The sequence below is a fragment of the Lentzea tibetensis genome (genome assembly GCF_007845675.1).
Lineage (GTDB): Bacteria > Actinomycetota > Actinomycetes > Mycobacteriales > Pseudonocardiaceae > Lentzea > Lentzea tibetensis.
Window position 1 is genome coordinate 1 of the sequence record NZ_VOBR01000032.1, and the last position, 57671, is coordinate 57671.

At 69.3% G+C, this 57671-nt stretch carries 47 protein-coding genes and 3 pseudogenes; 18 read left to right on the plus strand and 32 right to left on the minus strand.

What is annotated here, in order from left to right:
- Positions 1-567: 567 nt before the first annotated feature.
- Positions 568-1842: a tyrosine--tRNA ligase gene (tyrS, locus tag FKR81_RS35280; protein WP_146358565.1), complete on the minus strand. Its 1275-nt coding sequence runs from the start codon at positions 1840-1842 to the stop codon at positions 568-570.
- A gap of 15 nt (positions 1843-1857) precedes the next feature.
- Positions 1858-3123: an SMI1/KNR4 family protein gene (locus FKR81_RS35285; RefSeq protein ID WP_146358566.1), complete on the minus strand. Its 1266-nt coding sequence runs from the start codon at positions 3121-3123 to the stop codon at positions 1858-1860.
- A gap of 71 nt (positions 3124-3194) precedes the next feature.
- Here FKR81_RS35285 and FKR81_RS35290 point away from each other — a divergent pair, with 71 nt between their 5' ends.
- Both FKR81_RS35290 and FKR81_RS35295 read left to right on the plus strand, forming a co-directional pair.
- A complete protein-coding gene (locus tag FKR81_RS35290; protein WP_235922039.1) occupies positions 3195-3644 on the plus strand; it encodes a hypothetical protein in 450 nt (149 codons plus the stop codon).
- 18 nt (positions 3645-3662) lie between these two features.
- The gene (locus tag FKR81_RS35295) at positions 3663-4781 is read left to right on the plus strand and encodes an acyl-CoA dehydrogenase family protein (protein WP_146358567.1); all 1119 of its coding nucleotides are present in this window, start codon (positions 3663-3665) and stop codon (positions 4779-4781) included.
- A gap of 25 nt (positions 4782-4806) precedes the next feature.
- Here FKR81_RS35295 and FKR81_RS35300 read toward each other — a convergent pair whose 3' ends face one another.
- Genes FKR81_RS35300 through argC form a run of 9 tightly spaced genes read right to left on the minus strand, consistent with a single transcriptional unit; the run spans position 4807 to position 13622 of the window.
- The gene (locus FKR81_RS35300; RefSeq protein ID WP_235922041.1) at positions 4807-5409 is read right to left on the minus strand and encodes a DNA-3-methyladenine glycosylase; all 603 of its coding nucleotides are present in this window, start codon (positions 5407-5409) and stop codon (positions 4807-4809) included.
- The gene (gene argH, locus FKR81_RS35305) at positions 5399-6790 is read right to left on the minus strand and encodes an argininosuccinate lyase (protein WP_407936570.1); all 1392 of its coding nucleotides are present in this window, start codon (positions 6788-6790) and stop codon (positions 5399-5401) included. Before argH ends, FKR81_RS35300 begins: the two co-directional genes overlap by 11 nt.
- Positions 6787-7983: an argininosuccinate synthase gene (locus tag FKR81_RS35310; protein ID WP_146358569.1), complete on the minus strand. Its 1197-nt coding sequence runs from the start codon at positions 7981-7983 to the stop codon at positions 6787-6789. Before FKR81_RS35310 ends, argH begins: the two co-directional genes overlap by 4 nt.
- Positions 7976-8476, minus strand: coding sequence for an arginine repressor (locus tag FKR81_RS35315; RefSeq protein ID WP_146358570.1), 501 nt, complete (start codon positions 8474-8476; stop codon positions 7976-7978). The genes FKR81_RS35310 and FKR81_RS35315 overlap by 8 nt, the downstream gene beginning before the upstream one ends.
- Positions 8476-9402 (minus strand): ornithine carbamoyltransferase, encoded by a 927-nt coding sequence (gene argF / locus FKR81_RS35320; protein ID WP_146358571.1) that lies wholly within the window; start codon positions 9400-9402, stop codon positions 8476-8478. The genes FKR81_RS35315 and argF overlap by 1 nt, the downstream gene beginning before the upstream one ends.
- Positions 9399-10553, minus strand: a complete 1155-nt coding sequence (locus FKR81_RS35325; RefSeq protein WP_146358666.1) for an acetylornithine transaminase — start codon at positions 10551-10553, stop codon at positions 9399-9401. The genes argF and FKR81_RS35325 overlap by 4 nt, the downstream gene beginning before the upstream one ends.
- A 17-nt stretch (positions 10554-10570) precedes the next feature.
- The gene (gene argB, locus FKR81_RS35330; RefSeq protein WP_146358572.1) at positions 10571-11443 is read right to left on the minus strand and encodes an acetylglutamate kinase; all 873 of its coding nucleotides are present in this window, start codon (positions 11441-11443) and stop codon (positions 10571-10573) included.
- Positions 11440-12612: a bifunctional glutamate N-acetyltransferase/amino-acid acetyltransferase ArgJ gene (argJ, locus tag FKR81_RS35335; protein ID WP_146358573.1), complete on the minus strand. Its 1173-nt coding sequence runs from the start codon at positions 12610-12612 to the stop codon at positions 11440-11442. Before argJ ends, argB begins: the two co-directional genes overlap by 4 nt.
- On the minus strand, positions 12609-13622 hold the full coding sequence (gene argC, locus FKR81_RS35340; protein WP_146358574.1) for an N-acetyl-gamma-glutamyl-phosphate reductase: 1014 nt from the start codon (positions 13620-13622) through the stop codon (positions 12609-12611). The genes argJ and argC overlap by 4 nt, the downstream gene beginning before the upstream one ends.
- 71 nt (positions 13623-13693) lie before the next feature.
- Here argC and FKR81_RS35345 point away from each other — a divergent pair, with 71 nt between their 5' ends.
- From FKR81_RS35345 to FKR81_RS35355, 3 genes are all read left to right on the plus strand, one after another.
- The gene (locus tag FKR81_RS35345) at positions 13694-14458 is read left to right on the plus strand and encodes a class D beta-lactamase (protein ID WP_146358667.1); all 765 of its coding nucleotides are present in this window, start codon (positions 13694-13696) and stop codon (positions 14456-14458) included.
- A gap of 138 nt (positions 14459-14596) precedes the next feature.
- Positions 14597-16135, plus strand: coding sequence for a sensor histidine kinase (locus FKR81_RS35350; RefSeq protein WP_146358575.1), 1539 nt, complete (start codon positions 14597-14599; stop codon positions 16133-16135).
- Between the two features lie 10 nt (positions 16136-16145).
- The gene (locus FKR81_RS35355; RefSeq protein WP_146358576.1) at positions 16146-16784 is read left to right on the plus strand and encodes a response regulator; all 639 of its coding nucleotides are present in this window, start codon (positions 16146-16148) and stop codon (positions 16782-16784) included.
- On the opposite strand, the gene sthA is transcribed toward FKR81_RS35355, so the two are convergent.
- A complete protein-coding gene (gene sthA, locus FKR81_RS35360; protein WP_146358577.1) occupies positions 16781-18193 on the minus strand; it encodes a Si-specific NAD(P)(+) transhydrogenase in 1413 nt (470 codons plus the stop codon). The two genes, FKR81_RS35355 and sthA, sit on opposite strands and share 4 nt — an antisense overlap.
- A gap of 83 nt (positions 18194-18276) precedes the next feature.
- Here sthA and FKR81_RS35365 point away from each other — a divergent pair, with 83 nt between their 5' ends.
- On the plus strand, positions 18277-19320 hold the full coding sequence (locus FKR81_RS35365; protein WP_146358578.1) for a 2-oxoglutarate and iron-dependent oxygenase domain-containing protein: 1044 nt from the start codon (positions 18277-18279) through the stop codon (positions 19318-19320).
- A gap of 397 nt (positions 19321-19717) precedes the next feature.
- Here FKR81_RS35365 and FKR81_RS35370 read toward each other — a convergent pair whose 3' ends face one another.
- Entirely contained in the window at positions 19718-21103 is a 1386-nt protein-coding gene (locus FKR81_RS35370) for a glycoside hydrolase family 28 protein (protein ID WP_146358579.1), read from the minus strand.
- A 65-nt stretch (positions 21104-21168) separates the two neighbouring features.
- On the opposite strand from FKR81_RS35370, the gene FKR81_RS35375 reads away from it, so the two are divergent.
- Positions 21169-21855 (plus strand): DNA alkylation repair protein, encoded by a 687-nt coding sequence (locus FKR81_RS35375; protein ID WP_146358580.1) that lies wholly within the window; start codon positions 21169-21171, stop codon positions 21853-21855.
- On the opposite strand, the pseudogene rho reads toward FKR81_RS35375, so the two are convergent.
- Together rho and FKR81_RS35385 are read right to left on the minus strand one after the other, a co-directional pair.
- Positions 21852-22943, minus strand: a pseudogene (gene rho / locus FKR81_RS35380) (transcription termination factor Rho); the annotation flags it as partial. The gene FKR81_RS35375 and the pseudogene rho sit on opposite strands and share 4 nt — an antisense overlap.
- A 207-nt stretch (positions 22944-23150) precedes the next feature.
- The gene (locus FKR81_RS35385) at positions 23151-24305 is read right to left on the minus strand and encodes an MFS transporter (RefSeq protein WP_146358582.1); all 1155 of its coding nucleotides are present in this window, start codon (positions 24303-24305) and stop codon (positions 23151-23153) included.
- Positions 24306-24390: 85 nt separating this feature from the next.
- On the opposite strand from FKR81_RS35385, the gene FKR81_RS35390 reads away from it, so the two are divergent.
- The gene (locus FKR81_RS35390) at positions 24391-24699 is read left to right on the plus strand and encodes an ArsR/SmtB family transcription factor (RefSeq protein WP_407936571.1); all 309 of its coding nucleotides are present in this window, start codon (positions 24391-24393) and stop codon (positions 24697-24699) included.
- Positions 24700-24709: 10 nt separating this feature from the next.
- Here FKR81_RS35390 and FKR81_RS35395 read toward each other — a convergent pair whose 3' ends face one another.
- The 3 genes from FKR81_RS35395 to pheS all read right to left on the minus strand — a co-directional run bounded on the left by FKR81_RS35395 (position 24710) and on the right by pheS (position 29166).
- Positions 24710-25207 (minus strand): hypothetical protein, encoded by a 498-nt coding sequence (locus FKR81_RS35395; protein WP_146358584.1) that lies wholly within the window; start codon positions 25205-25207, stop codon positions 24710-24712.
- A gap of 410 nt (positions 25208-25617) precedes the next feature.
- Complete coding sequence (gene pheT, locus FKR81_RS35400) at positions 25618-28095, minus strand: phenylalanine--tRNA ligase subunit beta (RefSeq protein ID WP_146358585.1); 2478 nt, start codon at positions 28093-28095, stop codon at positions 25618-25620.
- A 3-nt stretch (positions 28096-28098) separates the two neighbouring features.
- The gene (pheS, locus tag FKR81_RS35405) at positions 28099-29166 is read right to left on the minus strand and encodes a phenylalanine--tRNA ligase subunit alpha (RefSeq protein WP_146358586.1); all 1068 of its coding nucleotides are present in this window, start codon (positions 29164-29166) and stop codon (positions 28099-28101) included.
- A 136-nt stretch (positions 29167-29302) separates the two neighbouring features.
- On the opposite strand from pheS, the gene FKR81_RS35410 reads away from it, so the two are divergent.
- Positions 29303-31036, plus strand: coding sequence for an HSP90 family protein (locus tag FKR81_RS35410; RefSeq protein WP_146358587.1), 1734 nt, complete (start codon positions 29303-29305; stop codon positions 31034-31036).
- A 2-nt stretch (positions 31037-31038) separates the two neighbouring features.
- Positions 31039-33744, plus strand: coding sequence for a tetratricopeptide repeat protein (locus FKR81_RS35415; protein WP_146358588.1), 2706 nt, complete (start codon positions 31039-31041; stop codon positions 33742-33744).
- A 674-nt stretch (positions 33745-34418) separates the two neighbouring features.
- Here FKR81_RS35415 and FKR81_RS35420 read toward each other — a convergent pair.
- From FKR81_RS35420 to infC, 4 genes are read right to left on the minus strand one after another with little or no spacing between them, the layout of a single operon-like run.
- A complete protein-coding gene (locus FKR81_RS35420; protein WP_146358589.1) occupies positions 34419-35261 on the minus strand; it encodes a TrmH family RNA methyltransferase in 843 nt (280 codons plus the stop codon).
- Positions 35258-35647, minus strand: coding sequence for a 50S ribosomal protein L20 (rplT, locus tag FKR81_RS35425; RefSeq protein WP_146358590.1), 390 nt, complete (start codon positions 35645-35647; stop codon positions 35258-35260). The genes FKR81_RS35420 and rplT overlap by 4 nt, the downstream gene beginning before the upstream one ends.
- A 60-nt stretch (positions 35648-35707) precedes the next feature.
- Positions 35708-35902, minus strand: coding sequence for a 50S ribosomal protein L35 (rpmI, locus tag FKR81_RS35430; RefSeq protein ID WP_146358591.1), 195 nt, complete (start codon positions 35900-35902; stop codon positions 35708-35710).
- A 49-nt stretch (positions 35903-35951) separates the two neighbouring features.
- Positions 35952-36566: a translation initiation factor IF-3 gene (infC, locus tag FKR81_RS35435; RefSeq protein WP_146358592.1), complete on the minus strand. Its 615-nt coding sequence runs from the start codon at positions 36564-36566 to the stop codon at positions 35952-35954.
- A 270-nt stretch (positions 36567-36836) separates the two neighbouring features.
- On the opposite strand from infC, the gene FKR81_RS35440 reads away from it, so the two are divergent.
- Positions 36837-37187 (plus strand): DUF1844 domain-containing protein, encoded by a 351-nt coding sequence (locus FKR81_RS35440; RefSeq protein ID WP_186763367.1) that lies wholly within the window; start codon positions 36837-36839, stop codon positions 37185-37187.
- On the opposite strand, the gene FKR81_RS35445 is transcribed toward FKR81_RS35440, so the two are convergent.
- Complete coding sequence (locus FKR81_RS35445; protein ID WP_146358594.1) at positions 37184-37777, minus strand: hypothetical protein; 594 nt, start codon at positions 37775-37777, stop codon at positions 37184-37186. The two genes, FKR81_RS35440 and FKR81_RS35445, sit on opposite strands and share 4 nt — an antisense overlap.
- A gap of 100 nt (positions 37778-37877) precedes the next feature.
- Between FKR81_RS35445 and FKR81_RS35450 the strand changes: the two genes are divergently transcribed.
- Entirely contained in the window at positions 37878-39371 is a 1494-nt protein-coding gene (locus tag FKR81_RS35450) for a S8 family peptidase (protein WP_186763368.1), read from the plus strand.
- Between the two features lie 61 nt (positions 39372-39432).
- Here the strand turns inward: FKR81_RS35450 and FKR81_RS35455 are convergent, their stop codons facing one another.
- The 3 genes from FKR81_RS35455 to FKR81_RS35465 are packed head-to-tail and all read right to left on the minus strand — an operon-like array spanning position 39433 to position 41546.
- A complete protein-coding gene (locus tag FKR81_RS35455) occupies positions 39433-39816 on the minus strand; it encodes a RidA family protein (RefSeq protein WP_146358595.1) in 384 nt (127 codons plus the stop codon).
- A 15-nt stretch (positions 39817-39831) separates the two neighbouring features.
- A complete protein-coding gene (locus FKR81_RS35460) occupies positions 39832-40581 on the minus strand; it encodes an IclR family transcriptional regulator (RefSeq protein WP_146358596.1) in 750 nt (249 codons plus the stop codon).
- A complete protein-coding gene (locus FKR81_RS35465; protein WP_146358597.1) occupies positions 40578-41546 on the minus strand; it encodes a sugar kinase in 969 nt (322 codons plus the stop codon). Before FKR81_RS35465 ends, FKR81_RS35460 begins: the two co-directional genes overlap by 4 nt.
- Positions 41547-41633: 87 nt before the next feature.
- Between FKR81_RS35465 and FKR81_RS35470 the strand changes: the two genes are divergently transcribed.
- The 4 genes from FKR81_RS35470 (at position 41634) to FKR81_RS35485 (ending at position 48147) form a co-directional block, all read left to right on the plus strand.
- Entirely contained in the window at positions 41634-42929 is a 1296-nt protein-coding gene (locus FKR81_RS35470) for an amino acid deaminase (protein ID WP_146358598.1), read from the plus strand.
- Between the two features lie 11 nt (positions 42930-42940).
- Complete coding sequence (locus FKR81_RS35475) at positions 42941-44521, plus strand: N-acyl-D-amino-acid deacylase family protein (RefSeq protein ID WP_146358599.1); 1581 nt, start codon at positions 42941-42943, stop codon at positions 44519-44521.
- Positions 44518-45921, plus strand: a complete 1404-nt coding sequence (locus FKR81_RS35480; protein WP_146358600.1) for a GntP family permease — start codon at positions 44518-44520, stop codon at positions 45919-45921. Before FKR81_RS35475 ends, FKR81_RS35480 begins: the two co-directional genes overlap by 4 nt.
- Positions 45922-46056: 135 nt before the next feature.
- Positions 46057-48147, plus strand: a complete 2091-nt coding sequence (locus FKR81_RS35485; protein WP_146358601.1) for an alpha-galactosidase — start codon at positions 46057-46059, stop codon at positions 48145-48147.
- Between the two features lie 63 nt (positions 48148-48210).
- On the opposite strand, the gene FKR81_RS35490 is transcribed toward FKR81_RS35485, so the two are convergent.
- Entirely contained in the window at positions 48211-49407 is a 1197-nt protein-coding gene (locus FKR81_RS35490; RefSeq protein ID WP_146358602.1) for an SCO0930 family lipoprotein, read from the minus strand.
- Between the two features lie 91 nt (positions 49408-49498).
- Entirely contained in the window at positions 49499-50698 is a 1200-nt protein-coding gene (locus tag FKR81_RS35495; protein ID WP_146358603.1) for an FAD-dependent oxidoreductase, read from the minus strand.
- A gap of 74 nt (positions 50699-50772) precedes the next feature.
- Here FKR81_RS35495 and FKR81_RS35500 point away from each other — a divergent pair, with 74 nt between their 5' ends.
- On the plus strand, positions 50773-51393 hold the full coding sequence (locus tag FKR81_RS35500; protein WP_235922044.1) for a TetR/AcrR family transcriptional regulator: 621 nt from the start codon (positions 50773-50775) through the stop codon (positions 51391-51393).
- On the opposite strand, the gene FKR81_RS35505 is transcribed toward FKR81_RS35500, so the two are convergent.
- The 3 genes and pseudogenes from FKR81_RS35505 to uvrA all read right to left on the minus strand — a co-directional run bounded on the left by FKR81_RS35505 (position 51370) and on the right by uvrA (position 55606).
- Complete coding sequence (locus tag FKR81_RS35505; RefSeq protein WP_146358605.1) at positions 51370-51825, minus strand: SRPBCC family protein; 456 nt, start codon at positions 51823-51825, stop codon at positions 51370-51372. The two genes, FKR81_RS35500 and FKR81_RS35505, sit on opposite strands and share 24 nt — an antisense overlap.
- A 266-nt stretch (positions 51826-52091) precedes the next feature.
- A pseudogene (gene rnhA / locus FKR81_RS35510) lies at positions 52092-52541 on the minus strand (ribonuclease HI); the annotation flags it as partial.
- A 188-nt stretch (positions 52542-52729) separates the two neighbouring features.
- Positions 52730-55606, minus strand: a complete 2877-nt coding sequence (gene uvrA, locus FKR81_RS35515; RefSeq protein ID WP_146358606.1) for an excinuclease ABC subunit UvrA — start codon at positions 55604-55606, stop codon at positions 52730-52732.
- 199 nt (positions 55607-55805) lie between these two features.
- Here uvrA and FKR81_RS35520 point away from each other — a divergent pair, with 199 nt between their 5' ends.
- Positions 55806-56555, plus strand: a complete 750-nt coding sequence (locus FKR81_RS35520; RefSeq protein ID WP_146358607.1) for a maleylpyruvate isomerase family mycothiol-dependent enzyme — start codon at positions 55806-55808, stop codon at positions 56553-56555.
- Between the two features lie 47 nt (positions 56556-56602).
- Here the strand turns inward: FKR81_RS35520 and FKR81_RS35525 are convergent.
- A pseudogene (locus FKR81_RS35525) lies at positions 56603-57556 on the minus strand (acyltransferase family protein); the annotation flags it as partial.
- Positions 57557-57671: the final 115 nt, after the last annotated feature.

Consider the following 57671-nt stretch of genomic DNA (forward strand, 5'->3'; position numbering starts at 1 on the left):
TGGTTTGATCGCTCCAGACGGAATATGTCTGGCATCAATCTAAATTACTCAAAGGAACCTCTTGACGAGGTTCATATTACTGGCTGTGTTTCGGCACGCTGTTGAGTTCTCAAAGAACACGCGCTCATCATCACTCACCGCAAACGCGGCTCGATCCGAGGCTTGTGTGTCATAAAGCTTTGTGTTGAAACCGGACGCCCATGGCTTCGAACTCAAGACGAGCTACCTGCTGGGTCTTCACGGTCTCGCGGTCACCCACTCTACCACGCTAGATGGGAGCTTGGTTCGTGACCTCCGCCGCACTCCGTTCCGGTTTTCCCGGCCCGTTCCGTGCTGACATGGAGAAAGTTACACGCACGCCAACACAGGGTCAAATCGGGGGCGCAGCAGTCCCCTGCGGTTATGAAACCGCAGGTCAGCAGCCCCATCCAGGGCCTGCCAACAACGTATCTCACCCCTACTTGCCTGCACAGTGTGACCGCGATCACACCAAGAAACTTGATCGCGACGACGAAGGGCCGCCGACCCACTCGGGATCGACGGCCCTTCGGACACTGAAACCGCAGGTCAGAGCTCTACCTGCACGCCTGCGTTGTTCCGCTTGCCGCGGCGCAGCACGAGCCACTTGCCGTGGAGGAGGTCCTCCTTGGCCGGCTTCCACTCCTCGTCGGTCACCTTCGCGTTGTTCACGTACGCGCCGCCCTCGTTGACCGTGCGCCGCGCGGACCCGCGGCTGTCGGCCAGCCCGGACGTCACCAGCAGGTCGACGATCGTCGGCTCGTCGGACATGCGGACCGTCCCCGTCGGGGCCTCCGCCAGCGCCGCGTCCAGCGTCGACGCGTCCAGGTCACGCAGCTCCGCCCGCCCGAACAGGGCCTGCGACGCCGTGATCACCTGCTCGGTCGCGCGCTCGCCGTGCACGATGTTCGTGAACTCCAGCGCCAGCCGCTTCTGCGCGGAACGCAGGTGCGGCTTCTCGGCCGTCTCCTGCTCCAGCGCCTCGATCTCCTCACGCGTGAGGAACGTGAACAGCCGCAGGTAGCGCAGCACGTCCGCGTCGCCGACGTTCACGAAGTACTGGTACCAGGCGTACGGCGAGGTCATCTCCGGGTCGAGCCACACGTTGCCGCCACCGGTGGACTTGCCGAACTTGCGCCCCTCGGCGTCCGTCACCAGCGGTGCGGTCAGCGCGTGCACCGACGCGCCCTCGACGCGGCGGACCAGGTCGACGCCGCCGATGATGTTGCCCCACTGATCGGAGCCACCGACCTGCAACGACGTGCCGTACCTGCGGTGCAGCTGGAGGTAGTCGTTCGACTGGAGGAGCAGGTAGCTGAACTCGGTGTACGACATGCCGTCGCTCTCGAGCCGCCGCTTCACCGTCTCGCGCGACAGCATCACGTTGATCGAGAAGTGCTTGCCGACGTCGCGCAGGAACTCGAGCACCGGCACCTGACCGGTCCAGTCCAGGTTGTTCGCGATGACCGCGCCCGTCTCCGACTCGTCGAAGTGCACGAACCGCTCCAGCTGGCCGCGGATGCGGTCCGCCCACTCGGCGACCGTGTCGAGCGAGTTCAGCGTGCGCTCACCGGTGTCGCGCGGGTCGCCGATCATGCCCGTCGCGCCGCCCGCGAGCACCACGGGACGGTGCCCGGCGCGCTGGAACCTGGTCAGCATCAGCAGCGGCACCAGGTTGCCCGCGTGCAGCGACGGCGCGGTCGGGTCGAAGCCGCAATAGAGGGTGAGCGGGCCGGCGTCCAGATCCTCGCGGAGTGCGTCGAGGTCGGTGGAGTGCGCGATCAGGCCGCGCCAGGACAGTTCGTCAAGGATGTGCTCGCTCACGGGTCCGATTCTCCCCTACCAGCTCAAACGGCTTTCAACCCGGTTCAGCCGCACCGGTCCGCCCGTCCGGCGCGCCGCCCACCGGGCCAGCTCCGGCACGGACAGCTCGCCGCGCACCCCGGCCACCGCGGGCTTCGCCGTGGTCGACGCCCACTGCGCCGGGTTCAGGGTGAGGAACGACAGCGGCGGCAACTCGGCCACGTCGAGCACCGCGTCGCCGACGTCGAGCACCTTCAACGCGGGCAGGTGCGGCAGGCGCACCTCCGCTCCCCCGGTGACCGTGAGGGACGTCAGCGTCGGGTGTCCTTCGAGCGCACCGAGGTCGACCTCGGTGACGTTCAGCTCCAGTCGTTCGAGCGGGCACCGCGCCAGGTCGCCGATCCGCAGCGCGCCACCGCGGTCGATCTTCAGCTCGCGCAGCAGCGGCACGCTCGCCAACGGGCTCAGGTCGGCGTCCGCCACGTCGTTGAGCTGGAGTTGCTGGAGCCAGTCGCGGTCGGGGAACGACGCGACCGACTCGGCGAGGTCCCTCCTCCTGAGGTGGCCCATGTGGTCGAGGGTCTCGGGTACCGGCAGGTCGCGCCGCTCGAGGTAGTCCTGCAGCGACGGCCCCACGTACCGCGCGATGCGGTAGTCGAGCTCGAGGACCTGACCGACGACTCCCGCCGGACCGGGGTCGAGGTCGATCGCCAGCTGCCTGCCGTCCTCGAAGTCACCGATCGGGATCCAGCGCGGGTTCCACCACATCCGCCGCACCACGTCCGGTGGACCTTGGTAGAAGCAGGGTGCGCCCCACTCCGCGGGGTTCGCCGCGCGCTCGGCCTCCGACTGCGCCTCCGTCGCCAGGTAGCTCACGATGAGGTCCGGTGGCACGACCTCCACCTCGTCGATGTCGTCCCCGAGGTCGAGGCTCGCGTCGAGGCGCAGCACCTCGTCGGGGATCACCAGATCGGGGTCGGGTTCGCGCGGCGGGACCGGGCGGTGGTGCGGGTCCAGCACGACGTGGTGCAGGTTCCGCTCGAACATCTTCGTTTCCGCGACCCCGTGCGCCACAAGCAACTCGTACCTGCCGTCGGCGTCGAGGGTCAGGTCGACGCGGGCGCGGTCGGTGATCTTCAGCAGCTCCGGCACGAGCTGGTCGAACCGCCGGTCGCCCCGGCTCCGGCCACCCGATCTCACACTGGCGACGGAGTGCGCCGGACTGACGCTGGATCGCAGTTCGATGCGCTCCCACCCGTCGGGCCCCACCGACGCGAGCTCCCTGCACAGGTTCTCGATCATCACTCCCCTTTGTTTCGTCCTGATCGCGCACGGGTAGGCCAGGGCCAGGGGACCCGGTGGAAGGACTTGAGATGACCTACCCGCGCGAAGATCGTCCGGTCGAGCGCCGGACGGAGGTTATGCCGCAACAGCCCGACCCCGTGGTGGAACGCGAGGAGATCGTCGAACGCGCCGATCGCGTGGACAGCAAGATACGCGTGGTGCGGATGGTGTGCGCCGTCATCGACGTCATCTGCTGGGTGTTCGCGATCGTGCTGGCCGCACACATCTTCCTGGTGGTGGCGGGCGCCAACATGGCCAACGGGTTCGCCCAGTTCATCTCGGGCTTCGCCGGTGGCGTGAACCTCGGGCTGAGCGACCTGTTCGTGCCGGGCAGCGAGAAGGTCGCCGTGCTGCTCAACGAGGGCCTGGCCGCGATCCTCTGGCTGGTCGTCGGTGCCGTGCTCACGGGCCTGATCACTCGATTGGCGCTGCCGGTCGAGTACCGCCGCGCCTGGTACCGCCGCACCACGATCAGCTGACTCCGGCACTCTGGGGTCATGACCGAGATCCTCGACGTGGCGGGACGGCTGGCCGACCGGTTCGCGGAACGAGCGGCGCGGCACGATCGGGACAACACGTTCCCGCACGAGAACTACGACGACCTGCGAGAAGCCGGGTTCCTCCGGTTGTCCGTGCCGGAGGAGCTCGGCGGTCTCGGTGCCGCACAACGAGAAATCCTGGCCGTGCTGGAACGCCTGGCGATGGGCTGCGGCTCGACGGCGCTGGCGTACACGATGCACGTGTCGCCGCTCGGGCAGTGGGCGAGCGTGTGGCGCCGCACCGGCAACCCGCGCCTGGCCGATCTGCTCCGCCTCGCCGCGGAGAACAAGCTCGTGTGGGCGTCGGTCACCAGCGAGATGGGGCTGACGAACCTCGTCACGGACGCGCGGACCAGAGCGGACAAGACCGAGGGCGGATACCGGGTCAACGGCCGGAAGTCCTTCGCCACCAACACTTCCGTCGCGACGCATTGCACGATCACGGCCCGCCACGACGACACGTTGCTGATCTGCCGGATCGCGCTGGACCAGCCCGGCGTGCGCGTCCACGACGTGTGGGACACGCTCGGCATGCGCGCCACCCGCAGCAACGACGTCGAGCTCGACGACGTGTTCGTGCGCGAGGAGGACGTGGTGCACTCGCTGCCCGCCGGGCACTTCGACCGGCGCGTGTTCGAGACGGTGTGGGCGTGGGCGATGCCGGCGTTCGCCGCCGTCTACACGGGGATCGCGGCGGGTGCGCTCGAGTGGGTGGCAACCAGGGCTGAGGACGACCCGCTCGTCAGGGACGCGTTCGGCGAGTGCACGGCGCTGCTGGAATCGTCGCGCGCGTTGATCTTCCGGCACGCCGAGGAGGTCGACGGCGGCAGGCTGTTCGAGCTGGGCACGCAGGACGGCATCGCGCGGTGCGTGCTGGTCAAGTACGCGGCGACGAACAACGCGGTGCGCGTGGTGCAGCGGCTGGTCGACGTCGCCGGTGGTGCGGCGTACGCCAGGGCACTGCCGTTCGAACGGAGGTGGCGCGACGTGCAGGCCGGGGTGGTCATGCCCGCGTCGAACCACCTGGCGCGCCAGCTGATCGGGGCGAGCCCGCTGGGCCAGGTTTTCACGCCTTGAACCCCGTCACATGGTGAAGGGGAACTCAGGCCGTCGCTCGGCGCTTCCCGCCTTTGCGGTACGGCGACACGGCGGGCGAGTCGATCCAGAACCGCCACGGCACGTCCATCGCGACGGCGACACCGACCCTGGGGCCGGAGTGCACCTCACCCGCGTGATCGCCGGCGAACAGGCGCACCGGCGAATCCGGCGAGGTCAGGTCGATGCCGTTGTACTTGCGATCGAGTCCGAGGACGCTGCACAGCCTGGCCGGTCCCCTGGCCAGCTCGGCGTCCGACCGCGCGGCCGGGCGTCGTTCGTGCGCGAGCGGGAGGCCTTCGAGCACCTCGCCCGCGCGCAGCAGCACGGCACCGGGCACGCCGTCGGTCGCCGCAACGACGTTCGCGCAGAAGTGCATGCCGTAGACGAAGTAGACGTACAGGTGCCCGGCCGGGCCGAACATCACGTCGTTGCGCGAGGTGCGGCCGCGGTAGCAGTGCGACGCCGGGTCGTCACCGCCGCGGTACGCCTCGACCTCGACGATCCGCACGCGCACACCGTCCGCTTCCAGGTGCGCGCCGAGGAGGAGCCGCGCCGCGTCCAGTGGATCGACGGCGAGCTCCTCCCTCGTCAGCGGTCTAGAACTCACGCGCTGTGCGAGCTCGGGCGACGAGCCGGTCCAGCTGCTCCGACACTCGGTCGGGAGCGGTACCGCCGTGGGCGTTTCGTGAAGCTATGGATCCTTCCACGGTCAGCACAGTACGCACGTCAGGCGTGAGGGCCGGAGAGATGCCCGCGAATTCCTCGTCGGACAGGTCCTCCAAACCGACGCCGCGCGACTCGGCCGCCCGGACGCAGGAGCCCGCCGCCTCGTGCGCCACGCGGAACGGAACCCCTTGGCGCACAAGCCATTCCGCGATGTCGGTCGCCAGCGTGAAACCGGCGGGAGCGAGCGCGGCCATGCGGTCGGTGTCGAACCTGAGGGTCGCCACCATGCCGGCGAACGCGGGGAGCAGCAGCTCCAGCTGCTCGACCGAGTCGAACAGCGGCTCCTTGTCCTCCTGCAGGTCGCGGTTGTAGGCCAGCGGCTGCGCCTTCAACGTCGCCAGCAGCCCGGTCAGGTTGCCGATGAGCCGCCCGGACTTGCCGCGCGCCAGCTCGGCGACGTCCGGGTTCTTCTTCTGCGGCATGATCGAGCTGCCGGTCGCCCACGCGTCGTCCAGCACGGCGAAGCGGAACTCCGCCGTCGTCCAGATGATCACTTCTTCGGCGATCCGGGACAGGTTCACGCCGATCATCGACAGCACGAACGCGATCTCGGCGGCGAAGTCGCGCGACGCGGTGCCGTCGATCGAGTTCTCCACCGGACCGTCGAAGCCCAGGTCAGCGGCCACGGCCGCCGGGTCGAGGCCGAGCGACGACCCGGCCAGCGCGCCGGAGCCGTAGGGCGAAAGAGCCGCCCGCTTGTCCCAGTCGCGCAGCCGGTCGACGTCCCGCAGCAACGACTGCGCGTGCGCCAGCAGGTGGTGCGCGAGCAGCACGGGCTGCGCGGACTGCAGGTGCGTGCGGCCCGGCATCACGGCACCCATGTGCGTGGCGGACTGCGCGGCGAGCGCGTCCACCACGTCGAGCACACCGGCGGAGACCCGGCGGGCCGCGTCGCGCAGCCACATCCGGAACAGCGTCGCCACCTGGTCGTTGCGCGAACGACCGGCGCGCAGCTTGCCGCCCAGTTCAGGACCGGCGCGGTCGATCAGGCCGCGCTCCAGCGCGGTGTGCACGTCCTCGTCTTCGAGCACCGGCGTGAACTCGCCGGAGGCCACGTCGGCCTCCAGCTCGTCCAGCGCCTTGATCATCCCGGACAGCTCCTCGTCCGTGAGCAGGCCCGCCGACTTCAGGACGCGTGCGTGCGCACGGGATCCCGCGATGTCGTACGGCGCGAGCCGCCAGTCGAAGTGCGTGGACAAGGACAGTCGGGCCATCGCCTCGGCAGGACCCGAAGCGAACCGGCCACCCCACAAAGAACTCACTTTTGCGCATCCCTCTTCGCTGCGATCTTGGACGGCAGGCCCCAGAGCTGCACGAAGCCCTTGGCCAGCGTCTGGTCGAACGCGTCACCCTCGTCGTATGTGGCCAGGTTGAAGTCGTACAACGACTGCTCGGAACGCCGCCCGGTGACGACCGCGCGCCCCGCGTGCAGGACCATCCGCACCTCACCGGACACGTGCTGCTGCGAGTTCGCGATGAAGTCGTCCAGCGCGTACTTCAGCGGCGAGAACCACAGACCGTCGTACACCAGCTCGCTCCAGCGCTGCGACACCTGGCGCTTGAAGCGGGCCAGGTCGCGCTCCAGCGTGACGTTCTCCAGCTCCTCGTGCGCGGTGATCAGCGCGATCGCGCCGGGCGCCTCGTAGACCTCGCGCGACTTGATGCCGACCAACCGGTCCTCGACCAGGTCCAGCCTGCCGACGCCCTGCGCGCCCGCGCGGCGGTTCAGCTCCTGGATCGCCTGGAGGCACGTGACGGTCTCGCCGTCGATCGCGACCGGAACGCCCTTGTCGAACGTGATCACGAGCTCGTCGGGGTCGCGCGGCTCGGCCGGGTTCTGCGTGTACGAGTAGACGTCCTCGATCGGCGCGTTCCAGATGTCCTCGAGGAAGCCGGTCTCGACCGCGCGGCCCCACACGTTCTGGTCGACCGAGTACGGGGACTTCTTGCTGACGTCGATCGGGAGGCCGCGCTCCTCGGCCCACAGGATGGCCTTCTCGCGGGTCCACGCGTAGTCGCGGACCGGCGCGATGACCTTGAGATCCGGTGCGAGAGCGCCGATGCCGACCTCGAAGCGGACCTGGTCGTTGCCCTTGCCGGTGCAGCCGTGCGCGACGGTCGACGCGCCGTGGTACTTCGCGGCCTCGACGAGGTGCTTCGCGATCACCGGCCGGGACAGCGCCGAGACCAGCGGGTAGCGGTCCTGGTAGAGCGCGTTGGCCTGCAGCGCGGGCAGGCAGTAGTCCTCGGCGAACTCGTCGCGCGCGTCGGCGACGACCGCCTCGACGGCGCCGCAGTCCAGCGCGCGCTTGCGGATCGCCTCCATGTCCTCGCCGCCCTGGCCGACGTCGACCGCGACAGCGACTACTTCGGCGCCGGTTTCTTCTGCGATCCACCCGATGCCGACGGACGTGTCCAAGCCCCCGGAATAGGCAAGGACGATCCGATCACTCATGACCGTTCTCCTTGAACTCGTTGCCCGCGGCCATCGCGGTGATCCGCTCGGCCAGCTCCGCTCCGGTGAGCGGTTCCCTCGCCACGACGAGGATGGTGTCGTCACCGGCGATGGTGCCGACGATGTCGTTCAGCGCCGCCCGGTCCAGCGCGCTGGCGAGGAACTGCGCCGCACCCGGCGGGGTGCGCAGCACGGCCAGGTTGCCGGAGAAGTCGGTCGCCACCAGCAGTTCGTTCAGCAGCCGGACGAGCCGCGTCGTCCCGCCCTGCACCCCGCGGACCGGGCTGCCGTCCTCGGGGATCACGTAGATCGGCGCGCCACCGTCGGCGCCGCGCAGCTTCACCGCGCCCAGTTCGTCGAGATCGCGCGACAGCGTCGCCTGGGTGACCTCGATGCCTTCCGCGGCGAGGAGCTTCGCGAGCTCCGACTGGCTGCGGACGGCTCGCTGGCTGACCATCTCGACGATGCGTCCCTGACGCGCGGTGCGGGTCATCAGGAATTCTCCAACAGCCACACCAGCAGCGCTTTCTGCGCGTGCAACCGGTTCTCGGCCTCGTCCCACACGAGCGACTGCGGCCCGTCGAGCACCTCGTCGGTGATCTCCCAGCCGCGGTGCGCGGGCAGGCAGTGCAGGACCGTGGAGTCCACGCCGGTCGACTCGAGCAGCGCGGTGTTGACCTGGTACGGCCGGAACGGGCCGACCCGGTCCTTGCCGTCGTTCTCCTGGCCCATCGACGTCCACGTGTCGGTGACGAGCACGTCCGCGCCGTCGACCGCCCGCCGCGGGTCGGTGATCAGCTCGACCGAACCGCCGGTCTCCGCCGCGCGCTGCTTGGCGTCGTCGAGGAACGTCGGGTTCGGCACGAAGCCGGCGGGCGCGCCGATGCGGACGTTCATGCCGGCCGTCGCACCGCCGAGCAGCAACGAGTGCGACATGTTGTTCGCGCCGTCGCCGAGGTAGGTCAGCGTCAGCCCGGCGAGCTCGCCGTGGCGGCGGCGGATCGTCTGCAGGTCCGCGAGCACCTGGCACGGGTGGAACTCGTCGGTCAGCGCGTTGACGACCGGGACGCGCGACACGCTCGCCATGGCGTCCATGCGGGCCTGCGCGAACGTCCGCCACACGACCGCGTCGACGTAGCCGGACAGGATGCGCGAGGTGTCCTCGATGGTCTCCTCACGGCCGAGCTGCATGGAGCGGCCGTCGATGATGACCGGGTTGCCGCCGAGCTGGGCGATGCCGACCTCGAACGACAGGCGGGTGCGGGTCGAGTTCTTCTCGAAGATCACCGCGATGGCCTTGGGGCCCGCCAGCGGCTTGTGACCGAACCGATCGGCCTTGAACGTGTCCGCGAGGTCCAGCACCGCCGACTGCTCGTCCGGCGTCAGGTCGTCGTCGCGGAGGAAGTGCCTGGGGCTCATGACTCCTCCGTAGCATCGATCTTGGCAAAGAAAGACGGCAGATCAGCAACGAACCGGTGGGCGTCGGCCTCGTCCAGCACCAGCGGCGGCGCGAGGCGGATGACGTCGGGCTGGATCGGGTTGATCAGGTATCCGGCCTGCTGCGCGGCCGCCGCGGCCTTCGCCGAGACCGCCTCTCGCAAAGTGATGCCGAGCAGCAGGCCGGCACCCCGGACCCCGGAGATCTGCGGGTGACCGAGTGCCTCCACTCCGGTCGCGATCTCCTTGCCGACCGCGGAAGCGTGCTCCAGCAAGCCTTCCGCGGCGATCGTGTCGAGCACGGCGAGTGCGGCCGCGCAGCAGACGGGGTTGCCGCCGAACGTCGTGCCGTGGTGACCGGGCTCGAACAGGTGGGCCGCGTCGCCGAAACCGATGGTGGCGCCGAGCGGCAGCCCGCCGCCGATGCCCTTGGCGAGCGTCATGACGTCCGGCACGATCCCCGCCTGCTGGAAGGCGAACCACGTGCCCAGCCTGCCGATGCCGGTCTGCACCTCGTCCAGCACCAGCAGCGCGCCGTGCTGCTGGGTGATCGCGCGGGCCGCCTGCAGGTAACCCGCGGGAGGCACCACAACGCCCTGCTCGCCCTGGATCGGCTCGACGAAGAACGCCGCCGTGTCGTCGTCGATGGCCGCTTCGAGCGCGTCGACGTCGCCGAACGGGATGTGCACGACGCCGGGGACGAGCGGCTCGAACGGCGTCTTCTTGCCGGGCTGGCCGGTGAGGCTGAGCGCACCCATCGTGCGGCCGTGGAACGCGCCGTCGGTCGCGACGATCTTGGTGCGGCCGGTGCGGCGGGACATCTTCAGCGCGGCCTCGTTGGCCTCCGCGCCGGAGTTGCAGAAGAAGACCCGGCCGTCACCGTCCACACCGGACAGGTCGAGCAGCCGCTCGGCCAGCGCCAGCGCGGGCTCGTTGACGTACAGGTTCGAGGTGTGGCCGATCGTGGAGATCTGCCTGGTGACCGCCTCGACGATCGCCGGGTGGGCGTGGCCGAGCGCGTTGACCGCGATGCCGGTCAGCAGGTCCAGGTATCGGTTGCCGTCGGTGTCCCACACGTACGCGCCCTCGCCGCGTTCCAACGCGAGCGACGGCGTGCCGTAGTTGTCCATCATGGACTTCTGCCACCGGGTCACAGGTTGTCCCCCAACACCATCGTTCCGACACCTTCGGACGTGAAGACTTCGAGCAGCACGGAGTGCGCGAGACGGCCGTCGATCACGTGCGCACGAGGAACACCGCCGCGCACGGCGCGCAGGCACGCCTCCATCTTCGGGATCATGCCGCTGTCCAGCTCCGGCAGGAGCTTCTCCAGCTCCTCGGCGCGGATCTGGTGCAGCAGAGACGACTTGTCCGGCCAGTTCGAGTAGAGGCCTTCGACATCGGTGAGCACGACCAGCTTCTCGGCGCCCAGAGCGACGGCGAGAGCACCGGCCGCAGTGTCCGCGTTGACGTTGTGCGGCACGCCGTCGATGTCCGGCGCGACCGTCGAGACGACCGGGATGCGGCCGGCGCGCACGATGTCCAGCACCGCGTCCGGGTTCACCTCGGTGATGTCGCCGACGAGGCCGAGGTCGACCTCCTCGCCGTCGATCACCGCACCGCGCTTCGTCGCGGTGAACAGGTGCGCGTCCTCACCGGAGATGCCGACGGCGTAAGGACCGTGCTGGTTGATCAGGCCGACGAGCTCGCGCCCGACCTGGCCGACGAGCACCATGCGCACGACGTCCATCGCCTCGGGCGTGGTGACCCGCAGGCCGGCGCGGAACTCGCTCTCGATGCCCAGCCGGTCGAGCATGGACTTGATCTGCGGGCCGCCGCCGTGCACCACGACCGGGTGCAGCCCGGCGAGCCGCAGGAACACCATGTCCTCGGCGAACGCCTTCTTCAGCTCGTCGTCGACCATGGCGTTGCCGCCGTACTTGACGACGACGAGCGAGCCGCGGAACCGCTGCAGCCACGGCAGCGCTTCGACGAGGACTCCGGCCTTCTCCTGAGCGTTCATGAGCTGTAGGCGCTGTTCTCTTCGACGTAGGCGTGGGACAGGTCGGTGGTCAGCACGGTGGCCTCGGAGGCGCCGACGTTGAGGTCGATGACGACCTCGATGTCGCGGCCGGTGAGGTCGGCGAGCGACCGGTCCTGCGCCCGTGTCCCGTTGGCGCACAAGGTGATCCCGTTGATCGCGATGCCCAGCTTGTCCGGGTCGATCACCGCGTCGGCGCGGCCGAGTGCCATGGCGATGCGGCCCCAGTTCGGGTCCGAGCCGAAGAGCGCGGTCTTGACCAGGTTGTCCTCGGCGACCGTGCGGCCGACGTGCACGGCCTCGGCCTCGGTGGCCGCACCGCGCACGACGATGCTGACCTCCTTGGTGACACCCTCCGCGTCGCCCTGCAGCTGCTTCACGAGATCGCCCGCGACCTTCGTGAGCAGCGCGACGAAGTCCTCGGCGGACGGGGTCACGCCGGATGCGCCGGACGCCAGCACGAGCACGGTGTCGTTGGTCGACGTGCCGCCGTCGACGTCGAGCCGGTCGAACGTCCTGGAGGTCGCCTGCCGCAACGCGGCGTCGAGCGCGGCGCCGTCGATCACGGCGTCGGTGGTGATGACGGACAGCATCGTGGCCATGTTCGGCGCGAGCATGCCCGCGCCCTTCACGAACCCGCCGACCGACCAGCCGTCCGGGTGCGAGTCCCACGACTGCTTGGGACGGGAGTCCGTGGTCATCACGCCGGTCGCGGCGTTGAGCCCGGCGTCGACGGTGTCGGCGAGCTCCTTCGCGGCCTTCTCGACACCGAACCTGACCGCGTCCATCGGCAGGCGTTCACCGATCAGGCCGGTGGAGCACACCGCGACGTCGATCGCGCCGATGTTCAGGACCTCGGCGACCTTCTCGGCGGTGGCGTGGGTGTCCTGGAAGCCCTCCGGGCCGGTGCACGCGTTGGCGCCGCCCGAGTTCAGCACCACCGCGCCGAGGCGGCGCGACGCGATCACCTGCTGCGACCAGAGCACGGGCGCGGCCTTGACCACGTTGGTGGTGAAGACGCCTGCGGCCGCGTCGTTCGGGCCGTCGTTGACGACGAGCGTGAGGTCGAGCGCACCGGACTCCTTGATCCCGGCGGCGACGCCGGCGGCCCGGAAGCCCTTGGGACCCGTCACGCCCTTGTTGCGGTTCACGGTGCGACTCCAACAGTCGAGAGGCCGGTGGTCTCCGGCAGGCCGAGAGCGAGGTTCATGCACTGGACGGCGGCGCCGGCCGTGCCCTTGGTGAGGTTGTCGACGGCGGCCACGACGACCAGCCGGTTGAGGTCGGTGTCGACCGTGACCTGCAGCTGGACGGCGTTCGAGCCGAGCACCGCGTTGGTCGTCGGCCAGAGGCCTTCCGGCAGGACGTGCACGAAGGGCTCGTCCGCGTAGGCCTTCTTGTAGACGGACTCAACATCGTCGGTGGTTTTCAACGTTGCAGAGCAGGTGGCAAGAATTCCACGTGACATGGGGGCGAGCACGGGCGTGAACGACACGTCGATCTTCCGGCCGGCGGCCGCGCTGAGGTTCTGGGCGATCTCCGGGGTGTGCCGGTGAGCACCACCGACGCCGTACGCGCTGGCGGAGCCCATGACCTCGGAGCCGAGCAGGTGCGCCTTGGGCGCCTTGCCCGCACCGGAGGTGCCGGAGACGGCGACGACCACGACCTCGTCCTCGATGTGGTCGAGAGCCGGGGCCAGCGCGAGGCTGGACACCGTCGGGTAGCAGCCGGGAACGGCGATGCGCCTGGCATCGCGCAGCTTCTCGCGCTGACCGGGAAGTTCGGGCAGGCCGTAGGGCCAGCTACCCGCGTAAGTTCCGCCGTACCAGCGGTTCCAGGCGTCCTCGGACGTCAGGCGGTGGTCGGCACCGCAGTCGATGACGACGATGTCGTCACCGAGTTGCGCGGCGAGCTCAGCCGAGTGACCGTGGGGCAGCGCGAGGAACACGACGTCGTGTCCCTTCAGCTCCTCGACGGTCGTCTCGGTCAGCACCCGGTCCGCGAGAGGCAGCAGGTGCGGCTGGTGGGCGAGCAGCGGGCTGCCCGCGTTCCCGCCCGCGGTCAACGCGCCGATCTCCACGTCCGGGTGCGCCAGCAGCAGCCGGAGGAGCTCTCCGCCCGCGTAGCCGCTCGCGCCCGCGACCGCGATCCTCACCGTCATGCGGATGATTATGCACCACCGTGCAAGTTTACTCAATCTGACCGCGTGGAGTCTCCGTGTTCCGTTTGTTGATGATCCTGTTCTTGCTGGCGGGAGGGGTTGCGGTGCCGTCAGCGGCCGCTTCGGCGCGCACCGTCGTCCGCGACGACCTCCAGTCCGTTTTCCAGCGTGAAGGCACGAAGGGCACGTTCGTGCTCTACGACGTCCAGGCGCAGAGGTACACCTATGTGGACCTGTGCCGCGGCCGTGAGCGGGCGATCCCCGCGTCGACGTTCAAGATCGTGAACACCCTGATCGCGCTGGAGACCGGCGCGGTGTCGTCGGTGGACGAGGTGATCCCGTGGGATCGCACACCGCAGCCGTTCCCGTCGTGGGAGCACGACATGTCGATGCGCGAAGCGATCAAGATCTCCAACGCGGGGATCTACCAGCAGGTCGCGCGGCGCGTCGGCCTGGAGCGCATGACGGGCTGGGTGGACCGGCTCGGCTACGGCAACGAGCGCGTCGGTCCGGTGATCGACCAGTTCTGGCTGCAGGGCCCGTTGAAGATCTCGCCGGAGGAGCAGACCCGGTTCCTGGCGCGGCTGGCGCAGGACCGGCTGCCGATCGGGCACACCGGTGAGCTGCGCGAGATCATCCAGCAGGAGCCGGGCCTCTACGCCAAGACCGGGTGGCAGTTCGAGCAGAAGTTCGGCTGGTGGGTCGGCTGGTTCGAGCAGGACGGTCGACTGTGGACGTTCGCGCTGCAGATGGACCTGCCGACCGACGCGCACGCCGCGAAGCGCGTGCCGATCGGCAGGGAGCTGCTCAAGACGCTCGGCGTGCCGCTGCCCTGATCGCCGTCAGAGGCGTTTGCTCCGTGCACGGCAGCAAACGGACATGACCCGACCGGCCCGCGCATCGTGGCCGATCGGCCATGCTGTGCGGGCCGGTCGGCGCTGTCGAACGCGGGCGGCGGAGGGTGAGATGACCGCGTGACGGACGGAGACCTGGTGCGGCAGAAGATCAGACCCGGCGAGCTCGTGCTGGCCGTGCTGGCGTTGCTGGTCGGCCTGCTTCCGCTCGGCGTCCCGCTGCCGATCAGCACGCACCCGGCGATGGCGGTCGTGACCGCGATCTGCGCGGCGGCACTCGTCCCGCTCGCCCGGCGCAAGCCGGTGCTCGCGATGCTGGCCACCACGCTGCTGTACGCCAGCACCAACTTCTGGGCGATCACCACCACGACGTTCGTCATCTTCACCGCCGCGCGGCTGATCACCCCGCGCGGCAGGCTGTGGCTGACGGTGCTCGGGACCGGCGTCGGGCAGGTGGTGTTCAGCAGCGTCAACTACCTGATCGTGCCGACGCCGCTGACACGGGCCGATGTCGTGGGCGGCACCGTGTTCGGCCTGATCTTCCTGCTGTTGTTGCCCGCGCTGGCGGGCATGCTGCTCGGGCAGCGCAAGCCGTTGACCCGGCTGCTGCAGGAGCGCAACGAGTACCTCGAACGCGCGCAGGCGCTCACCGCGTCCAAGGCGCGCACCGAGGAGCGCTCGCACATCGCGGGCGAGATGCACGACATGCTCGGCCACCGGCTCAGCCTGATCTCCATCCACGCCGGCGCGCTCGAGCTCATGACCTCCAAGCAGGCGCCCGAGCTGCACGAGCAGGCCGAGCTGGTCAGGACGACCTCGTCCGTCGCGATGGCCGAGCTGCGCGAGATCCTCGGCGTGCTGCGCGCGAACACCGAACCGGAGACGCTCGACGAGAACGCGGGCACCCGCGAGGACGTGCTGCGACTGGTCGAGTCGTCCTGCGCGGCGGGCATCTCGGTCCGGCTGGAGTGGCACGGCGACGACGTCGCCGACGCCGACCCCCGGTCGCGGCGCGCGATCCACCGCGTGGTCAGGGAGGGCCTCACCAACGTCCACAAGCACGCCCCGGACGCACGCGCTCGCGTGTCGGTGACCGTCTCGGACGGACGCGCGGAGGTGCTGGTGGTCAACAGCACCACCGACGCGCCGAAGGGCAAGGGCACCCGGCGCGGGCTCATCGGGCTGGAGGAACGCGTCGGGCTGATCGGCGGCCGCTTCGTCGCGGGCCCAGCGCCGGAGGGCGGTTTTCGGATCGCGGCCGACCTGCCGCTGCACCCGGCCGCGCTCGCCGACGCGGCGGTGACGGGCGACGCCGTGCCGGAGGTGCCGCCGGTACCGATCGTCGCCGAGTCGCTGACGTTGCCCCGCGTGGTCGCCTCGGGTTGCCTCGGCGCGATGGTCGGTGTGCCGGTGCTCGGCAGTCTCGTGGTGATCCTGGTGGTCAGCGCGGTGGGCGGTGGAGCCATGGACGCGGGCACCTTCGTGCAGCTGCAGCTCGGCACCGAGGAGACCACGATCACCGAGCAGTACGGCATCGGCACCGCGGACGCGGAGGGCTGCCTGCGGTACCGGCAGAACGACGGTGACCAGGGCCAGGAGTACAAGTTGTGCTTCCAGGACGGGAAGCTGGCGCGCAAGGACGTCGTCGCGGCACCGTAGGCTGTCCCGGATGATCCGGGTCCTGATCGCCGACGACGAGGCGCTGATGCGCGCCGGGATTCGGCTGATCCTGGACACCGCGGACGACATCACCGTCGTCGCCGAGGTCGCTGACGGACGAGCTGCCGTTTCCGCTTGCCGCGAAGCCGATGTGGCGTTGCTCGACATCCGGATGCCCGGTGGGGACGGTTTGACCGCCGCCGCGGAGATCGTGCGGCTCGGCGTGCACGTCGTCATGCTGACCACGTTCGGCGAGGACTCCTACGTGGCGTCCGCGATGCGCGCCGGCGCCACCGGGTTCCTGCTGAAGGACACTCCCCCGGCCGACCTGATCCACGCCGTGCGCGTCGCCGCGTCCGGCGAGCTGATCCTCGCGCCGCAGATCACCCGCCGGTTGGTCGAGCAGCACCTCGCCGCACCGTCCGGCTCGTCGAACGCGCGGGAGTTGGTGCGACAGCTGACCGACACCGAACGCGGCGTGCTGCGACTGGTCGGCGCCGGCATGTCGAACGCCGAGATCGCCGCCGAGCTGTTCATGGGCGCGGGCACGGTGAAGGCGCACATCAGCCGCATCCTGCCGAAGCTCGACTGCGCGAACCGGGTGCAGGCCGCCATCGTGGCGCACGACAGCGGCCTGCTGGGGTCCTAGGTGTTGAAGCGGTCCAGCGCGCGGATCTTGTTCGTCGCGTCGAGTGCCGCCACCTTGTACGCCTCGGACAGCGTCGGGTAGTTGAACACCGTGTCGACGAGGTAGTCGACCGTGCCGCCGCAGCCCATCACGGCCTGTCCGATGTGGACCAGATCGGTCGCACCGGTGCCGAACACGTGCACTCCCAACAACTTGCGATCCACAGTGGACACCAGAAGCTTCAGCATGCCGTAGGCGTCACCGACGATCTGGCCGCGCGCCAGCTCGCGGTAGCGCGCGATGCCGACCTCGTACGGCACGGCGGACGACGTCAGCTCGGCCTCGGTCGCGCCGACGTACGAGATCTCGGGGATCGTGTAGATCCCGATGGGCTGCAGGGCCGCCAGCTCGCGCGCGGGTTCGCCGAACGCGTGGTAGGCGGCCAGCCTGCCCTGGTCCATGGACGTGGCGGCGAGCGCGGGAAACCCGATCACGTCGCCGACCGCGTAGATGTGCTCGACGGGCGTGCGGTAGTGCTCGTCCACCGAGAGCCGGCCGCGGTTGTCCGCTTCCAGGCCGGCGTTCGCCAGGTCGAGGCGGTCGGTCGTGCCCTGTCGTCCGGCCGAGTACATGACCGCGGCGGCGGGGATCCGCTTGCCGCTCGCCAGTGTCGTGACGGTCTGCTTGTCGCCGACGGCGACGTTCACGACCTTCTCGCCGAAGCGGAACGTCACCGCCTGGTCGCGCAGGTGGAACTTGAGCGACTCGACGATCTCGGGGTCGCAGAACTCCAGCATCTTCTCGCGCTGCTCGACGACCGTGACCCGGCTGCCGAGCGCGGCGAACATCGACGCGTACTCGATGCCGATCACGCCGGCACCCACGACCACCAGCGAGGACGGGATCTCCTCGAGCGCGAAGACCTCGTCCGAGTCGAGAATCCGCTCCTCGTCGAAGTCCACCTGCGACGGCCGCGCGGGCGTGGTCCCGGTGGCGATCACGACGAACTCGCCGGTGATGCGCGTGTGGTCACCGCGGTGCGCGCCCTCGACCGAGATCGTGTGCGGGTCGACGAACCGGCCCATGCCGGTGATGAGGTCGACCTGGTTGCGGTGCAGCTGCGCTCGCACGACCTGGACCTCGCGGCCCACCACGTGCTGGGTGCGGGACATCAGGTCGGAGATCGTGATGTCCTGCTTCACCCGGTAGCTGGCGCCGTACAGCTCCCGCTGGCTCATCCCGGTCAGGAAGAGCACAGCTTCGCGAAGTGTCTTGCTTGGAATGGTTCCCGTGTTGGCGCAGACACCGCCGACCATGTCCGACTTGTCGATGATGGCAACGCGTTTGCCCAGCTTGGCACCCGCGATCGCGGCCTTCTGACCGCCCGGACCGGATCCGATCACGATCAGGTCGTAGTCGTACGACGTCATGGTCGCCAGCCTACTAAGACGAGAACGATTCCACCTTGAAACGAATTATGAACCTGTTCCGAGGCAACGACGTTAGTGCGGCCATGACCGAACTTCGCACCTTCCGTCTGCCCGACACCGTCACAGGTTCGGACAGCGACATCGCGCTGGGCCGCCAGCTCATCGAAGCATGGCAGGCCGATGGGATTCTGCAGATCGCGACGGACGCGGTGCAGGACCAGAAGACCGAAGCCGCCATGCAGGCGAGCAGAAGCTTCTTCCACGACTTACCGTTCGAGGAGAAGTCCAGACTGGTCAGCGACCTCACCTACGCCGGCTACATCGCGTCCGGCGAGGAGGTCACCGACGGCGTGGCCGACTACTCGGAGATCTTCACCGTCTGCAAGGACGTCCCACTCGACGACTCGCGCGTCGTCGACAAGTGGCCGTGCCACGGCCCGGTCCCGTGGCCGTCGGAGTCGTACCACCAGGCCATGCAGACCTTCATGGACTCGCTCGGCGAGCACGGCGAGAAGATCCTGCAGCTCACCGCGCTCGGCTTCGGCCTCGACATCGACACCTTCACCCGCCTGACGGTCGACGGCTGGCACCACATGCGCGTCCTCCGCTTCCCGGAGGTCAAGGAGGACTCCGACCGCGGCATCGGCGCCCACACCGACTACGGCATGCTCGTGCTCGCTGCCCAAGACGATGTCGGCGGCCTCTACGTCCGCCCGCCGATCGAGGGCGAGGAGCGCCCCCGCAACTGGCTGCCCGACGAGAGCGCCGCGGGTTGCTTCCAGGAGGCCGAGGGCTGGACCTTCGTCAAGCCCGTGCCGAACGTGCTCACCGTGTTCCCCGGCGACATCATGCAGTTCCTCACCGGGGGTGCCCTGCTCTCCACGCCGCACAAGGTGCTGCTCAACACCCGCGAGCGGTTCACCATGGCCTACTTCCACGAGCCCAACTTCGAAGCCGTGGTGCGCCCGTTGGACGAGCCCGCCGGGGATGACGTCATCCACTACGGCACGCACTTCACCAACATGTTCATGCGTTGCTATCCCGATCGGGTGACGACGCAGCGGATCCACGCTGAGGATCGGTTGTCCGTGCTCGCCGAGCTGCGTACCGGCGTGCGGCACAGCTGATTGCGGTGTTGGCCTCCGGCGGCCGGGGCTCCGCCCCGGACCCCGGCACCACCGGAGGCCCGTGCCTTCTTTTCGTAGTGGGTCGCCTTGGTGGTGGGGTCTCCGTACGACGCACCAGAGGCAGCCACATTTTGAGAGTGGGGTCAAGACGAAAAACGTGTCTTGACCCCACTCTCAAAATGCAGCAGGGCTTCGCCTGCGCCGTACGGAGACCCCACCACCCACTGGTTTGTTGCGCCTTCGGCGCCTCTCGGTGCTCGCCTTCGGCTTCGCCGAGCGAAAGAGCCCCCGCAGTCCGGCGGCCGAGCCACAGAAGGAGCGCCCGCCGCACTCCCAACCCCCGCACTGCCCGGCGGGCGCGGTCCCCGCCCCACCATCAAAGAAACGAGCCCAGACGTCAGGCGGGCTTGCCGTTGATCTTCGTGTTGGGGAACGTGACGTTCTGGGCGTTGGAGATCTTGTTGGCACCGCGGGAGATCGCGGTGAACGTGCTGCTGGAGACCACGACGTCGCTGACCTTCGAGGCGGCCAAGCCGTCCACCTCTACCGCGTATTCCTTGGAGCCCGCCACGGTCAGCCGGTCGACGGTGATGTTGCGGACCGTCGGGTTCGACACCGGGCCGGAGTTGCCGGAGCCCGAGTAGTTGAGGGTGATGAACACCGGGGACTTGGTGAGCTTGTTCGCGGTGATGTCGCGGAAGTGCACGCCGTCGATCGTGCCGCCCCGGTACTTGGACGTCTTGATGAACACCACGTACCACAGCTGGTCAGCAGCATTGGCCGGGTTCACGCGGCAGTTGCGGGCGTAGACGTTGCGGGCACCGCCGGACGCCTCGGAGCCGATGCAGATCGCGCCGCGGTTCGAGAACACGAAGGTGGAGTTCTCGACGACGATGTTCTGCGACGGCATGTTGACCCGGCGGCCGTCGACGTCGCGGCCCGACTTGATGGCGATGCAGTCGTCGCCGGTGTTGAAGGTGCAGTCGGTGATGTGGACGTCGGTGCAGCACTCGGGGTCGACGCCGTCGTTGTTGCCGCCGCCACCTCGTGAGTTGACCGTGATGCCGGAGACGGTGATGTTGCGGGACTTCACCGGGTGGACGCTCCACATCGGTGGGCGTTCGATGGTGATGCCGCTGATCAGGATGTTCGTGCACTCCACGAACTGGATCAGGTTGGGGCGCAGCTTGTGGCCCTCACCGAGGCGGCGCTGGGCGACCGGAGTGTTGTCGGCGCCCCACTTCTGCAGCTGGGTCCACGACCCGCCGCCCCCGCCCCACGGCTTCCACGTCTGGCCCTGGCCGTCGAGCGTGCCCGCGCCGGTGACGGCGATGTTGGTGGCGTTGTTGGCGTAGAGGAAGGCCTGGTAGTTCAGGCATTCGATGCCCTGCCAGCGGGTCGGGACGACCGGGAGGTACTTCTTCGGGTCGGTGTGGAACCTGATCGTGGCGCCCTTGTCGACGAAGAGGTTCACGTTGCTCTGGAGGGTGATGCCGCCGGTGACGAACACGCCGCCGCGCACCACCACCCGGCCGCCGCCCGCCTCGGTGCACGCCTGGATCGCCTTGCGGAACGCGGCCGCGTTGTCCGTCGAACCGTCCGGCTTGGCGCCGTAGGCGGTGACGAGGAAGTCCCTGTCAGGGAACGTCGGGGGCTTGATCCTGGCCAGGATGCCGGGGACCGCGTCCCACGGGTCGGCGGCGAGCGCCACGCCCGGTGTCGCGAGGAGGCCCGCGGCCACCAGGCCGGACACCTTCAGGAAGTCACGACGTGAACCGGACATCAACACCTCCACTGCAAACGTTTCCAGCGGCGGCACGGCCCAAAGTACACCTATACGGTGCGGACGTGACCCCCAAGTCGTCGCTGATCGCCGCTGTGCGCGCCGGGCTCGCGGAGCTGGCGAACCCGGACAAGGCGCCGGACATGCAGGCGTACATGAAGTCGGACATGCCCTACCGGGGCGTGGCCAGGCCGCAGCGGGCCGCGTTGACGAAAGCGGTGTTCGCCGAGCACGTCATCGCGTCCGAAACCGACTGGGTCGACACGATTCTCGTGCTGTGGCGGGAGGCCGGGTTCCGCGAGGAGCGGTACGTCGCACTGGACCTCAGCGGCCAGCGGAGGTATGCCGCGTGGCAGAGCTCGGCGTTGCTCCCGCTCTACGACGAGCTGATCGTCACCGGCGCGTGGTGGGACTACGTGGACGAGATCGCCAACCGGCGGATCGGGCCGCTGGTGCGCTCGGAGCCGGACGTGGTGAAGCCGGTCATGCGCGTCTGGTCGACCGACGACGACAAGTGGCGGCGCCGGACGTCGATCATCTGTCAGCTCGCCTCGAAGGCGGCGACGGACACCGTTTTGCTCACGGAGAGCATCGAAGCGAATATCACGGACCGTGACTTCTTCTTGCGCAAGGCCATCGGCTGGGCCCTGCGGGAGTACGCGAAAACTGAACCCGAATGGGTGAAGGACTTCGTGGAGCGGCACCCGGAGCTGTCCGGGCTGTCCCGACGCGAGGCGCTCAAGAACCTCTAGGCGGCGAGCTGCGTCAGGAACTCGATGTTGGTGCGGGTCTTGCGCAGACCGTCGAGCAGCACCTCGACGTCGCGGCCGGCCAGTGCGCGGCGCAGCCTGCGCATCACGGCGAGCTCTTCCGGCGACAGCAGCAGGTCGTCCTTGCGGGTGCCGGACTGCTCCACGTCGACCGCGGGGTAGACCTGCTTGCCCGCGAGCTTGCGGTCGAGCTTGAGCTCGGCGTTGCCGGTGCCCTTGTACTCCTCGAAGATCAGCGTGTCGCCGACCGAGCCGGTCTCGACCAGCGCGGTCGCGAAGATGGTGAGCGAGCCACCGTCCTCGATGTTGCGCGCGGCGCCGAGGAACCGCTTGGGCGGCAACAGGGTCGTCGAGTCGATGCCACCGGACAGGATGCGGCCGGACGCGGGTGCGGCCAGGTTGTAGGCGCGGCCGAGGCGGGTCAGCGAGTCGAGCAGGACCACGACGTCGCGGCCTTCCTCGACCAGGCGCTTGGCCCGTTCGACGGCGAGCTCGGCGACCGCGATGTGGTCGGCGGGCGAGCGGTCGAACGTCGAGGCGAAGATCTCGCCCGGCACGGTGCGCTGGATGTCGGTGACCTCCTCTGGACGCTCACCGACGAGCGCCACGATGAGGTGGCACTCGGGGTTGTTCTTGCTGATGGCGTGCGCGATCGACTGCAGCACAACGGTCTTGCCCGCCTTGGGCGGCGCGACGATCAACGCGCGCTGGCCCTTGCCGACGGGCATCATCAGGTCGACGACGCGGGTGGTCAGGTCGTGCGGGCCGGTCTCGAGGCGCAGCCGTTCGGTCGGGTGCACGGGCACCAGGTCGGTGAACTCGGGACGGTGGCGGCCCGGCTCACCGCCGTTGACGGAGTCGAGGCGGACGAGCGGAGCGGCCTTCTGCTTGCCGCCCGGCTGCCCGGCGGCGCCGGAGACGACGTCACCTCGGCGCAGGTCGTAGCGGCGGACGAGGTGCTGCGGCACGAACGCGTCCTTGGGGCCGGGCAGGTAGCCGGACACGCGGACGAAAGCGTTGGTGCCGTTGATGTCGAGGATGCCGGAGACAGGCACCAGCACCTCGGTTTCGGGTTCTTTGAACAGGGTTGCGGTCATGGTTGGTCGGTGTCCTTTCCGGACAGGTTCGGCACGAGGCCGAGGTGAAGGCGAACGCCGGAAGATCGGGGTTCTGAGCCTTGGAGAACTGCCGCGGGAGGCTGGGCCAACATCCGCAGGCATCTCCACCGTACCCGGTCCGCGATCGATCGCGCAACGCATTCACCTCGGCGACGTGCGTCACCCCACCGGAACGGGCTGCGGGCGGCGGCTCGCCATGATCAGCAACCCGAACGCCAGCACCGCGATCGCGGCGGCGATCGGCGGCAGTGCCACCAGTCCCGCGGAGCTGACCACCAGCCCACCGAACACACCGGACAGCCCCACCCCGAGGTAGATGGCGGAAGCGTTGAGGGACAACAACAATCCGCTGCTCTCCGGGGCGAGCTCGATCAGCCAGTTCTGGATCGGCGGGTTGACCGACCAGGTGAACAGGCCCCACACGAACATCACCGCGCCCGCGGACCACGCGGTGGTCGCGGTGAGCGGCAACGTGGCCAGCACGACGGTGAACACGCTGAAGATCACCAGCAGCGGGCCGCGGCTGCCGTAGCGGTCGGTCGCCCGGCCGCCGAGCGCGTTGCCGAGCGCGCCGCCGACGCCGTAGACGAGCAGCAGGAGGCTGATCGTCGAGCCGTGCACGTCGGCGACCGCGGTCAGCAGCGGCGCGATGTAGGTGAAGACGGCGAACGCGGCGAGGCACGCGAGCACGGTCATGCCGAGCACGAGCCGCACCTGCCGGTCGCCCGCGACGGCGAACCGCTCGCGCAGGCCGACCACGGGCGGTGCGGCCATCCGCGGCACCCCGGCCAGCACGCTGACGGCGGCGAGCACCGACACGGCCGCGACCAGCGCGAACACCCCGTGGTACCCGATGGGCCCGCCCAGCACGTTGCCCGCGGGCACCCCGATGACCAGCGCGAACGTGAGGCCGCCGAAAACGATCGCGACCGCCCGCCCCCGCCGCTCGGGCGGGTTGATCACGGCGGCCACCGCGGTGGCGGCCGGCGTGAACATGGCCGCGCCGAACGCGCTGAGCACCCGTGACGCGAGCAGCAGCTCGTAGGTCGGCGCGATCACCGCGAACGCGTTGCCCAGCGCGCTGACCAGCAGTGCGACCACGAGCAGCCGCCGCCGTTCCCAGCGCCCGGTCAGCGCCGCGAACAGCGGCGCCGCGAGCGCGTAGGCGACGGCGAAGGCGGTGACGAGCTGGCCCGCGGCGGCGGGCGAAACGGCGAGCTCCCGGCTCACCGCAGGTAGGACGCCCGTGACGATGTACCCGCTCGTGCCGACGGCGAACGCGCCGAAGGCGAGCAGGTAGGTGCGTGGCGACATGTCTCTCCCCAGTCGGAAGCTTGGTTCGACAGTCACCGTACTACGAGATTCATCGAACTACGACAAATCTCGTACTATGGACCCCATGAGCGACGTCCTGCCCCACCCCCTGCGCGACGAGATCCGCATCGAAGCGGTGCTGCACGCGCTCGCCGACCCGATGCGGCTGAGGATGGTGCGCGAGCTGGACCGGATCGGCACGGGCGTCGCGTGCGGGGCGATCGACCTGCCGATCACCAAGTCGACGCGCACGCACCACCTGCGCACCCTGCGCGAGGCGGGCGTGATCCACGTGCGGCCGGACGGGACGTCGCGCATCACGACGGTGCGCCGCACGGACCTCGACGCCCTCTACCCCGGCATGCTCGACGCGATCCTCAAAGCCGAGCGCTGAACGCGCGACCCTAGCCGCGCATCGCCTGCCCCGAGTAGGTCAGCGGGAACACCAGGTCGGTGCACTCGAGCGGCACGTCCTTGGCGATGCGCACGACCATCTCGACCTCGACGGTGCCGCCCTGCGGGATCAGCATCGGCGTGGTCATCGGTTCGACGGTCAGCACGCCGGGCGGGCACTCCAGCACGCGCTGCTGGGCCTCGTCGACCGGCTGGCCGGGGACTGCGGAGAGCTGCTTGACGATGATGTCGACGCTGTTCGGGTTGGTCAGCCGGACCAGTCTGCTGCCCTCGGCACCCGGCCGGAGCTCGACCGCGGCGCCGGAGATGTCGTTGATCTCGAACGGCTTGAGGTCGCCGAGGCCCGACTCACCGCTGCTGACCGAGTAGGCCATCGCGGGCAGCTGAGGCGCCGGCCAGGTGAGGTGCATCGCGGCCACGACGGCCGCTCCCACCATCAGGATCGTCAACGAGACGGCGATCTCCAGCCGGGGACCCAAACTTCGCATGGCGCAACTCCATACTTTGTTGCTCCAGGCGGTGGGTTCGCCTCTAGCTCCCCGCCGGACCGGCGACCATTCTCGCCCGACGGTTCATCGCTTCGCCCCTCGGCCCCAGCGGGCCGCGACGCCAATATTGGAGAACCTTCAACGGGGGCGCAAGCGGCTAGTGGGCGCCGAGATACCCTCAGAAGTCGGGACCTTCGGCACCTTGACAGCTACTCAGCGCCACCACCAGCACGTTTGATTCCAAACTCGACGGTAACTGGTTGTACCAACCGAGTGAACCTGTCTCAGCTGATTCCGCCCCCGGTCACAGGCTTCAGCTCCGCTTCAGGAATCAACCGCCGGCGTCCCACCCAGTGACACGAAAAGAGCCCGCGACTCAGCAGAATCGCGGGCTCCTCTTCAGGAAACCATCAGGAGCGGAGAGCCGCTCCGAACGCCTCGGCGGCGGCTGCGACAGCGGCGTCGCGCGCGACCGTCGCCTCCTCCACCGTCAACGTGCGGTCCGGTGCGCGGAAGCGCAGGGAGTACGCCAGCGAGCGCTTGCCATCGCCGACCTGCTCGCCGGTGTAGACGTCGAACAGCCGGATGTCCTCCAGCAGCTCACCGGCACCGCCACCGAGCACCTCGGACACGGACGCGACCGGCACGGAGGCGTCCACGACGAGCGCCACGTCCAGCAGCACCGGCGGGTACGCCGACACGGTCGGGGCGGGGCGGTGGTCGTCGAGCGGCAGCGCGTCCAGGTCCAGCTCGAACGCGACGGTGCGTTTGGGCAGGCCCAGCGCCTCGACGACCTTCGGGTGCAGCTCACCGGCGTGGCCGACGGGCCAGTCGCCGACGCGCAGCTCGGCGCAGCGGCCGGGGTGCCACGGCAGGAGGTCCGACGCGACGACGCGCAGCGTGACGCCGTACGCCTGGCCCACGAGGCGCGCGGCCTCGACGGCGTCCGCCCAGTCGGCCTGACGACCCTTGCCCCACCAACCGGCCAGCTCGCGGTGCCCGGTGAGCACACCGGCCACGTGCAGCGGCTGCACCGGCAGCGCGGCTTCCAGCGACGCGATCTCGGCCTTGGTCGGCGCCCTGTCGACGCCCAGCGCGGGCACCGGGATCTGCTGCGTGCGCGGCAGCGTCACCTGAGCGATGTTGTAGAGCGCCACGTCCTTCGCGCCGCGCGCCAGGTTGCGCAGCAGCGTCTCCAGCAGCGCGGGCAGCAGCGTGGTCGCGAGGACGTTCTTGTCCGCTTCCAGCGGGTTCAGCACGCCGACGGCGTTGCGGCGGACGTCGTCCGCGGACAGCCCGAACGCGTCGAACACCGCCGGGTTGATGAACGGGAACGGCTTCACCTCGATGAACCCGTTCTCGGCCAGCGCGCGCCACACGGTGCGGCGGCGGCGCTGCTGCTCGCTCAAGCCGCGGCCGGGAGGCGCGGGCGGCAGGACGGACGGGATCGTGTCGTACCCCTCCAGCCGCAGCACCTCCTCCACCAGGTCTGCGGGCTGCACGAGGTCCGCGCGCCAGGTCGGCGGCACGGCCGTGACGATGGTCTGGCCGTCGTCGGACGTGGTGACCGCGACCTGGCAGCCGATCTGGCCGAGGCGCCGAGCCGTGACGCCACGGGCGTAGCGCACGCCCGCGACGCGGTCCGGCAGGTCGATCGGCATCGAGACCGGTAGCGGCAGCTCGGGCACGCCGACGTCCGTGCGGCCGGGCTTGATGCTGCCGTCGCCGTAGTGGTTGAGCAGCTTCGCGGCCCGCTCCAGCGCGACCGGGGCCAGCGCCGGGTCGACCGTGCGCTCGAAGCGCTTGGCGGCCTCGGACGGCAGCTTGTGCCTGCGGACGGTCCGCGCGATGGACGCGGGGTCCCAGTTCGCGGCCTCCAGCAGGATGTCCGAGCTCTCGTCGCGGACCTCGGTCGACGCGCCGCCCATGACACCGGCGAGCGAGACCACGCCGCTGTCGTCGGAGATCACGATGTCGTCCGGGTCGAGCTCGCGGACCGTGTCGTCCAGCGTCGTGAGCTTCTCCCCCGCGGTCGCGCGGCGGACGACGAGCCCGCCCTGCAGCGCGGCGGCGTCGAACGCGTGCAGCGGCTGGCCCAGCTCGAGCATCACGTAGTTCGTGATGTCGACGGGCAGCGAGATCGAGCGGATGCCGGCGAGCATGAGCCTGCGGCGCATCCACCACGGCGTCGGCGCGGTCGGGTCGACACCCGTCACGCGGCGGGCCACGAAGCGGGAGCAGCCCGTGCGGTCCTCGATGTGGACGGGCCACACCTCGCCCTCGGCCTCGGGGATCTCGGCGCCACCGGGGTCGCCGAACGGCGTCTCCAGCGCGCACGCGATCTCGCGGGCCAGCCCGCGCACCGAGAACGCGTAACCGCGGTCCGGCGTCGGGGCGACCTCGATGACCGTGTCGGTGAGGTCGAGCAGCTCGATGGCGTCGTCACCGGGCTGCGCGGTGCCGCTGGGCAGCACGAGGATGCCCGAGTGATCGTCGCCGATGCCGAGCTCGTCGGCGGCGCAGATCATGCCCTCGCTGGTGCGGCCGTACGTCTTGCGCGCGGTGATCGTGAAGTCGCCGGGCAGCACGGCGCCGGGCAGCGCGACCACCACGGTGTCGCCCTCGACGAAGTTCGTGGCACCGCAGATGACGTTGTTGACCTGGTCCGGGCCGACCTCGACCTTGACGTAGCGGATGGGCTTCTTGAACTCGGCGAGCTCTTCGATCTCCATCACTCGGCCCGCGACGATCGGGCCGGTCACCGGCCCGAGCGGCGTGACCTCCTCGACCTCGATGCCGATCCGGGTGAAGGCGTCCGAGAGCTGCTCGGGCGTGGGTGTCTCGTCGAACTCGAGGTGCTCGACCAGCCAGGAAACCGGAATACGCACCGGTCAGGCCTCCGTTCCGAATGGCTGGGTGAAGCGGACGTCGCCCTCGACCATGTCCCGCATGTCCGGCAGGCCGTTGCGGAACTGCAGAGTGCGCTCCAGACCCATGCCGAAGGCGAAGCCGGAGTAGACGTCCGGGTCGACGCCGCACGCGCGCAGGACGTTGGGGTTGACCATGCCGCAGCCACCCCACTCGACCCAGCCGGCGCCGCCCTTCTTCTCCGGGAACCACACGTCGACCTCGGCCGACGGCTCGGTGAAGGGGAAGAAGCTGGGACGCAGGCGCGTCGTGGAGTTCTCGCCGAACATGGCGCGGGCGAACGCGTCGAGCGTGCCCTTGAGGTGCGCCATCGTGAGGCCCTTGTCGACGGCGAGGCCCTCGACCTGGTGGAACACCGGGGTGTGCGTGGCGTCGAGCTCGTCGGTGCGGAACGTGCGGCCGGGGCAGACGACGTACACCGGCAGCTCGCGGTCCAGCAGCGTGCGCGCCTGGACAGGCGACGTGTGGGTCCGCAGCACCAGGCTGGAGTTCTCGGGCGCGATGTAGAACGTGTCCTGCATCGAGCGCGCGGGGTGGTCCTTGCCGAAGTTCAGCGCGTCGAAGTTGAACCACTCGGTCTCGAGCTCGGGGCCTTCGGCGATCTCGTAGCCCATGGCCACGAAGACGTCACCGATGCGCTCGGCGAGCGTGGTGATCGGGTGGCGCGCGCCGCGCGGGGTGCGATCCCACGGCAGCGAGACGTCGACGCTCTCCTCGCGCAGGACGCGCTCGTCGCGCTCGACCTGCAGCACGGCGAAGCGCTCGTCGAACGCGGTCTTGACGGCGGACTGCGCTTCGTTGACCCTCTTGCCGGCCTCGGCCTTGGCCTTGGGTGGCAGCGCGCCGATCTCCCTGCGGGCGAGCAGGACGGGCGAGCGGTCACCGAGGTGGCCCGGCTTCGCGGCGGCGAGTGCGTCCAGGTCGATCGCGGCGGCGAACGCCTCACGCGCCTTCTGCACGGCCGCGTCGAGGTTCTCCGGCGAGAGCGCCGCTACCTCTTTCGGGTCGTACGGGTCGTTGGCTCCGGACATGGTTGGTGGACAGCTCCCGTCGCGGACATCTCGTTGCAAACGGACTGATCCTAGAGGAGGAGGTATTGACCTCCTCCGCCCGTTCCTCTAAAAGGCATGATCGGCGGCCCGTCGGCTCCCTAGACTGGACGTCACCATGGGGCACACCTTCCGCGTCGATCTCCGCGGCATCATCGACCTGCTCAGTCACCACCTGTACAGCAGTCCGCGCGTCTACGTCCGCGAACTGCTGCAGAACGCCGTGGACGCGATCACCGCGCGCCGGGAGCTCGATCCCGGGGCTCCCGCGGACGTCGAGATCACGTTCGGCGAGACGCTGCGCATCACGGACACCGGGATCGGGCTGACCGAGACCGAGGTCCACGAGCTGCTGTCCGTGCTGGGACGCACGTCGAAGCGAGACGAGCTCGGTTTCGCGCGCGAAGGCTTCCTCGGCCAGTTCGGCGTGGGCATGCTGTCGTGCTTCCTGGTGGCGTCCCGGATCACGCTGGTGACGCGGTCCGCCCGCGGTGGCGCGCCGGTGCGCTGGAGTGCCGACGCGGAGGGGAACTACTCGGTTTCGGTTCTCTCCGAAGAGGTTCCGGTCGGCACGTCGATCGAGCTGACGCCCGCGCGCGGCGCCGAGCACTGGCTCGAGGCGGACATCGTGCGGCCGCTGGTGTCGGAGTACGGCGACCTGCTGCCCGCGCGGATCTCGGTGGCGGGCTCGGTGGTGACGACCGGGACGTTGCCGTGGGAGGACGACGAGCAGGACCTGATCGCGTACGGCGAGCGGGCGCTGGGGTTCAAGGCGTTCGAGGCGGTGCCGATCGAGGTGCCCGCAGTCGGGCTGACCGGCGTGGCGTTCGTGCTGCCCGCCGGAGTGCATCCGGGGACGCGGCAGACGCACAAGGTGTACCTGAAGCGGATGCTCGTCGGTGACAACGTCGAGGGCCTGCTGCCGGACTGGGCGTACTTCGTGCGGTGCGTGGTCGACGTGACCGCGCTGCGGCCGACCGCTTCGCGCGAGTCGCTGTACCAGGACGAGACGCTGCTCGCGGTGCGCGAGGAGCTGGGCGACCAGGTCCGCGACTGGTTGATCCGGCTCGACGCGACCGAGCCGCGGCGCGCGGGCCAGCTGCTGGAGGCGCACCACCTGGGCATCAAGTCGCTGGCGCGGGTGGACGACGACATGCTGCGGCTGGTCGAGCGGTGGCTGCCGTTCGAGACCACCGACGGGCCGATGCCGCTGAAGCAGTTCCAGCGCAAGCACGGCACCGTGCTCTACATCCCGGACGTCGACGAGTACCACCAGCTCGCGCCGGTCGCCGCCGCTCAGGGCCTCGGGCTGGTCAACGCGGGCTACGCCTACGACGTCGAGCTGCTGGACCGGCTCGGGCCGTCCGCCGCGCGCCGGGCCGCGCCGTCCGAGCTGCTGGCCGCGCTCGGCGATCCGGAACCGGAGTTCCTGGCCGCGTTGCGGTCGCGGCTCGTCATGGGTGCCGGCGCGCTGGAGCGGCACGACTGCGACGCGGTGCCGCGCGACTTCGACCCGGTGTCGCTGCCCGCGCTGCTCATCAGCAACGCCGAGCAGCAGCGCCGCAAGGACACGTCCGAGGTGGGTGCCGAGGCCGACCCGCTGTGGGCGGAGTTGTTGTCCCAGTTGATGTCCGAGGAGTCGGGGCGCAGCGAGCAGCTGGTGCTGAACTGCCGCAACCCGCTCGTGCAGCGGCTCGCCCGGCTGACCGATCCGGCGCTGGTCGAGCTGACCCTGGAAAGCTTGTACGTGCACGCGGTGCTCCAGGCTCGTCGTCCGATGCGGCCGAAGGACACCGCCGCCTTGAACCGCTCGTTCCTGGAACTGCTGGACCGCGCCGTGGGGGGACGCTGATCGTGAGCGACGAGAAGAAGGACGCCGAGAGACTCTTCGCCGAGGCGTACGAGATGCCGTCGGGCATGGCGCGCCACGAGGCGCTGGAACGCGCCGCGCGCGCGGCCGACGCGACGGACCACCTGCCGCTCGGGGTGTCGTGCCGGATCCAGCTGATCCGGTCCTGCTACGACCTCGACCGCTACGACCTGATGCTGGCGCCGTTCGCCTGGTGCATGGCCGCCGAGCAGCGCGACCCCACGTCGTTCGACGACTACGACCGCCACACGTTCGACTGGGCCCACAAGTGGGTCCCCGGCGGCCTGCGCCGCGACCCCAGGTTCAGCCTCGCGCAGATCGAGTCCGTGATCATCCAGCTGGCCACGCGCTACCAGCAGCACGGCTACTCGATGCAGCCCATCCACGGCGCACGGGCCGACCAGGCCTTCCACGTGGGTGACGCCGAGGCGTTCGCCGAGCACTTCGGCCGTTACCTGGCAACGGAGTCCGGCCCGATGAGCGACTGCGCGGCGTGCGTCGTCGAGGAGCAGGTGACGCACCTGGTGAACCAGGGCCGCCACGCGGAGGCCGTCGCGCACGCGCAGCCGGTACTGGGTTCCGACCAGGGCTGCGCCACGCAGCCGCAGGGCATCCTGACCGCCGTGCTGCCCGCGCTGCTGGAGACGGGCGACCTCGCGGGCGCCGCTTCCGCGCACCTGACGGCGTACCGGCTGATCAAGGACGACACGACCACCGGCTACCTGAACGAGCACCTCGAGTTCTGCGCCGTCACCGGGAACATCGCGCGCGGCATCGAGATCCTGCAGCGCAACCTGCACCGCGTGCACGGCTCGGTGAGCCCGTCGGCCGAGATGCAGTTCGCCATCTCCGCGTCCGTGCTGCTGTCCCGCATCGCCCCGGACTTCGCGTTCGACGTGCCGCTGACCGGCGCCGTCCCCACAGCCGACCTGCTGGACCAGCTGCGCGCCCGCGCGCTGGCGCTGGCCTCGGCCTTCGACGCCCGCAACGCCAGCACCGCGTGCACGTCCCGCACCCTGGAATCGTTGGCGCGCAAGGACTCCGTGCACGTGGAGCTCGCCGTCCCGGTAGCCGCGCCGGTGTTCGCACCGGAGCCGGTCGAGTCCGGCGACCCGGTGGAGATCGCCCAGGGCATGGTCGAGGCCTACGACGCGGGCGACTTCGTCACCGGCCGCCGCCTCCTGGAGTCGCTGCCGTCGGACATGGACGCCCTGCTGCCGCAGGAACTGGCCGCGCAGACGTCGATCCGCCGCATGATCTCCGGCAACGCCGAGTTCGACTACCCGCTGTTCGAGGCCGAGCTGGACCGCCTGTCCCCCGACCTGGCCTGCCGTTACCGCGCCAGGGTTTCCGTGTGGCTGCCGGACGGCCTGGCCATCGCCCGCACCTGCCTGGAGTCGGCGACCTCGGACACCACCAAGACCTTGGCCGCCTTGGCACTGGTCGAACTGCTCGACGCCCACCACGACCACGCGGCAGCGTCGTCGATGCTGGACCTGGCTTTCTCACTGGACGTGCCGTCCCTGCGCATGCGCGTACTGGTCGACCGCGCCGAGCACTTGGCCCGCCAACAGGACCTGGACGCCGCCACCACTCTGGTTTCGCAGGTGCTGAGCACGTCGGCCGCACCCCCGAGCGTGTGGTTCGACGCCCAACGCATCCTGCTGCGCCTGCAGACCGTCACCGGCCAGGTGAAGTCAGCGATGACCACCGGCCAGTCCTTCGCGTCGTCGTTCACCGGCGCGGCGGGCGCCGAGGCCCTGTTCCTGTGGTCGCTGGCGATCGAGGAACTGGAACAGGAGGCCGAACACCTGGGCCCTCTGCGCACCACCGTGGCCGCGTCACGCGTCCACCTGACTCCCGTGCACACCGTGAAGTCGTGCCACATCCTGGGCGCGGGCTACCTGCGCTCGGAACGCTTCGTCGAGGCAGCCGAGATCCTCGAGGAAGCCCTGCGCCTGGTACCCGCCGACCAGGAGGATCTGGCCCTGCAGGTGACCTTCCGCCTGGGCCAGGTCTGCCGCCGCCTGGGAGAGTTCCCCTCAGCCGAACGCCACCTGCGCACCTCACTTTCCTTGCTGTCCCCGGACGACCACCCGCGCCGCGCCTTCACCCAGGACGCACTGGCCAACGTCCTGCACCGAGCAGGCGACGGCGCAACCGCCGCCTCGGTGTACGCCGCAGCCGCCCGCGACTGGGAAACAGCATCCGAGGTGGCCGAGGCAGTCAGCTCGTGGATCGAGGCAGCGGGCGTCCTACCCGCCGAGGAGGAAGCGGCCACACACGCCGCTCTAGCCGAGGCCTCGCGCCTACTACCCGGCGTCACGGACACGTCGGCACAACAGCGGCACACCGCCGAGATCGCGGCGATCCGGGCGTTCATGCACGGCCGTGCGGGCGACTTCGCCTCGGCGATGAAGGAGAACCGCACCGCCGAGTCACTCGCAGCCGCGCTGGCAGACCGGCCGTGGCAAGTGTTCCTCGTGACTCGTGGGGCGCGCCTGCTGCTGGACGCCTCAGACCCCGAGGGCGCCGAAGCCGAGGCCAGACGCGCCGCGTCTCTGCTGCCCGACGACTCGACGCAGACCGGGGACGTGCTGTCCATCCTGTCGGAGGCGTTGAAGCAACAGCACAAGGCGGCGGGGACAGACCCGCTGGTGCGCTCGCTGACCGCAGCCCTGTCCCACTGACGCGCCGCTGAGGGGCCGCCTGCCATCGCTGACGCAGGCGTCCCCGCACGCGAGACCCCCGGAATCGATGCTCCCAGCCAGCACCGACATTCCCGGCCCCGCAGCATGGCCAACCCCCAAACCCCGCAGAATCCAAGGCCCGCCACACACCTACCGGCACGAGGCGCGGCGGACACGACCGAACACGCAGGCACCAAGGGAGCACCGCCCAGCCCGCCAGCGACAGGCACCGCCATCAACCACAGCAGGTCAGAGCTCGTGAGTGATTAGGAGTGCCATAGGCCTCCTAATCACTCACGAGCCCTGACCTGCCAACCTGACCGCACGGCCCAAGCGAGCACGGCCCAAACCGGCAGATACCAAGAGAGCCCGACGAAACCGGCAGATGCCAAGGGAGCCCAGCGAAAACCGGCAGATGCCAAAAGAAAGGAGCGCCCGCCGCACTCCCAACCCACGCACTGCCAACCGGGCGCGGCCCCCGAGCACAAACCGGCAAGCCGAACGATCCCAAGCATCCGGACGGCCGGGGCGGGGAGGGTCTCGCTGATCAGGCGCAGCCTTGCCACATCGAAAAGCCCCTGTCAAGGCAGCTTTTCCGCCTTGACAGGGGCTTTTCGATGTGGCGACCGTGAGGTGATCAGCGAGACCCTCCCCGCCCCCCGCACACCAAACACCTAACGAACAGACCGCTGACTACGAGCAGACGCGTAGAGACAAACCGCAGCAGCGGTAGCCAGATTGAGACTCTCGGCCCCACCGTAGATGGGCACCCGCATAGAAGTGTCCAAACTAGACACAACAGCGTCAGGCAACCCGTGCGCCTCACTGCCGAACACCCAAGCAGTGGGCTGCTCAAGATCCCCGTTCAACGAGGCGGCATCAAGGTCGTGCTCGGCGTACCCATCAGCAGCGACCAGCCGAAGCCCAGCAGCACGACAGGCGGCGAACACCTCGTCGGCGTCACGCGAACGCGCAATGGGCAGGTGGAACAACGACCCGGTGGAAGCACGCACACACTTGCCGTTGTGCGGATCAACGGTGTCACCAGCAAAAATCACCGCGTCAGCACCAGCGGCGTCGGCAACACGAACCACGGTGCCGGCATTACCCGGATCAGTCACGCCGAGAAGCACGGCGACGAGCCGAGGAGCGCCGCCCAGCGCGACAGCCAGCGGCTGCGGCACGGTGTCGCACACGGCGACGAGCCCTTGGGGCGTCACGGTTTCCGAGAGGCCTGCGGCGGCTTTCTCGGACACCTCGCTGATCCGGACACCGGCGTCGATCGCGGCGTTGATCAGGTCGGCGTTGCGCTCGGCCGCGGCGGAGGTGACGAACAGCTCGTGCACGTGACCCGGCCACGCCAGCGCCTCGCGCACGGCCTGTGCGCCTTCGGCGAGGAAGCGGTCCGCGCGATCCCTGCCCTGACGCCGCGTCAGGTGGCGAGCAGCAACGACCCGAGGGGTCCGTTCGGTGAACGGAGCCGCCTCGGGTCGTCGGGCGCGGGAGTTCCCGCTCAGGCCTTGTCCTCGACCGGCGCGTTCACGTCGGTCGGGAGGGCGTTGCGCGCGATCTCGACCAGCGCGGAGAACGCGTTGGCGTCGGTGACGGCGAGGTCCGCGAGGATCTTGCGGTCGACCTCGACACCCGCGAGCTTCAGGCCCTGGATGAAGCGGTTGTAGGTGATGCCGTTCTGGCGCGCACCGGCGTTGATGCGCTGGATCCAGAGCTTGCGGAAGTCACCCTTGCGCGCACGACGGTCGCGGTACGCGTAGTTGAGCGAGTGGAGCACCTGCTCCTTGGCCTTGCGGTACAGCCTCGAGCGCTGGCCGCGGTAACCGCTGGCCAGCTCAAGGGTGGTACGGCGCTTCTTCTGGGCATTCACAGCCCGCTTGACGCGTGCCACGGGTCCATCCTGTCGATCTCAAGGGCGTCGGGGGCCCGGATTGCTAAAGGGGATCGCTGGTCAGAGACCGAGCAGCTTCTTGATGCGCGGAGCGTCGTGCGGGGTGACCTCGGCCGTACCGCTCAAACGCCGCGTCACACGGCTGGACTTCTTCTCCAGGATGTGGCGCTTGCCGGCCTTCTCACGAACCAGCTTGCCGCTGCCGGTGACCTTGAACCGCTTCGAGGTCCCGCTGTGCGTCTTGTTCTTCGGCATTTCCGTCCTCGTCTCGTGCTGCCACCGGGTCGGGGGCGGCCATGCGTCCTTACTCTTCGGAAGCGGTGTCGGTCTCGGTGTCCGAGACCTGGTCCTCTTCCTGCTTGACCGGACGCGCCTTGATGTTCTTGTGCGGCGCCAACACCATGATCATGTTGCGGCCGTCCTGCTTGGGGTTCGACTCCACGAAGCCCAGCTCCGCGACGTCCTCCGCCAGCCTCTGCAAGAGGCGGTAACCGAGCTCGGGGCGCGACTGCTCGCGACCGCGGAACATGATGGTCACCTTGACCTTGTTCCCGTGCGAGAGGAAGCGGGCCACGTGGCCCTTCTTCGTCAGGTAGTCGTGCGGGTCGATCTTCGGGCGGAGCTTCTGCTCCTTGATGACCGTCAGCTGCTGGTTCCGACGCGACTCGCGAGCCTTCTGCGCGGTCTCGTACTTGAACTTGCCGTAGTCCATGAGCTTGCAGACCGGCGGTCGAGCCTGCGCGGCGACCTCGACGAGGTCCAGATCCGCTTCCTGCGCGAGTCGGAGCGCGTCCTCGATGCGAACGATCCCGACCTGCTCACCATTCGGCCCGACAAGACGGACCTCCGGCACCCGAATGCGGTCGTTGATGCGCGGCTCGGTGCTGACGGGAGCACCTCGGTTCGAGGGACTTGTCATTCACGTCCTTTGCGACTCGTTGTGCGCCAAAAGACAAGAGCCCCACGTCATCACTGACGAGGGGCCCGCTTCCGACCGATCGCACACCGCACAAGGACACGTGTCCCCTAGTGGGATGGACCGGACCCGGCCACCTGAAAACGGTGGTCGCGGGTGGGAGCGGGGCTCCACTTGCCGCCCCCGCACTAACGAGGGCTGGTCGCGCCGGAAATAGTAGCAGACGGACTTGTCAACCCCCGAATCGCCGGGTGGTCGGAGCCGCTTGCTTGAATGGTGCGCGTGACCGACCAGCAGGAAGACAGCGTGCGCGACCTCGGCGACGTCCCCAGCATCGAGGTGATCAGCCGGGCCGCGGTGATGCTGCTCTCGGCCTCAGCGGAACGCCTGGGGCTCGCCGACCCGGACCCCGACAACTCGCCCCGCCGCGACCTCGACGAGGCCCGCAGGCTCATCACCGCGCTCGCCGGGCTCGTGACCGCCGCGTCCGAGTACCTCGGGCCGCACGCCGCTCCGCTGAAGGACGGCCTGCAGTCCGTGCAGCGCGCGTTCCGCGAGACCTCCGCCGTGCCGGACGAGCCGGGCCAGGGCCCCGGCGAGAAGTTCACCGGTCCCGTTTACTAGCGCAAGCCCAGAGCGGACAGTTCGCGGCGCGCGAGCGCCGCGATCACCTCGTCGTCCCCGCGCCGCCACGCCTCCGCGGGGTCGTCGGAGAACCGCGCCAGCTGACGAGCGGGCAACGAGCTCAACGCGCGCAGGGCCAGCAGGTCCGAGAACCCGGCGACCTGCAGCCGTCGCGCCGCGCCCGCGCGCAGTGCGAACCGCAGCCGCAGCGGCAACCAGGTGATCAGGAGGAACGCGAGCGGCAACGCGATCAGCGCCACCTGGAGCCAGAACGCCGTGTCCTGCACCACAGAGATCTGCGCGTTCCCCGCACCGATCAACGTCTCCCCCGCTCGGGTGCCTCCACCCAGAGCGCCGGACAGATCATCACCCACCAGCGGCACCCCGCGGGCCTTGTCCGCGGCACCGGTGAACGCGTCCCTGATGCCGGATCCCGCGTTCACCAGCCCGTCGCCCGGCGCGCGCAGGTCCAGCACCGCGTCGTGCGCCGTCACGGCGATCCAGATCCACAGCGCCGCCCAGCCGAGCGCGACGAGATCGAAGATCACTTGCAGGCCGAAGCGGGTCGGGTTGTCGGCGTACCACTTCACGGTTGGGCCTCCTGGACGATCTTTTCGAAAACCAGTGATGCGGAAGCGCTTTCCCCATACCCTCACGCGCGGTAGATCACTACACGATGGGGGATCCCTGATGGGGAGTTTTCACAGACGGCTCGCCGGTGCGGGTGCGATCGCGATCGCGCTGACCGCCTTCGCGACCGTTCCCGCGTTCGCGGCGCCGGCTGAGGCCAAGAGCACCGCGATCGACGGCAGCTACATCGTCGTGCTGAAGGACGGCCCGCAGACCGCGGACGCGCTCGCGGCGAAGGTGGACGCCAAGATCGAGCACAGGTACAGCAGCGCGCTGCACGGCTTCGCCGGCAAGATGACGGCGGATGCCGCCGCGAAGCTCGCAGCCGACCCGGCGGTCAAGTCCGTCGAGCAGAACCAGACGGTCCAGCTGGCCGCCGACAAGCAGACACCGACGCCCAGCTGGGGTCTCGACCGGGTGGACCAGCGGTCCAAGAACCCGACGAACACCTACGGCTACCGCGGCACCGCGAGCAACGTGCACGCGTACATCATCGACACCGGCATCAAGGTCGACCACCCCGAGTTCAGCGGCCGGGCGACCTGGAACTTCAACGGCGTCGACACCAACAACACGGACTGCAACGGCCACGGCACGCACGTCGCCGGCACCGTCGGCGGTTCGTCCGTCGGCCTGGCGAAGGCCGTGAAGCTGCACGCCGTCAAGGTGCTCAACTGCAGCGGCGGTGGTGACTGGGCAGGCGTCATCGCCGGCATCGACTGGGTCACCGCGAACGCCGTCAAGCCGGCCGTCGCGAACATGAGCCTCGGTGGCAGCGCCATCGCGGCCGTCGACACCGCGGTGCGCAACTCGATCGCCTCCGGCGTCACCTACGCGGTGGCGTCCATGAACTTCGGCCTGGACGCCTGCAACTACTCGCCGGCCCGCGTCGCCGAGGCGATCACCGTCAACGCGACGGACAACCAGGACAAGCGCGCGTCCTTCTCCAACTACGGCGCCTGCACCGACCTGTTCGCGCCGGGCGTCGACATCACGTCGTCGTGGAACAACAACGGCTACCTGACCATCAGCGGCACGTCGATGGCGACGCCGCACGTGGTCGGCGCGGCGGCGCTGTACCTGGCCGACAACCCCGCTGCCACGCCGCAGCAGGTGTCGGACCACATCACCAACTCCGCCACCAAGAACGTGGTCGTCGACCCCGTCGGCTCGCCGAACAAGCTCCTGCACGTCAACGGTGAGCCCGACCTCGTCTCCGGCCCGGACCGCCTGGTCCCCGGTGACAGCCTGGAGGCCGACGAGCGCATCACGTCGCCCAACGGCCAGCACTTCCTGATCCTGCAGAACGACGACAACCTGGTGCTGTACAACAACGGCACCCCGAAGTTCGCCACCGCGACGAACAACCAGGGCTCCAAGCTGGTGTTCATGCAGCACGACGGCAACTTCGTGCTGTACGACGAGAACGGCCGCCCGCTGTGGGCGACCGGAACCGGTGGCACGTCGGGCACGCGGATCATCGTCGAGGACAACGGCCAGCTCGTGCTCTACGGCGAGAGCTACGCCAAGGTGTGGGTCTCCCACACGGTCTAGCCAACAGGGCGTGAAGAAGGGGGGAGCTTCCGCGGAAGCTCCCCCCTTCGGCGTTTCCCAGCTAGTCCAGCACGGCCAGCGCGTCGATCTCGACGAGCAGGCCCGCGGGCAGGCCGACGTAGATGGTCGTGCGAGCCGGCGCGGCGGGACCGGTGAAGATCTCGTCCCACACGCCGTTCATCTCACCGAACTGCGACACGTCGGTGAGGAACACGCGCAGCATCACGACGTCGTCCAGCGACGCGCCGCCCGCCTTCAGCACGGTCTCGATGTTCTTGAACGTCTGCCGCGTCTGCTCGGCGACGGTCGTGCCCACGACGGTGCCGGTGGCGGCGTCGAACGCCACCTGGCCGGCCACCTGCAGGATGTTGCCCTTGCGGACGCCCTGCGAGAAGTTCGCCGGCGGCTTGGGCGCGTCGTCGGTGCGGATCTCGGTCTTGGACAAGACAAACTCCCCTAATCAACGTGGTGGCGCGTAACCACACTCAACCGATGCCTCCTGCGCGGTGGCGAGCAGGTCGGGCAGGTGGCCGATGAGCCCGTCGAAATCGAGCAGGACCTTCGGCACGGACATGGAAACCGCGGCGAGCACCTCGCCGCGCGCACCGCGGATCGGCGCCGCGATGCAGTGGATGAAGTCCTCGTGCTCGGCGTTGTCGACGGCGTAGCCCTTCTTCCGCACCTCGGCGAGGACGGCCAGGTACTCCTCCGGACCGGAGATCGTGTTCGCGGTCAGGCGGGGGAACTCCATGCCCGCCATGACCTTCTGCAACGCGGCGGGCGCCAGGTCGGCGAGCAGGACCTTCGCCACGGCCGTGCAGTGCAGCGGCGCGCGGCGGCCGATGCGCGAGTACATGCGCATCGGGTGGGTGCTGTCGTACTTGTCGATGTAGATCACCTCACCGTCCTCGTAGGACGCGAGGTGCACCGTGTAACCGAAGCGCGCGTTGAGCTCCCGCAGTGCGTTCTCGGACGAACGTCGCACGTCGCGCTCCTCGAGAGCGCGGTTGGCGAGGTCGAACAACGCGGTGCCGAGCCGGTAGTGGTGCACGCCGTCGCGTTGCACGAACCGGTGCGTCTCCAGGGTGCGCAGCAGCCGCAAGGTGGTCGACTTGTGCACACCGATGACGCCCGACAGCTCGTCGAGCGTCTTCGGCCCCGTGGCGAGCTGACTGACCAGCGTCAACGCGCGGTCGAGGCTTTGACTCATGAAACCTCCAGGCGGGCGGCGGCCCACACTTCCGGATCCGCTTCCAGCAACGGGTCCGTGACGTGGGCGGGCAGCGGTGAGCCCACGTCTTCAGTGGTCAACAGTGCGGCCGCGGCCTGCAGGTGCCCGGCGCGCAACCGGGTGCGCGAGGAGCACCCGGCGAGTGTGGCGGCGAGGAAACCGGCCGCGAACGCGTCGCCCGCGCCCACGGGCTCGACCACGTCGACCCGCAGCGCGGGTTCGAAGTGGGAGCAGCCGTCCTCGACGAGCGTGGCGCCCGCGGATCCCTGCTTGACGACGATGCTGCGCGGGCCGGGCAGGTAGGCGCGCAGCCGCGCGGGATCCCCGGTGCCCCAGACGATCTCGGCCTCGTCGGCGCCTGCCAGCACCACGTCGGCCATGTCGGCGAGCTCGCGCAGCACGGACGGATCGCGGTCGGCCCACAGCGCGGGCCGCCAGTTGAGGTCGAACGAGATCTGGAAACCGTGGCGCGGTCTGCGCAGCAACTCGCGCAGCATCGCCAGGCATGTGTCGGACAGCGCCGGGGTAATTCCACTGACGTGCACCAACCGCACCGAGCCGAGACTGAGCCGGTCGATCATCTCCAGACCCATGCCGGAGGCCGCCGACCCGCGCCGGTAGTACCGGACGGCGCTGCCCGCGGCGGACGCTTCCTTGACGTAGAGGCCGGTCGGCCTGGTCGGGTCGATCCGCACGAGGGAGACGTCGACGCCCGCAGCGCCGACGGTGTCGAGCACGGCCCGGCCGAACGCGTCGTCACCGACCGCGCTGACCCAGCTCGACTGCACACCGAGACGGGCGAGGTGGCAGGCGACGTTCGACTCGGCTCCCCCGATCGCGCGATGCCACGTGCGCACCTCGTGCACGGGACCGGGTTCTGCCGGGACCATCACCACCATGGTCTCGCCGAGACACACCACGCCGCCAACCTGCTCGAACCGCATGCGTTCTCCAGTACTCGTTCCGTTGACGGCGGAGCACCTGAATGCTACACACTCCAACATCACATCGCGCAATGGGAGTTGCAAAATATGCAACAAGTCGGGATCAACTCGTCCGCAGTAGCCGCGATCGGAGACGAACGCGTCGGCTGGCGCTTCAAGGGCCTGCCGTCGGACGCGTTCGGCCAGAGCATCCGCGAGACCGCCGGTCAGCGTCTCGACCTGTTCGCCGACGAGTTCGTCGGCCCGCTGGTCGTGCTCGACGCGGCGGCCCTCGACCACAACCTGACAACGATGGCGAAGTGGTGCGCCGCGCACGGCGTCGAGCTGGCGCCGCACGGCAAGACGACGATGGCGCCGCAGCTGTTCCAGCGGCAGCTCGAACACGGCGCGTGGGGCATCACGGCCGCGAACGCGAGCCAGCTGCGCGTGTACCGGGCGTTCGGGGTGAGTCGGGTGCTGCTCGCCAACCAGCTGCTCGACCCGGCCGCGCTGCGCTGGGTGGCCGCCGAGCTGGACCACGACACGAGCTTCGAGTTCTCCTGCTGGGTCGACTCGGAGGCCGGCGTCTCGCTGATGGCCGAGACGCTGCAGGAGATCTCCCCCGGCCGCCCGATCGACGTGCTCGTCGAGCTCGGCGCACCCGGCGGACGAACCGGCGCGCGTGACGTCGACACCGCGCTCGCCGTCGCGCGCAAGGTCACCCAGTACCCGCAGCTGCGCCTCGCGGGCGTCGGAGGCTACGAGGGCGCGCTGGCGCACGACGCGTCCGAGTCGTCCCAGTCCATTGTGGATCGCTACTTGACGGAACTGCGGGCGCTCGCGCTCCGGCTCGCCGACGACGGCCTGTTCGACGAGCTGGAGCAGGTGATCGTCACGGCGGGCGGCAGCGCGTACTTCGACCAGGTCGCCAGCACGATCACGCAGCCGTGGCCGAACGGCCTGCCGGTGGTGCCGGTGCTGCGCAGCGGCGCGTACGTCACCCACGACGACGGCTTCTACCGCGGCATCTCGCCGTTCGGCCGGATCGCGGACGCCGCGCCGTTCCGCCCGGCGCTCAAGGCGTGGGCGCAGGTGACCTCACGGCCGCAGCGCGACCTGGCGCTGCTGACGATCGGCAAACGCGACGCGTCGTTCGACGAGGGCCTGCCGGAGCCGCAGGTGCTGCGCAGGCGCGACGGCGCGACCGTTCCGCTCACCGACGCGAGGATCACCGCGCTGAACGACCAGCACGCGTTCATGGCGCTGGGCGCGGAGGCGACGGTCCGCGTGGGCGACTGGATCCAGCTGGGGCTCTCCCACCCCTGCACGGTCTTCGACAAGTGGCAGCTCATCCCCGTCGTCGACGGCACGACAGTCGTCGACCTGATCCGCACTTACTTCTAGGGGGCGGCGAAGTGGACATCGTCATCCGAGGGGCACGCATCGCCGACGGCACCGGCACGCCGAGCTACCGGGCGGACGTCGGTGTCCACGAGGGCAGGATCGCGGAGATCGGCGACGGCCTCACCGGCACGCGCACGATCGACGCGGACGGCCTGGTGCTGGCGCCGGGGTTCATCGACATGCACTCGCACTCCGACCTGCGGGTGCTGGCCGAGCCGGACCACCTGGCGAAGGTGTCGCAGGGCGTCACGACCGAGGTGCTCGGCCAGGACGGCCTGTCCTACGCGCCGGTGAACGACGAGGTGCTGGCGACGTTGCGCGGCCAGCTCGCCGGGTGGAACGACGACCCGCCCGGCTTCGACTGGAACTGGCGCTCGGTCGGCGAGTACCTCGACCGGCTCGACCGGGGTATCGCGGTGAACGCCGCGTACCTCGTTCCGCAGGGCACGCTGCGGATGCTGTGCGTCGGCTGGGACGACCGGCCGGCCACACCGTCCGAACTGGACCGCATGAAGGAAGTGCTGGCCCAGTCGATCCGCGAGGGCGCGTGCGGCATGTCGTCCGGGCTCACCTACACGCCCGGCATGTACGCCGAGACCAGTGAGCTGGTCGAGCTGTGCCGGGTGGTCGGCGAGCTCGGCGGGTTCTACAGCCCGCACCACCGCAGCTACGGCGCGGGCGCGCTGGAGGCGTACGCCGAGATGGTGGACGTCTCGACGCGCTCCGGCTGCCCCCTGCACCTCGCGCACGCGACGATGAACTTCCCGGTGAACAAGGGCCGCGCGCCGGAGCTGCTGGCGCTGCTGGACGAGGCGATCTCCGGTGGCGCGGACATCAGCCTCGACACCTACCCGTACCTGCCGGGCGCCACCTACCTGTCCGCGCTGCTGCCGAGCTGGGCGACCGAGGGCGGGCCGGAGGCGACGCTGCGCCGGTTGTCCGATGTGGACACCCGCGAACGGATCAGGGTGGAGATCGAGGAGATCGGCTCGGACGGCTGCCACGGCGTGCCGGTCGACTGGGACTCGATCGAGATCAACGGCGTGCGCAACGCGGACAACTCGCACCTCGTCGGCAACAGCGTCGCCACGTCCGCGGACATCGCCCAGAAACCCCCTGCCGACCTGTACTTCGACGTGTTGCTGGACGAGCGGCTGGGCACCTCCTGCCTCATGCACGTCGGGCACGAGAGCAACGTGCAGGCGATCATGAAGCACCCGGCGCACACGGGTGGCAGCGACGGGCTGCTCGTCGGCGACCGGCCGCACCCGCGCGCGTGGGGCACGTTCCCGCGCTACCTCGCGCGCTACGTCCGCGAGCTCGGCGTGCTGGGCCTCGAGGAGTGCGTCTCGCACCTCACCTCCCGCGCCGCGAAGCGTTTGCGGCTCACCGACCGGGGTCTGGTCCGCGCTGGCTTCGCGGCCGACCTGGTGCTGTTCGACCCCGCGAACGTCACGGACACCGCGACCTTCGACGAGCCTCGGCAGCAGGCAACCGGCATCCCGTTCGTGCTCGTGAACGGTGTTCCGGTGATCGACGACGGAACCGCCACCGGCGCCCTGCCGGGCCACTCACTCAGGAGCCGCCCGTGATCGACTGGTTGCAACACACCACCGGGGGTCTGCTGACCCTCGCGGCGCTCAGCATCGCGGTGCTGCTGCTGCTGATCATCAAGTTCAAGGTCGAGCCGTTCATCTCGCTGCTCGTCGTCGGCCTGCTCGTCGCGCTCGCGTCGGGCCTGCCGACGGAGACGCTGGTCGGCTCGGCGCAGAAGGCATCGGACTCGCTGCTGGAGAAGGGTTTCGGCGGCATCCTCGGGCACATCGCCGCGATCATCGGGCTGGGCACGCTGCTCGGCGCGATACTCGAGGCGTCCGGCGGCGCGCAGGTGCTGACGGAGAAGCTGCTGCGGGCGTTCGGTGAGAAGCGGGCACCTCTCGCCATGGGCCTGGCCGGTCTGATCTTCGGCGTGCCGGTGTTCTTCGACATCGGCATCTTCGTGCTGGCACCGCTGGTGTACGTGGCGGCGAAGCAGAGCGGCAAGTCGATCGTGCTGTACAGCATGCCGCTGCTCGCGGGCCTGTCCGTGATGCACGCGTTCATGCCGCCGCACCCCGGTCCGGTCGCCGCGGCCGGCCTGCTCAAGGTGTCGCTCGGCTGGATCATCATCATGGGTCTCGCGGTCGCGATCCCGGCCTGGCTGGTCGGTGGCGTGCTCTACTCGTCGTGGATCGGCAAGAAGATCGTCGTGCCGGTGCCGGAGGAGATGCTGGAAGCGGCCGAGAAGGCGCGCGTCGACGCGTCGACGAACGGCCGGGAGGCGCCCCCGCTGGGGCTGGTCCTGGCGATCATCGGGTTGCCGCTGGTGCTGATCCTGTCCGGCACGTTCGGCAGCATCCTGCTGCCCAAGGGTTCCGCGCTGCTGGGCGTCACGACGTTCTTCGGCACGCCCGCGGTGGCGCTGACGATCGCGGTGCTGCTCGCGTTCTGGCTGCTCGGGTTCCGCCGCGGCATGACCCGCGACCAGATCGCCGAGCTGTCCGGCGCGTCGCTGCGGCCGGTGGCGATGATCCTGCTCGTCGTCGGCGCAGGCGGGTTCTTCGGCGCGGTGCTCTCGGCGACAGGTGTCGGCAAGGCCCTCGCGACCGAGCTGTCCGATCTCGGACTGCCGGTGATCGCGCTGTCGTACGTCATCAGCTGCGTCATCCGAATCGCTCAAGGATCGGCGACCGTGGCCATCGTGACGACGGCGGGCATCGTCGCCCCGGTGCTCGCGGACCTCAACTACTCGCAGCCGCAGCTGGCGCTCGTGGTCATGGCGATCGCGTCTGGTTCGATCATCGCGTCGCACGTCAACGACGGTGGGTTCTGGATCGTCTCGCGGTACTTCGGGCTGTCGGTCAAGGAGACGTTGCAGACCTGGACCGTACTGGAGACGATCTTGTCCGTGGTGGGTTTCATCGTCGCCGGGTTGCTCAGCCTGGTCATGTAGAAGTACTCAAGATCAAACACAGTTGCGCCCAATCTGTCCAGATTCGACAGGTATGTGCGGCTTGACACCGTGACATGAGACATCGGACGATCGCAGCAATGTTCGTTTGTGTTTGATCTGTAGACGAGGGACTACATGAGCAACACGGAGGTCGTGCACCTGCACGACAGCGTCTCCAGCATCGTGGTCGACATCGGGGGCAACGGCGCCCCCGTGATCGCGCACTGGGGGCGGGCGCTGGGCGATCTCGACCAGGAGTCGCTCACCGCACTGGTCCAGGCAATTCGAGCGCCGGTGCCGCACAACTCACCGGACTCGGCGGTGCCGCTGTCGCTCTTACCGGAAGCGGCGGCCGGACACTCGGGTCGTCCCGCGTTGCGCGGTCACCGCTCGGGCGAGCACTTCGCCCCGGCGCTGACCGTCGACGAGGTCGAAACCTCCGACCGGTCGCTGCACTACACCGCACGGGATGCCGCCGCGGGCATCACCGTGACGGGCACGCTGGAGCTGACGCCGTCCGGGCTCCTGCGAACGCGCCACACGGTCCGCAACGACGGCGACAGCCCCTACAGCGTCGACGCACTGGAAGCCGCGCTCCCGGTGCCCGCACGAGCGACGGAACTGCTCGACTTCACCGGGAGGCACTGCCGGGAACGCCAGCCGCAGCGGCGTTCGTTCGACCACGGCACCTGGGTCCGGGAGAGCAGGCGGGGCCGCACCGGGCACGACGCGACGATCGGGCTGCTCGCCGGCACCGCCGGGTTCGGGTTCCGCACCGGCGAGGTGTGGGCGTTGCACGTGGCGTGGAGCGGGAACCACGTCACGTACGCGGAGCACTTCCCCGAGTCGAACCCGGTACTGGGTGGCGGCGAGCTGCTGCTGCCCGGCGAGGTGACGCTCGGGCCTGGTGAGGAGTACACGACGCCGTGGCTGTTCGCGGCCTACTCCCCCGACGGCATCGACGGGATCAGCGCGGCGTTCCACCGCTGGCTGCGCCAGGGCCGTCCGGACAAGCCGCGTCCGGTCGTGCTGAACACCTGGGAGGCCGTGTACTTCGACCACGATCTCGACCGGCTCGCGTCGCTCGCGGACACCGCCGCCGCGGCGGGTGTCGAGCGGTTCGTGCTGGACGACGGCTGGTTCCGGCACCGCCGCGACGACCACGCCGGGCTCGGCGACTGGTACGTCGACGAGACGGTGTGGCCGGAGGGCCTCAACCCGCTGATCAAGCACGTGCGCGAGCTCGGCATGGAGTTCGGTCTCTGGTTCGAACCGGAGATGATCAACCCCGACTCCGACCTGTTCCGGGCCCACCCGGACTGGGTGCTCGGTCCGCGCCAGGGCGTCCTGCCACCGTCCTGGCGCAACCAGCAGGTGCTGAACATCGCGCACCCCGGTGCGTTCGCGTACATCCTCGAACGGCTGGACACGGTGCTGTCCGAGCACGACATCTCGTTCGTGAAGTGGGACCACAACCGCGATCTCATCGGCTCACGGGTGCACGAGCAGACGCTCGCGTTCTACCGGCTGCTCGACGAGCTGCGGGCGCGGCACCCCAACGTCGAGATCGAGAGCTGTTCGTCCGGTGGTGCGCGCATCGACCTCGGTGTGCTGGAGCGCACGGACCGGGTGTGGACGTCGGACTGCAACGACGCGCTGGAACGCCAGATGATCCAGCGCTGGACCGGTGTCTTCCTGCCGCCCGAGCTGATGGGCGCGCACGTCGGGCCGACCAGGTCGCACACGACCGGGCGCGTGCACGACCTGTCGTTCCGCGTCGCGACGGCGTTGTTCGGGCACTTCGGGATCGAGTGGGACATCAGCTCGGCGACGTCGGAGGACCGCGCGGGGCTCGTCGCGGCGATCGAGTACTACAAGGGCGTGCGTTCGTTGGTGCACACGGGTTCCGTGGTGCACACCGACCACCCGGACCCGTCGGCGTGGGTGCACGGTGTCGTGGCTGAAGACCGTTCGGAGGCCTTCTTCTGCTATGCCCAGCTAGCGACGCCGATCGGGAACAAGCCGGCCCGCGTGCTGCTCCCCGGTCTTGATCCCGCGCGGTCCTACCGGGTGTCGTTCGACGCTCCGGCCGGACGGCCGCGGCTGCACCAGCGTGCCGCCGTGTCGTGGGATCCGGTGGTGCTGCCGGGTTCGGTTCTGACCGAGGTGGGCATCCAACTCCCGGTCATCGAACCCGAACAGGCAATCCTGCTCCGCCTGTCCTGAAATGACATGAGGGGAGCTTTCCCGGCGTTGACCGCTGGGAAAGCTCCCCTCATGGCGTTGGTGCTACTTGCCTGCGCGGGTGCCGTCCGGCTTGGTGGCCCACCAGGTGCCGCCGACGCCCTGGCCGTTGGCCTCACCGCACAGCTTGTCGCCGGCGAAGCGGTACTGCGGCCAGCCGTCGATCGTCAGCTGCTTGGTGCCGTCCGGGCGGGTGATCGTGCCGACGAGCTTCTTGTCGACGCCCTGGACCTCGAAGTTGTCACCGGCGACGAGAGCGGGCGGCCACTTCGCGGCGCAGTCGCCGACGCAGTTGGTCTTGCCCTTCTCATCCTTGTCGAACCGGTAGAGCGTCATGCCGTCCTTGTCGGTCGCCAGCACGCCCAGGTCGCCGACGGTCGACGTGGTGAGCTCGATCCCCTTGTTCTCCTGCGCCTTCTTGCCGTCGAGCGCGGTGGCGAACCAGGTCCCCTGCACGCCCTGGCCCTTCGCCTCGCCCGGCTTGGTGTCCTTGGCGAAGTAGTACTGCGCCCAGCCGGCGATGGTCAGCTGACGGCTGCCGTCCTTGCGGGTGAGGGTGCCGACGAGCTTCGGGTCCACGCCTTCGACCTTCGGCTTCTCCGCGGTGACGAGCAGCGGCGGCCACGCGGTCGCGCAGTCACCCTCGCAGTTGGAGACGCTCGGGTTCGTCGTGTCCTTGTCGAAGCGGTAGAGCGTCTTGCCGTCCGGCCCGGTGACGACCGTGCCGAGCCCGCTCACGACACCGGTCGCGGCGACGGCCTCGTCCTGGTCCGCGCGGCTGCCCTGCGGGGTGGTCGCCCACCAGACGCCGCCGACCTTCTGGCCCTTGGCCTCACCCGGCGCGGTGTCCTTCGCGAAGCGGTACTGCGGCCAGCCCGCGATGACGAGCTGGCGGCTGCCGTCCTTGCGGACGATCGTGCTCACGAGCGCCTTGTCGACGCCGTTGACCGCCACGTCCTCGGACGGCACCGTGGCAGGCGGCCAGGCCGCCGCGCACTCACCCTCGCAAGTGGACACCGTCGGGTTGGCCGTGTCCTTGTCGAAGCGGTAGAGGGTGAAACCCTTCTCGTCCGTCGCAACAGGACCGAGGTCCTTGATCTCCGCCACGTTCACCGCGGCGACCTGCCCCTGCTGGGCGGCGGGCGTGACCGGGGCGCCTGATTCCTTTGCGCCACAAGCGGACAGCGAGATCAGCCCGATCGCGGTAGCTGCCGCGAGGACCGCAACACGCGTGCGGGTCATTGTTCCTCCTGAAGGGTTCCGGCCCGAGCTGGCCGGGAGATGCCCATGACACGGACAGCCCTCCGAGAAGGTTCACGGCAATTTTCGATCTTCAGTCGAGGCCGTGGCCGGCGAACATCTTGCGCTTCACCGGCGGCACCGCCTCAGCGAACCTCAGCACCGCCTTGAACATGGTCCTAGCTGCGGCGTTGCCCTTCGCGAACTGCTTCGCGCTGCGCAGCGAGTCGCGAACGGCGGCGAACCCGTACTCCCTCATCCGCTCCTCGTATCGCCCGATCGCGTGAACGACCTCACAGTCCTCGGTCAGCGCGTGGACGAGCAGCCGGGCGTCCCGCAGCGCCGTGTTCGCCCCGATGCCGCGCATCGGCGTCATGCTGTGGATCGCGTCGCCGAGCAGCGTGACAGTGGAGCTCGGCCACGGGTCGACGGGCACCGACGTGTGGATCGGCCACCACGACACGGCGTCCACGTGCGACTCGCGCACGATCCGCGCCAGGTGCGGGTGCCAGCCCCTGATCCGGTCCGCCACCAGGGCGCGCTGGTCCACGCCATCCACAACGGACAGATCAGCCGCCGCGTACGCCCACATCAGGTACGGCCGCGTGTTGTCGAACAGCGCGCCGTCCCGTTCGCTGACGCCCTGCCCGTCGTGCGGCGCGAGGAACATCCCGCAGTCCTTCGGCGCGATGATCGAGTGCGCCCGCACCTTGAGGTCCTCCGGCAGCCAGCCCGCCTCGTCGAGGAACAGCTTGCCCGCGATCGCGACCACGCCGGTGTCGACGACCTCGGCGTGCGGCAGGTACTGCGCCCGCACCCTGGAGTTCAGCCCGTCCGCGCCGACGAGCACGTCGCACGTTTCCGTTGTGCCGTCGGCGAAGTGCAGCGTGATGCCGTTCGCGGTCCGCTCGTAGCGCTCGAACCTCCGGTCGAACCGGACCACGTCGCCCAGCCCGTCGAGCAGGATCTGCCGCAGCGTGATCCGGCTGACCGAGTAGTGCCCCTCTGCGGGCTCGATCGTGAGGAGGTTGCGCAGCTTCTCATCCGCGAAGCTGAACCCCGCGCCACCGCTGCTGCCGTGCGTGTCGAGGAACGTCCGCCAGTTCTCCGCGGGCAGGCAGTCGTGCAACGCCCGCGCGCCGTGCGGGTTGATGTGCAGGCGGTACCCCTGCAGCCGGTCGGTCCGCGACCGGTCCCGCTCGTACACCGCGACGGGCACGCCCGCCTTCTTCAGCCCCTGCGCCAGGCAGAGCCCGCCAAGTCCGCCACCGATCACCGCAACTCGTCTCGTCATGAGACCACTATCAACCCATCGGTTGATTAAGTCAACCCTATGGTTGATTAACGGGCTGCACTAACCTGTGGATCGTGGATCACCAGACACGCCGCTCCCCCGCGCCAGGCGAGCGCAAGCGGGATCCCGAGCGCACGAAGGCGCGGATCGTCGAGGCGGCGATCGCCGAGTTCGGCGCGAAGGGCTACGCCGCGACCCGCATCAGCGACATCGCGGACCGCGCCGGCGTGAACAAGCAGCTGATCTCGTACTACTTCGGCGGCAAGGAAGGCCTGTACAACGAGATCGCCCGCGCGTGGCACCAGCGCGGCGGCGAGATGATGGACCCGGACCAGCCGCTGGCCGACGTCGTCGCGAGCTTCGTGATGACCACGGCCGAGCAACGCGCCCAGGGCAAGCTGATGGTGTGGGCGAACCTGGCCGACGGCACACCGGAGTCGGGCGACGCCGAGTTCATGCGGGGCCAGGTGGCCCGCTTGGCCGAACGCCAGGCTGCGGGCGAGCTCCCGCCGGACATCGACCCGGCGTTCCTCATGCTGGTGCTGATGGCCGCCGCGAGCGCCCCGCTGGTGCTCCCCCAGGTCGCGCGCCAGATCACCGGCGAGGACCCCGAGTCACCCGAGTTCGCCCGCCGCTACGCGGACCAGCTGGCCCGCGTCGTGCGCCACCTGTCAGGTGGCGGCGCGCACGGTTAGGTACTCGCGCAGCCCGCGCTCACCGCTGCGCATCATCATCTCGTGGTTGGCCCGGAACAACGGCCGGGCCACCAGCGCGGTCCGGCGCAGCACCGGCTTGCGCGCCTCGACCTCCTGGTCGAACAACAACTCGGTACCCCCGGCCCGCCCCGTCAGCTCCCAGCTCGCGTACCCCTCGAGGTCGCCGGTGAGCCGAGCCCGCAACAACCCGGCCTGCCGGTCGCGCGTGCTGTGGTTGGCCTGGAACACCAGGTCGAACGGCAGCACCGACCGGCACCGCAGCTCAGCGCACTCGTCGTGCACCTCGGTCGCGCCCTTCACCTCGGGCCACCAGACGGGATAACTGCCGATGTCGGCCAGCACGTCGAACACGAACGACGGCGCCGCGTCGACGTGCCACACGCTCCGAAAGCGGTAGGTGTTGAGTGCCACTTACACAGTATCCCTCGTCTTGGTTACTGATGAACGGCGCAACGTCCGCCACCGGTGGCGACCCCGCACGGCTCGCCGTTCTTCTTGCGCGCACCGCACTGCAACGCCGGGTCGTGGACGTGGCAGTACCCCGAGTCGCTGGCCCCGATCGGGCACGGCTTACCAGCCTTGGTCGTGGCCTGGCAGCTTCCGGTCAGCTCGCGCTTGACCTTGGGCGCGGCCTTGACCTTCGCCGCGGCGGGTTGCTTCTCCTGGTACTTCGGGTTGGCCTCCTGGGACCCCTTCACGGCGAGCCGGTCGGCCCGCTCGTTCTCGGGGTGCCCGGCGTGCCCCTTGACCCAGTGCCACTCGACGTCGTGCGTCCCGGTCGCCTCTTCGAGCCGCCGCCACAGGTCGGCGTTCTTCACCGGCTGCTTGGCACTGGTCATCCAGCCGTTGCGCTTCCAGTTGGCGAGCCAGCTGAGGATGCCGTTCCGGACGTACGTGCTGTCCGTGTAGATGCGCACGGTCGAGGGCCTGGTGAGGCTCTCCAACGCCTGGATGGGAGCCATGAGCTCCATCCGGTTGTTGGTCGTGGTCGAGGGCTCACCTCCGTAGAGGTCCTTCTCGTACTCGCCGTACCGAAGGACAGCACCCCAGCCACCGGGACCGGGGTTGGGGCTGCACGCACCGTCGGTGTAGATCTCCACGACCTGTTGTTCCACGCGAGGCAACATACCGAAGCGAGGAAAGACACGACCCAACGGAAGGCGGGCACAACGAAACCGGCACGAACCAAAAGAAGGAGCGCCCGCCGCACTAGCAACCCCCGCACTGCCAAACGGGCGCGGCCCAACTACGAAACCGCCGGCCGGACCGTCCTGAACAGATCTTTCCCCCGGCCCGGCCCCAGCCCCAACCTCAATCAGCCCGCTACTTCGACATCCTCACCCAGCACGTGCCGCAGGAACTGCCCGGTGTAACTCGACTCCACGGCAGCCACCTCCTCGGGCGTCCCCTCGGCGACGATCATCCCGCCACCAGACCCGCCCTCAGGCCCCATGTCCACGATCCAGTCGGAAGTCTTGATGACATCGAGGTTGTGCTCGATGACGATCACCGTGTTGCCCTTGTCGACCAGCCCGTTGATCACCCCGAGCAGCTTCCGGATGTCCTCGAAGTGCAACCCGGTGGTCGGCTCGTCGAGGATGTACACGGTCTTGCCGGTGGACCGCTTCTGCAGTTCCGAAGCCAGCTTCACGCGCTGGGCCTCACCACCGGACAACGTGGGTGCCGGCTGCCCGAGCCGCACGTACCCGAGCCCGACGTCCACGAGGGTCCGCAGGTGCCGGTGGATCGCGTTGATCGGCTCGAAGAACGTCGCCGCCTCTTCGATCGGCATGTCCAGCACCTCGGAGATGGTCTTCCCCTTGTAGTGCACCTCGAGCGTCTCGCGGTTGTACCGCGCGCCCTTGCAGACCTCGCAGGGCACGTAGACGTCCGGCAGGAAATTCATCTCGATCTTGATGGTGCCGTCGCCCGCGCACGCCTCGCAGCGGCCGCCCTTGACGTTGAACGAGAACCGGCCCGGCTGGTAGCCGCGGACCTTCGACTCGGTCGTCGCCGCGAAGAGCTTGCGGATGTGGTCGAACACGCCCGTGTAGGTCGCCGGGTTGGACCGGGGCGTCCGCCCGATCGGTGACTGGTCGACCTGCACCAGCTTGTCGACCTCGTCGATGCCGCGGATGCGGGTGTGCCTGCCGGGCACCTGGCGCGCGCCGTTGAGCTTGTTCGCCAGCACGGTCGCGAGGATGTCGTTGACCAGGGTGGACTTGCCCGAGCCGGACACGCCCGTCACGGCCACGAGGCTCCCGAGCGGGAACGACACGTCGATGCCGCGCAGGTTGTGCTCGCGCGCGCCGACCACCGTGAGCTGCCGCTTCTTGTCGATCTTGCGGCGCGACGACGGCATCGGGATCTGCTTGCGCCCGGACAGGTACGCGCCGGTGATCGAGTCCTTGTTCGTCAGCAGCTTCTTGTACGGGCCGCTGTGCACGACCTTGCCGCCGTGCTCACCCGCGCCGGGGCCGATGTCGACGACCCAGTCGGACGTGCGGATGGTGTCCTCGTCGTGCTCGACGACGATCAGCGTGTTGCCCAGGTCGCGCAGCCTGGTCAGCGTCTCGATGAGCCGGTGGTTGTCGCGCTGGTGCAGGCCGATCGACGGCTCGTCCAGCACGTACAGCACGCCGACCAGGCCGGAGCCGATCTGCGTCGCGAGCCGGATGCGCTGCGCCTCGCCGCCGGACAGCGTGCCCGACGCCCGGTCCAGCGACAGGTAGTCGAGCCCGACGTCGAGCAGGAAGTGCAGGCGCGCCTGGATCTCCTTGAGCACGGCGCCCGCGATCATCGACTCGCGCTTGCCGAGCTTGAGGCCGTCGAGGAAGTCCGAGCACTCGGCGACGCTCATCGCGCAGACCTCGGCGATGGACTTGTCGCCCTTGCGGCCGTGGTGCAGCGTCACCGCGAGGATCTCGGGCTTGAGCCGGGTGCCTGAGCACGAGGGGCACGGCACCTCGCGCATGTAGCCCTCGTACTTCTCCCGCATGTAGTCCGACTCGGTCTGCTCCTGGCGCCGTTCGAGGAACGGGATGACGCCCTCGTAGTTGGCGTAGTAGGAGCGCTCGCGGCCGTACCGGTTCTTGTAGCGGACGTGCACCTGCTCGTCGATGCCGTGCAGGATCGCCTTCTGCGCCTTGGCGGGCAGCAGCCGCCACTGCGTGTCCATCCGGTAGCCGATCGCCTCGCCCAGCGACTGCAGCAACCGCGTGAAGTACTCGGCGGTCTGCCCGCCGGCCCACGGCGCGATGGCGCCCTCTTCGAGCGACAGCTCGTCGTCCGGGACGACCAGCTCCGGGTCGACCTCCTTGCGCACGCCGATACCGGTGCACACCGGGCATGCGCCGTACGGCGAGTTGAACGAGAAGCTCCTGGGCTCCAGGTCCTCGATCGCCAGCGGGTGGCCGTTCGGGCAGGCCAGGTTCTCGGAGAAGCCGCGCACGCGGTGCGGGTCGTTCTCCGGCAGGTCGACGAACTCCAGCTCCACCAGGCCGTCCGCCAGGCGGAGCGCGGTCTCGACCGAGTCGGTGAGCCGCTGCTTCGACGACGCCTTGACGCTCAGCCGGTCGATGACGACCGCGATGTGGTGCTTCTCCTGCTTCTTGAGCTTCGGCACCTCGCCCAGCGCGTGGACGACGCCGTCGACCTTGGCGCGCGAGTAGCCCTGCGACTGGAGCGTCGAGAACAGGTCGAGGTACTCGCCCTTGCGGCCGCGGATGACCGGCGCGAGCACCTGGAACTTGGTGCCCTGCTCCATGGCCAGCACCTGGTCGACGATCTGCTGCGGCGTCTGCTTGCTGATCGCCTCGCCGCAGGTCGGGCAGTGCGGCTTGCCCGCACGGGCGTACAGCAGGCGCAGGTAGTCGTAGACCTCGGTGATGGTGCCGACCGTCGAACGCGGGTTGCGGCTGGTGGACTTCTGGTCGATCGAGACCGCGGGCGACAGTCCCTCGATGAAGTCGACGTCCGGCTTGTCCATCTGGCCGAGGAACTGGCGCGCGTACGCCGACAACGACTCGACGTAGCGGCGCTGCCCCTCCGCGAAGATCGTGTCGAACGCGAGGCTCGACTTGCCCGAGCCGGACAGCCCGGTGAAGACGATGAGGCTGTCCCGAGGCAGGTCGAGATCAACGCCGCGCAGGTTGTGTTCGCGGGCACCGCGAACGACAAGACGGTCTGCCACTGGGGTCCCTTCGGCTGCGATCTTGCGGCCCGAACAAGCGTTCGAAAGACTACTAGCACGCATCCAGACGACGCGACCGGGCCACCGACCATGCTAGGTGGGAGGTCCGACAAAAACGGACGGCGCGAGCTCTACCGGCCGGTATTGATCCCTCCTAGGCTGGTTGCTTTCCAGCCTCAACGTCGGGGAGAGGCAGCACATGACATCCACTTCGTCCACCCAGCACACCTCCGTACCCGCGCCGCGCGGCGTGCCCAAACGCATCGTCGACGCGGTCGAGCACGCGACAGGTGTGCTGTACGAGCTGGTGGAGGCCATCGACCAGGTCGCCGTCCGCAGGCCGTCACTGCTGCCCGGCTGGAGCCGCGCGCACGTGGTCACGCACCTCGCCCGCAACGCGGACGCGCTGGTCAACCTACTCACGTGGGCTCGAACCGGGGTGGAGCACCAGGCCTACGCGAGCCGCGCGGACCGGGACGCGGACATCGAGGAGGGCTCGGGCAGGCTGCTGCAGCTGCTGCGCGCGGACCTGGACTCGGCGTGCGCCCGCTTCACCACCGCGTGCCGCGAGCTGCCCGCGTCGGCGTGGCAGGCCGAGGTCGCCACACCGCGCGGCCAGCCGATGAGGGCGGACCTCGTCCCGTGGCTGCGCCTGTGCGAGCTGTGGATCCACATGGTCGACCTCGACCTCGGCGTCACGTTCGCCGACCTGCCGGACGAGCTCGCCGAGAAGTTGATCGACGACTCGGTCGAGCGGTTCGCCGGCCGGGGCCCGTCGTTCGACGTCGAGGCGACGTTCCCCGACGGCCGTCAGCGCAGGTGGACGTTCAACAGCCCGGCGAGCGCGGCCGTCGCCGGGTCGTCCGCGGACGTCCTGGGCTGGCTGACCGGCCGGACGCGCGGCGAAGGCCTGCGCGGCGACCTGCCGGACCTGCCTTCCTGGGGCTGAGTCAACAGCCGGTACGCGGGGCGTTCGACGTACTTCGTGAGCAGCCAGCCGAGCACGACGGCCGAGGTCAGGAAGCCCGCCAGCAGCGACCACGACCCGAAGCCGTGCGCGGCGAGCCGGTCCATCACGACCGTGCCGATCTGCTCGTGCACCAGGTACACGCCGTAGGAGATCCCGGCGAGCCAGGTGATGACGCGCGAACGCCCCCAGTCCGGCCCCTTGGCGGCCGCGCAGACGAGCGCGAGCAGCACGCCGAACCCGACCGTCGACGCGGTCTCGTTCGTGTGGAAACCCTGCGCCAGCAACGCCGCGACCAGCAGCGCGACCAGGTGCTTCGCACCGAGCCGGTCCTTGGACCACAGGTAGATCGCGACGCCGGCGGCGAACAGCTGCGCGCGGTGCAGCGCGAACCCGTTGTAGACCGTGAACAGCACCGATGAGTGGCTGACCAGCGGGCTGAGCAGCAACGGCGTGACGATCAACGCCCACAGCAGCGCCCTGAGCCCCCGCCCGCGCAGGAATCCGACCAGCACGGCGCCCGCGATGAACGCCGCGACCTGCACCGGAACCGTCCAGTACGCGAAGTCGACGATGTTGACGTCCGGGAACCACTGCGGCACCAGCAGCAGGTTGTAGACCAGGTCACGCCCGTCGAGCTGGCTCCAGCCGTCCGGCGCGACCCAGCGCTGGACGGAGAACGTGAGCACGACCGCCGCCATGTACGCGGGCAGCAGCCTGGCGAGTCTTCTGCGGAGAAACCGTCCCGAACGTCCGCCTTCGAGGGACGTGCACGCGAAGAAGGCCGAGATGACCATCAGCGTGCTGGCTCCCATGGAGAGCGGGAAGACGAACGGTGGCGCGCCGAGCTGCGGGTGACTGCTGATGCTGGTCTGCGTCGCGTGGTGCAGCAGCACGCACGCGATCGCGACGACCCGGAGGACGTCCCAGCTGACCCTGCGGGCGGACCGTTGGGACGGTTCGGTTCGCTGAGCTGGAATCACGAGATGGGGGGACCTGTTCGAGGTTGCCGGTTGTTGATCGTTGTCTACCCTAAGAAGGCAACCTTTATGCAACCTGAAGGGTGTGCCTCCTCACCCCGGTTCCGACTACCGTCTG

What these genes read in the sequence shown, in the direction of transcription:
- FKR81_RS35285 (WP_146358566.1), bottom strand. Translation starts at nt 3,123, where the DNA reads ATGATCGAGAACCTGTGCAGGGAGCTCGCGTCGGTGGGGCCCGACGGG.
- FKR81_RS35290 (WP_235922039.1), top strand. Translation starts at nt 3,195, where the DNA reads ATGACCTACCCGCGCGAAGATCGTCCGGTCGAGCGCCGGACGGAGGTT.
- FKR81_RS35295 (WP_146358567.1), top strand. Translation starts at nt 3,663, where the DNA reads ATGACCGAGATCCTCGACGTGGCGGGACGGCTGGCCGACCGGTTCGCG.
- FKR81_RS35310 (WP_146358569.1), bottom strand. Translation starts at nt 7,983, where the DNA reads ATGAGTGATCGGATCGTCCTTGCCTATTCCGGGGGCTTGGACACGTCC.
- FKR81_RS35315 (WP_146358570.1), bottom strand. Translation starts at nt 8,476, where the DNA reads ATGACCCGCACCGCGCGTCAGGGACGCATCGTCGAGATGGTCAGCCAG.
- argF (WP_146358571.1), bottom strand. Translation starts at nt 9,402, where the DNA reads ATGAGCCCCAGGCACTTCCTCCGCGACGACGACCTGACGCCGGACGAG.
- FKR81_RS35325 (WP_146358666.1), bottom strand. Translation starts at nt 10,553, where the DNA reads ATGATGGACAACTACGGCACGCCGTCGCTCGCGTTGGAACGCGGCGAG.
- argB (WP_146358572.1), bottom strand. Translation starts at nt 11,443, where the DNA reads ATGAACGCTCAGGAGAAGGCCGGAGTCCTCGTCGAAGCGCTGCCGTGG.
- argC (WP_146358574.1), bottom strand. Translation starts at nt 13,622, where the DNA reads ATGACGGTGAGGATCGCGGTCGCGGGCGCGAGCGGCTACGCGGGCGGA.
- FKR81_RS35345 (WP_146358667.1), top strand. Translation starts at nt 13,694, where the DNA reads ATGATCCTGTTCTTGCTGGCGGGAGGGGTTGCGGTGCCGTCAGCGGCC.
- FKR81_RS35355 (WP_146358576.1), top strand. Translation starts at nt 16,146, where the DNA reads ATGATCCGGGTCCTGATCGCCGACGACGAGGCGCTGATGCGCGCCGGG.
- sthA (WP_146358577.1), bottom strand. Translation starts at nt 18,193, where the DNA reads ATGACGTCGTACGACTACGACCTGATCGTGATCGGATCCGGTCCGGGC.
- FKR81_RS35365 (WP_146358578.1), top strand. Translation starts at nt 18,277, where the DNA reads ATGACCGAACTTCGCACCTTCCGTCTGCCCGACACCGTCACAGGTTCG.
- FKR81_RS35370 (WP_146358579.1), bottom strand. Translation starts at nt 21,103, where the DNA reads ATGTCCGGTTCACGTCGTGACTTCCTGAAGGTGTCCGGCCTGGTGGCC.
- FKR81_RS35385 (WP_146358582.1), bottom strand. Translation starts at nt 24,305, where the DNA reads ATGTCGCCACGCACCTACCTGCTCGCCTTCGGCGCGTTCGCCGTCGGC.
- FKR81_RS35390 (WP_407936571.1), top strand. Translation starts at nt 24,391, where the DNA reads ATGAGCGACGTCCTGCCCCACCCCCTGCGCGACGAGATCCGCATCGAA.
- FKR81_RS35395 (WP_146358584.1), bottom strand. Translation starts at nt 25,207, where the DNA reads ATGCGAAGTTTGGGTCCCCGGCTGGAGATCGCCGTCTCGTTGACGATC.
- pheS (WP_146358586.1), bottom strand. Translation starts at nt 29,166, where the DNA reads ATGTCCGGAGCCAACGACCCGTACGACCCGAAAGAGGTAGCGGCGCTC.
- FKR81_RS35410 (WP_146358587.1), top strand. Translation starts at nt 29,303, where the DNA reads ATGGGGCACACCTTCCGCGTCGATCTCCGCGGCATCATCGACCTGCTC.
- rpmI (WP_146358591.1), bottom strand. Translation starts at nt 35,902, where the DNA reads ATGCCGAAGAACAAGACGCACAGCGGGACCTCGAAGCGGTTCAAGGTC.
- infC (WP_146358592.1), bottom strand. Translation starts at nt 36,566, where the DNA reads ATGACAAGTCCCTCGAACCGAGGTGCTCCCGTCAGCACCGAGCCGCGC.
- FKR81_RS35440 (WP_186763367.1), top strand. Translation starts at nt 36,837, where the DNA reads ATGGTGCGCGTGACCGACCAGCAGGAAGACAGCGTGCGCGACCTCGGC.
- FKR81_RS35450 (WP_186763368.1), top strand. Translation starts at nt 37,878, where the DNA reads ATGGGGAGTTTTCACAGACGGCTCGCCGGTGCGGGTGCGATCGCGATC.
- FKR81_RS35460 (WP_146358596.1), bottom strand. Translation starts at nt 40,581, where the DNA reads ATGAGTCAAAGCCTCGACCGCGCGTTGACGCTGGTCAGTCAGCTCGCC.
- FKR81_RS35465 (WP_146358597.1), bottom strand. Translation starts at nt 41,546, where the DNA reads ATGCGGTTCGAGCAGGTTGGCGGCGTGGTGTGTCTCGGCGAGACCATG.
- FKR81_RS35470 (WP_146358598.1), top strand. Translation starts at nt 41,634, where the DNA reads ATGCAACAAGTCGGGATCAACTCGTCCGCAGTAGCCGCGATCGGAGAC.
- FKR81_RS35485 (WP_146358601.1), top strand. Translation starts at nt 46,057, where the DNA reads ATGAGCAACACGGAGGTCGTGCACCTGCACGACAGCGTCTCCAGCATC.
- FKR81_RS35490 (WP_146358602.1), bottom strand. Translation starts at nt 49,407, where the DNA reads ATGACCCGCACGCGTGTTGCGGTCCTCGCGGCAGCTACCGCGATCGGG.
- FKR81_RS35495 (WP_146358603.1), bottom strand. Translation starts at nt 50,698, where the DNA reads ATGACGAGACGAGTTGCGGTGATCGGTGGCGGACTTGGCGGGCTCTGC.
- FKR81_RS35520 (WP_146358607.1), top strand. Translation starts at nt 55,806, where the DNA reads ATGACATCCACTTCGTCCACCCAGCACACCTCCGTACCCGCGCCGCGC.